The sequence below is a fragment of the Geodermatophilus sp. SYSU D00705 genome, assembly GCF_054050135.1.
Genome location: NZ_JBJGYT010000032.1, coordinates 1 through 50,490, shown reverse-complemented (window position 1 = coordinate 50,490; position 50,490 = coordinate 1). Strand labels below are relative to the sequence as shown.

49 protein-coding genes and 1 pseudogene are annotated in these 50,490 nt (G+C 75.4%); 26 read left to right on the top strand and 24 right to left on the bottom strand.

Annotated elements, in window-relative coordinates; genetic code table 11:
* The 5 genes and pseudogenes from ACI78Q_RS19575 to ACI78Q_RS19555 all read left to right on the top strand — a co-directional run.
* A pseudogene (locus ACI78Q_RS19575) lies at positions 1–217 on the top strand (bifunctional 3,4-dihydroxy-2-butanone-4-phosphate synthase/GTP cyclohydrolase II); the annotation flags it as partial.
* Positions 214–738 carry a 6,7-dimethyl-8-ribityllumazine synthase gene (ribH, locus tag ACI78Q_RS19570; protein ID WP_456925112.1) on the top strand — a complete coding sequence of 175 codons (525 nt, stop codon included), beginning with the start codon at positions 214–216 and terminating at the stop codon, positions 736–738. The pseudogene ACI78Q_RS19575 and the gene ribH, both read left to right, overlap by 4 nt.
* Positions 735–998: a phosphoribosyl-ATP diphosphatase gene (locus tag ACI78Q_RS19565; RefSeq protein ID WP_456925111.1), complete on the top strand. Its 264-nt coding sequence runs from the start codon at positions 735–737 to the stop codon at positions 996–998. The genes ribH and ACI78Q_RS19565 overlap by 4 nt, the downstream gene beginning before the upstream one ends.
* Before the next feature lie 52 nt (positions 999–1,050).
* Positions 1,051–1,917: an ATP phosphoribosyltransferase gene (gene hisG, locus ACI78Q_RS19560; protein ID WP_456925110.1), complete on the top strand. Its 867-nt coding sequence runs from the start codon at positions 1,051–1,053 to the stop codon at positions 1,915–1,917.
* A gap of 49 nt (positions 1,918–1,966) precedes the next feature.
* On the top strand, positions 1,967–2,410 hold the full coding sequence (locus tag ACI78Q_RS19555) for an SSI family serine proteinase inhibitor (protein WP_456925109.1): 444 nt from the start codon (positions 1,967–1,969) through the stop codon (positions 2,408–2,410).
* Between the two features lie 50 nt (positions 2,411–2,460).
* Here the strand turns inward: ACI78Q_RS19555 and ACI78Q_RS19550 are convergent, their stop codons facing one another.
* A complete protein-coding gene (locus ACI78Q_RS19550) occupies positions 2,461–3,471 on the bottom strand; it encodes a DUF2877 domain-containing protein (RefSeq protein WP_456925108.1) in 1,011 nt (336 codons plus the stop codon).
* Between the two features lie 365 nt (positions 3,472–3,836).
* Here ACI78Q_RS19550 and ACI78Q_RS19545 point away from each other — a divergent pair, with 365 nt between their 5' ends.
* The 3 genes from ACI78Q_RS19545 (at position 3,837) to ACI78Q_RS19535 (ending at position 7,483) form a co-directional block, all read left to right on the top strand.
* The gene (locus ACI78Q_RS19545) at positions 3,837–5,693 is read left to right on the top strand and encodes a PucR family transcriptional regulator (RefSeq protein WP_456925107.1); all 1,857 of its coding nucleotides are present in this window, start codon (positions 3,837–3,839) and stop codon (positions 5,691–5,693) included.
* Positions 5,694–5,712: 19 nt separating this feature from the next.
* A complete protein-coding gene (locus ACI78Q_RS19540) occupies positions 5,713–6,450 on the top strand; it encodes a DUF5995 family protein (protein ID WP_456925106.1) in 738 nt (245 codons plus the stop codon).
* Positions 6,451–6,724: 274 nt separating this feature from the next.
* Complete coding sequence (locus tag ACI78Q_RS19535) at positions 6,725–7,483, top strand: SDR family NAD(P)-dependent oxidoreductase (RefSeq protein ID WP_456925105.1); 759 nt, start codon at positions 6,725–6,727, stop codon at positions 7,481–7,483.
* 54 nt (positions 7,484–7,537) lie between these two features.
* Here ACI78Q_RS19535 and ACI78Q_RS19530 read toward each other — a convergent pair whose 3' ends face one another.
* Positions 7,538–9,124 (bottom strand): helix-turn-helix domain-containing protein, encoded by a 1,587-nt coding sequence (locus tag ACI78Q_RS19530; RefSeq protein ID WP_456925104.1) that lies wholly within the window; start codon positions 9,122–9,124, stop codon positions 7,538–7,540.
* An 86-nt stretch (positions 9,125–9,210) separates the two neighbouring features.
* Between ACI78Q_RS19530 and ACI78Q_RS19525 the strand changes: the two genes are divergently transcribed.
* Together ACI78Q_RS19525 and ACI78Q_RS19520 are read left to right on the top strand one after the other, a co-directional pair.
* Positions 9,211–9,957 (top strand): SDR family oxidoreductase, encoded by a 747-nt coding sequence (locus ACI78Q_RS19525; protein ID WP_456925103.1) that lies wholly within the window; start codon positions 9,211–9,213, stop codon positions 9,955–9,957.
* Positions 9,958–10,056: 99 nt separating this feature from the next.
* Positions 10,057–10,995, top strand: coding sequence for a DMT family transporter (locus ACI78Q_RS19520; RefSeq protein ID WP_456925102.1), 939 nt, complete (start codon positions 10,057–10,059; stop codon positions 10,993–10,995).
* Between the two features lie 106 nt (positions 10,996–11,101).
* Here ACI78Q_RS19520 and ACI78Q_RS19515 read toward each other — a convergent pair whose 3' ends face one another.
* The 4 genes from ACI78Q_RS19515 to ACI78Q_RS19500 form a co-directional block, all read right to left on the bottom strand.
* A complete protein-coding gene (locus ACI78Q_RS19515) occupies positions 11,102–13,207 on the bottom strand; it encodes a hypothetical protein (RefSeq protein ID WP_456925101.1) in 2,106 nt (701 codons plus the stop codon).
* Positions 13,208–13,532: 325 nt separating this feature from the next.
* On the bottom strand, positions 13,533–15,521 hold the full coding sequence (locus tag ACI78Q_RS19510; RefSeq protein WP_456925100.1) for a fibronectin type III domain-containing protein: 1,989 nt from the start codon (positions 15,519–15,521) through the stop codon (positions 13,533–13,535).
* Between the two features lie 266 nt (positions 15,522–15,787).
* Entirely contained in the window at positions 15,788–16,672 is an 885-nt protein-coding gene (locus tag ACI78Q_RS19505; protein ID WP_456925099.1) for a universal stress protein, read from the bottom strand.
* 43 nt (positions 16,673–16,715) lie between these two features.
* Positions 16,716–17,162, bottom strand: a complete 447-nt coding sequence (locus ACI78Q_RS19500) for a pyridoxamine 5'-phosphate oxidase family protein (RefSeq protein ID WP_456925098.1) — start codon at positions 17,160–17,162, stop codon at positions 16,716–16,718.
* Positions 17,163–17,276: 114 nt separating this feature from the next.
* Between ACI78Q_RS19500 and ACI78Q_RS19495 the strand changes: the two genes are divergently transcribed.
* Positions 17,277–18,287 (top strand): Acg family FMN-binding oxidoreductase, encoded by a 1,011-nt coding sequence (locus ACI78Q_RS19495; RefSeq protein WP_456925097.1) that lies wholly within the window; start codon positions 17,277–17,279, stop codon positions 18,285–18,287.
* Positions 18,288–18,297: 10 nt separating this feature from the next.
* Here ACI78Q_RS19495 and ACI78Q_RS19490 read toward each other — a convergent pair whose 3' ends face one another.
* From ACI78Q_RS19490 to malQ, 5 genes are all read right to left on the bottom strand, one after another.
* Complete coding sequence (locus tag ACI78Q_RS19490) at positions 18,298–19,092, bottom strand: DUF998 domain-containing protein (protein ID WP_456925096.1); 795 nt, start codon at positions 19,090–19,092, stop codon at positions 18,298–18,300.
* Positions 19,093–19,104: 12 nt separating this feature from the next.
* Positions 19,105–19,527 (bottom strand): hypothetical protein, encoded by a 423-nt coding sequence (locus tag ACI78Q_RS19485; protein ID WP_456925095.1) that lies wholly within the window; start codon positions 19,525–19,527, stop codon positions 19,105–19,107.
* Positions 19,528–19,744: 217 nt separating this feature from the next.
* Entirely contained in the window at positions 19,745–19,945 is a 201-nt protein-coding gene (locus tag ACI78Q_RS19480; RefSeq protein ID WP_456925094.1) for a hypothetical protein, read from the bottom strand.
* Between the two features lie 70 nt (positions 19,946–20,015).
* The gene (locus tag ACI78Q_RS19475) at positions 20,016–20,336 is read right to left on the bottom strand and encodes a hypothetical protein (RefSeq protein WP_456925093.1); all 321 of its coding nucleotides are present in this window, start codon (positions 20,334–20,336) and stop codon (positions 20,016–20,018) included.
* A gap of 48 nt (positions 20,337–20,384) precedes the next feature.
* Complete coding sequence (gene malQ / locus ACI78Q_RS19470; RefSeq protein ID WP_456925092.1) at positions 20,385–22,220, bottom strand: 4-alpha-glucanotransferase; 1,836 nt, start codon at positions 22,218–22,220, stop codon at positions 20,385–20,387.
* Positions 22,221–22,324: 104 nt separating this feature from the next.
* On the opposite strand from malQ, the gene ACI78Q_RS19465 reads away from it, so the two are divergent.
* The 6 genes from ACI78Q_RS19465 to ACI78Q_RS19440 all read left to right on the top strand — a co-directional run bounded on the left by ACI78Q_RS19465 (position 22,325) and on the right by ACI78Q_RS19440 (position 27,283).
* Complete coding sequence (locus ACI78Q_RS19465; RefSeq protein WP_456925091.1) at positions 22,325–22,672, top strand: MerR family DNA-binding transcriptional regulator; 348 nt, start codon at positions 22,325–22,327, stop codon at positions 22,670–22,672.
* A 280-nt stretch (positions 22,673–22,952) separates the two neighbouring features.
* Positions 22,953–24,002: a TIGR03885 family FMN-dependent LLM class oxidoreductase gene (locus ACI78Q_RS19460; protein ID WP_456925090.1), complete on the top strand. Its 1,050-nt coding sequence runs from the start codon at positions 22,953–22,955 to the stop codon at positions 24,000–24,002.
* A gap of 84 nt (positions 24,003–24,086) precedes the next feature.
* Positions 24,087–24,257, top strand: coding sequence for a hypothetical protein (locus tag ACI78Q_RS19455; protein WP_456925089.1), 171 nt, complete (start codon positions 24,087–24,089; stop codon positions 24,255–24,257).
* A 29-nt stretch (positions 24,258–24,286) separates the two neighbouring features.
* Positions 24,287–24,811, top strand: coding sequence for a GNAT family N-acetyltransferase (locus tag ACI78Q_RS19450; RefSeq protein WP_456925088.1), 525 nt, complete (start codon positions 24,287–24,289; stop codon positions 24,809–24,811).
* Between the two features lie 58 nt (positions 24,812–24,869).
* Complete coding sequence (locus ACI78Q_RS19445; protein WP_456925087.1) at positions 24,870–26,543, top strand: alpha-amylase family protein; 1,674 nt, start codon at positions 24,870–24,872, stop codon at positions 26,541–26,543.
* 68 nt (positions 26,544–26,611) lie between these two features.
* Positions 26,612–27,283: a hypothetical protein gene (locus ACI78Q_RS19440; RefSeq protein ID WP_456925086.1), complete on the top strand. Its 672-nt coding sequence runs from the start codon at positions 26,612–26,614 to the stop codon at positions 27,281–27,283.
* Positions 27,284–27,313: 30 nt separating this feature from the next.
* On the opposite strand, the gene ACI78Q_RS19435 is transcribed toward ACI78Q_RS19440, so the two are convergent.
* From ACI78Q_RS19435 to ACI78Q_RS19425, 3 genes are all read right to left on the bottom strand, one after another.
* Positions 27,314–28,081, bottom strand: a complete 768-nt coding sequence (locus ACI78Q_RS19435) for a sulfite exporter TauE/SafE family protein (protein ID WP_456925085.1) — start codon at positions 28,079–28,081, stop codon at positions 27,314–27,316.
* Positions 28,082–28,137: 56 nt separating this feature from the next.
* Positions 28,138–28,917 carry a sulfite exporter TauE/SafE family protein gene (locus ACI78Q_RS19430; protein ID WP_456925084.1) on the bottom strand — a complete coding sequence of 260 codons (780 nt, stop codon included), beginning with the start codon at positions 28,915–28,917 and terminating at the stop codon, positions 28,138–28,140.
* Between the two features lie 201 nt (positions 28,918–29,118).
* Complete coding sequence (locus tag ACI78Q_RS19425; protein ID WP_456925083.1) at positions 29,119–31,665, bottom strand: DEAD/DEAH box helicase; 2,547 nt, start codon at positions 31,663–31,665, stop codon at positions 29,119–29,121.
* 131 nt (positions 31,666–31,796) lie between these two features.
* Here ACI78Q_RS19425 and ACI78Q_RS19420 point away from each other — a divergent pair, with 131 nt between their 5' ends.
* Positions 31,797–32,654, top strand: a complete 858-nt coding sequence (locus ACI78Q_RS19420; protein WP_456925082.1) for an SDR family oxidoreductase — start codon at positions 31,797–31,799, stop codon at positions 32,652–32,654.
* 46 nt (positions 32,655–32,700) lie between these two features.
* On the opposite strand, the gene mmuM is transcribed toward ACI78Q_RS19420, so the two are convergent.
* Positions 32,701–33,603 carry a homocysteine S-methyltransferase gene (gene mmuM, locus ACI78Q_RS19415; RefSeq protein WP_456925081.1) on the bottom strand — a complete coding sequence of 301 codons (903 nt, stop codon included), beginning with the start codon at positions 33,601–33,603 and terminating at the stop codon, positions 32,701–32,703.
* On the opposite strand from mmuM, the gene yidD reads away from it, so the two are divergent.
* Positions 33,602–34,153, top strand: coding sequence for a membrane protein insertion efficiency factor YidD (gene yidD, locus ACI78Q_RS19410; RefSeq protein WP_456925080.1), 552 nt, complete (start codon positions 33,602–33,604; stop codon positions 34,151–34,153). The genes mmuM and yidD overlap by 2 nt on opposite strands.
* 9 nt (positions 34,154–34,162) lie before the next feature.
* On the opposite strand, the gene ACI78Q_RS19405 is transcribed toward yidD, so the two are convergent.
* Positions 34,163–34,777, bottom strand: a complete 615-nt coding sequence (locus ACI78Q_RS19405) for a hypothetical protein (RefSeq protein WP_456925079.1) — start codon at positions 34,775–34,777, stop codon at positions 34,163–34,165.
* Between the two features lie 70 nt (positions 34,778–34,847).
* Here ACI78Q_RS19405 and arfB point away from each other — a divergent pair, with 70 nt between their 5' ends.
* Positions 34,848–35,288 (top strand): alternative ribosome rescue aminoacyl-tRNA hydrolase ArfB, encoded by a 441-nt coding sequence (arfB, locus tag ACI78Q_RS19400; protein ID WP_456925078.1) that lies wholly within the window; start codon positions 34,848–34,850, stop codon positions 35,286–35,288.
* A gap of 12 nt (positions 35,289–35,300) precedes the next feature.
* Here the strand turns inward: arfB and ACI78Q_RS19395 are convergent, their stop codons facing one another.
* From ACI78Q_RS19395 to ACI78Q_RS19375, 5 genes are all read right to left on the bottom strand, one after another.
* A complete protein-coding gene (locus ACI78Q_RS19395; protein ID WP_456925077.1) occupies positions 35,301–35,588 on the bottom strand; it encodes a DUF1905 domain-containing protein in 288 nt (95 codons plus the stop codon).
* Positions 35,585–36,853 (bottom strand): RNA polymerase sigma factor, encoded by a 1,269-nt coding sequence (locus tag ACI78Q_RS19390; protein ID WP_456925076.1) that lies wholly within the window; start codon positions 36,851–36,853, stop codon positions 35,585–35,587. Before ACI78Q_RS19390 ends, ACI78Q_RS19395 begins: the two co-directional genes overlap by 4 nt.
* 7 nt (positions 36,854–36,860) lie before the next feature.
* Complete coding sequence (locus tag ACI78Q_RS19385) at positions 36,861–37,214, bottom strand: YciI family protein (RefSeq protein ID WP_456925075.1); 354 nt, start codon at positions 37,212–37,214, stop codon at positions 36,861–36,863.
* Between the two features lie 80 nt (positions 37,215–37,294).
* Positions 37,295–37,924 (bottom strand): GNAT family N-acetyltransferase, encoded by a 630-nt coding sequence (locus ACI78Q_RS19380; RefSeq protein ID WP_456925074.1) that lies wholly within the window; start codon positions 37,922–37,924, stop codon positions 37,295–37,297.
* A gap of 72 nt (positions 37,925–37,996) precedes the next feature.
* Complete coding sequence (locus ACI78Q_RS19375) at positions 37,997–38,929, bottom strand: alpha/beta hydrolase (protein ID WP_456925073.1); 933 nt, start codon at positions 38,927–38,929, stop codon at positions 37,997–37,999.
* A 203-nt stretch (positions 38,930–39,132) separates the two neighbouring features.
* Between ACI78Q_RS19375 and ACI78Q_RS19370 the strand changes: the two genes are divergently transcribed.
* Genes ACI78Q_RS19370 through ACI78Q_RS19360 form a run of 3 tightly spaced genes read left to right on the top strand, consistent with a single transcriptional unit; the run spans position 39,133 to position 44,650 of the window.
* On the top strand, positions 39,133–41,718 hold the full coding sequence (locus ACI78Q_RS19370; protein WP_456925072.1) for a molybdopterin oxidoreductase family protein: 2,586 nt from the start codon (positions 39,133–39,135) through the stop codon (positions 41,716–41,718).
* Positions 41,718–44,246, top strand: coding sequence for a nitrite reductase large subunit NirB (gene nirB / locus ACI78Q_RS19365; protein WP_456925071.1), 2,529 nt, complete (start codon positions 41,718–41,720; stop codon positions 44,244–44,246). Before ACI78Q_RS19370 ends, nirB begins: the two co-directional genes overlap by 1 nt.
* Positions 44,243–44,650: a Rieske (2Fe-2S) protein gene (locus ACI78Q_RS19360; protein ID WP_456925070.1), complete on the top strand. Its 408-nt coding sequence runs from the start codon at positions 44,243–44,245 to the stop codon at positions 44,648–44,650. Before nirB ends, ACI78Q_RS19360 begins: the two co-directional genes overlap by 4 nt.
* Positions 44,651–44,774: 124 nt before the next feature.
* On the opposite strand, the gene ACI78Q_RS19355 is transcribed toward ACI78Q_RS19360, so the two are convergent.
* Entirely contained in the window at positions 44,775–45,368 is a 594-nt protein-coding gene (locus tag ACI78Q_RS19355) for a helix-turn-helix domain-containing protein (RefSeq protein WP_456925069.1), read from the bottom strand.
* 50 nt (positions 45,369–45,418) lie between these two features.
* Here ACI78Q_RS19355 and ACI78Q_RS19350 point away from each other — a divergent pair, with 50 nt between their 5' ends.
* A complete protein-coding gene (locus ACI78Q_RS19350) occupies positions 45,419–46,378 on the top strand; it encodes an NAD(P)/FAD-dependent oxidoreductase (protein WP_456925068.1) in 960 nt (319 codons plus the stop codon).
* Positions 46,375–47,004: a class I SAM-dependent methyltransferase gene (locus ACI78Q_RS19345; protein WP_456925067.1), complete on the top strand. Its 630-nt coding sequence runs from the start codon at positions 46,375–46,377 to the stop codon at positions 47,002–47,004. Before ACI78Q_RS19350 ends, ACI78Q_RS19345 begins: the two co-directional genes overlap by 4 nt.
* A gap of 4 nt (positions 47,005–47,008) precedes the next feature.
* On the opposite strand, the gene ACI78Q_RS19340 is transcribed toward ACI78Q_RS19345, so the two are convergent.
* On the bottom strand, positions 47,009–47,986 hold the full coding sequence (locus ACI78Q_RS19340; protein WP_456925066.1) for a methyltransferase: 978 nt from the start codon (positions 47,984–47,986) through the stop codon (positions 47,009–47,011).
* 50 nt (positions 47,987–48,036) lie between these two features.
* Complete coding sequence (locus tag ACI78Q_RS19335) at positions 48,037–48,831, bottom strand: hypothetical protein (protein ID WP_456925065.1); 795 nt, start codon at positions 48,829–48,831, stop codon at positions 48,037–48,039.
* Positions 48,832–48,979: 148 nt separating this feature from the next.
* Here ACI78Q_RS19335 and ACI78Q_RS19330 point away from each other — a divergent pair, with 148 nt between their 5' ends.
* On the top strand, positions 48,980–50,380 hold the full coding sequence (locus tag ACI78Q_RS19330; RefSeq protein ID WP_456925064.1) for a nitrate/nitrite transporter: 1,401 nt from the start codon (positions 48,980–48,982) through the stop codon (positions 50,378–50,380).
* Positions 50,381–50,490: the final 110 nt, after the last annotated feature.

Here is a 50,490-nt window from a genome sequence, read left to right as displayed (position 1 = left end):
GCGGGCCGGCCTGGAGGGCTACGGCCTGAAGATCACCGGCCGGGTGCCGCTGCCCAGCCACGTCACCGCCGAGAACCTCGCCTACCTGCGCACCAAACGCGACCGGATGGGACACCTGCTCGACATCATCGAGCCCGAGACCGAGTCCGGCCCGGACGACGTCCCCACCGTGCCCGGCACCGACGTGCCCCTGCACCAGAACGAGCAGATGTCATGAGCGGACACGGAGCGCCGGAGGTGCAGGCGGTCGACGCGGCGGGCCTGACCCTCGGCATCGTCGCCACCACCTGGCACGCGGAGATCACCGGCTCGCTGCTGGACCGCGCGGTGGCCGCCGCCGTCGCCAGCGGGGTCCCCGAGCCCACCGTCGTCCGGGCGCCGGGCGCGGTGGAGCTGCCGGTGGTCGCGCAGGCGCTGACCGAGCGGCACGACGCCGTCGTCGCGCTGGGCGTGGTCATCCGGGGCGGGACGCCGCACTTCGAGTACGTCTGCGACGCGGTCACCGCGGGCCTCACCCGGGTCGCCCTCGACGCGGGGACCCCGGTCGGCAACGGCGTCCTGACCTGTGACACCGAGGAGCAGGCGCGCGACCGCGCCGGGCTGCCCGGGTCCGCGGAGGACAAGGGCTGGGAGGCGGCGATCGCGGCGTTGTCGACGGCGCTCACCCTCCGCCGGCTGCGCGGCGCCTCCCGGCCGACCGGGTTCACCATCCGACCGGCCGACGGGAGCCGCGCGTGAAGACCTTCGACTCGCTGTTCGCCGAGCTCGCCGCCAAGGTGGCCGCCGGAGACCCGACCTCCGGGACGGTCACCGCGGTCCGCGACGGCGTGCACGCGGCGGGCAAGAAGGTCGTCGAGGAGGCGGCGGAGTCCTGGATGGCCGCGGAGCACGAGGGCGAGGCGCGGACGGCGGAGGAGATCAGCCAGCTGCTCTACCGGGTGCAGGTGCTCATGCTGGCCCGCGGGCTGAGCCTGGACGACGTCTACGCCCACCTCTGACGCCGCCACCTCCGACGCCCCACCGAGACCACCGACCCCGAGGAGACCCCCCGTGCTGCGCATCGCCGTGCCGAACAAGGGCGTCCTGAGTGAGCCCGCGGCCGCCATGCTCGCCGAGAGCGGGTACCGGCAGCGGCGCAGCACCAAGGACCTCGCCGTCTACGACCCCGACAGCGACACCGAGTTCTTCTACCTGCGCCCGCGCGACATCGCGGTGTACGTGGCCGCCGGCACCCTGGACGTCGGCATCACCGGCCGCGACATGCTGCTGGAGACCGCCCCCGCCGACGGTGAGGGGGCCGCGGCGGTCGAGGTGATGCCGCTGGGCTTCGGGCGCTCGTCGTTCCGCTTCGCCACCCCCGTCGAGTCGGGCATCGAGACCGTGGCGCAGCTGGCCGGCAAGCGGATCGCGACCGCCTACCCCGTGCTGCTCAAGCGGTATCTGCAGGACCAGGGCATCAGCGCCGGCGTGGTGAAGCTGGACGGAGCGGTGGAGACCGCCTGCCGGCTCGGCGTCGCCGACGCGGTCTGCGACGTCGTGGAGACCGGGACGACCCTGCGAGCGGCGGGGCTGCACATCATCGGGGAGCCGGTGCTGACCAGTGAGGCGATCCTGGTGCGCCGGGCCGGAGCCGAGGAGATCCCGGCCGTCGCCCAGCTGCGCCGCCGGCTGCGGGGTGTCCTGGTCGCCCGGCAGTACGTGATGCTCGACTACGACTGCCCGAACGAGCTGCTGGAGAAGGCGACGGCGCTCACCCCGGGCCTGGAGGGGCCCACCGTCAGCCCGCTGCAGACCGAGGGCTGGTCGGCGGTGCGCGCGATGGTCGCCCAGACCGACACCAACCGCGTGATGGACGAGCTGTGGGAGCTCGGCGCCCGCGCGATCCTGGTCACGAGCATCCACGCCTGCCGGATCTGAGCTCCCGCGGGCACGGTCCGGGCGTCCCGTTCGTCCCCAGGGCATGCGCGTGCTCACCGTGCTCCTGCTCCTCGCCCTCGCTGCCTGTGCGGCGCCGTCGGGCGGCAGCCCGGCGGGGGACGGCACCGCCGCCCCGGCCCCCGGCAGCAGCGCCGGGGAGGACTCCCTGGTGGTCGAGGTCGACCGCGGCGACGGGTCGGCCGTCGAGCGCTGGACGCTGGTCTGCGCCGGCGCCGCCGAGGGGGACCACCCCGACGCCCAGGCCGCGTGCGATCAGCTGCGCGACCGGTCCGACGCCTTCGCGCCGATCCGGGCCGACGCGGTGTGCACCGAGCTGTACGGCGGCCCGCAGACGGCGACCGTCACCGGCCGGTGGGGCGGGGAGCCGGTCGACCTGCGGCTGTCCCGCACCGACGGCTGCCGGATCGCCCAGTGGGACTCGCTGGTGCCGCTGGTCCCCGAGGCGGTCGCGTTCGAGCAGCTGCCCAGCTGAACGGGCGAGGGCCCTCTCCCGGCACGGGAGAGGGCCCTCGGACGCGTCGGTCAGCGGTTGCGGGTGGTCCGGTCGACGAGGTCGATCGCGGTGCACAGCCCGAGGGCCATGGCCCGGCCGCTCGTGGAGCCGGTGGCCAGCAGCCCGGCGATCGCCGGACCCAGCGGTCGTTCGCCGACCAGGCCGTGCAGCACGGCCGCGTACTCGCCGCTGACCCGCCCGGCCGCCGCGTGCCGCAGCAGCGCGCGGGACAGCTCGGTGGTGCGCCCGGCGGCGAGGGCGTAGACGCCGGCCGCGAAGCGCTCGGCCGACGGGTGGCCCAGCAGCACGAGGCCGGCCATGGTGCCGGCCATCACGTCGTCCCCGGCCGGGGTCAGCCCGGGGCCGAGGCCGACCAGGCGGGCGGCGGTGCGCAGGGCGGCGTCCAGGTCGGCGCGGCGGACCGCACCGCGCAGCGCGGCCAGCGGACCCCCGGGGCCGGCCGGGAGGCCGGGGAGGGTGAACGCGCTGTGCGGCACGCCCTCGCCGTACAGGGCGTTGCGCAGCTGGCGGACGCCCTCGGGCAGCAGCGCGGGACGCGGGCTGGGCAGCCGCGGGCGGGGGTCCCACCAGGCGGCGGCGCTGACGGCGAGGTCGCCGACGACGATGCGCCCGCCACCGACCTCAGCCGGCGCGTCGGGGGGCAGCGCCACCAGAGGGCGGCCGTTGCTCGGGCGGAACAGCACGCAGCCGAGCGGGAGGCGGGCGGCGTCACTGGTGAGGACGCCGACGACCTCGCCCCCGCGCTCGGTGGGCACGTGGAGGTAGACGGCGGCGGGGACGCTCATCAGCACGCGGGCGTGCCGGACGGGACCGCGGAGGAGGCCCGCGACCCCGGTGCTCGCCGACGCCGGCACCGCGGTGGCCGCCCGTGCGGGCGGGGCGGTGCGGGCGGTGGCCTGGGCGGAGTCCCGCGGGAGGGGGATGGTGGGCACCCCGGCCTGTGCGGCCCGGCCCCGCGGGGACGTCGGGGCCCCGGGGCGGGTGCCACCCGGGCCGGCTGTCTCGTCGATCGTGCGCATGGCGGCCTCTTCACCGTGGAGACAACGGGAGGCACCGTCGGCTCGAGACCCCCCGCCCGGCCCCGCGGCTCCGGGCCGGAGGGACTCGGCGTCACCCTGGTCTCGGTGACGGCTTACCATCCAGCGGGCGGAGTGGTTCCGGGTCTCGAACCTAAGCGGCGCGTCGCATGCCCCTGTATGGCGGAAGTCGCCAAGAATGGGGACGTTGGTCCAGGCACTCCTGACAGGGTGTCGTGGTATGGCCGTGTGCATGGGCGTTGTGGAAGGCGGGTGCCGTGACCCAGGGTGATGCATCGCTCACCGTCGCCACTGTGGGTGATGGCGTGGGATCTCTGCGTCGTCGCATGTCGGCAGCGGAGGCATCGGTGACCGAGAACCGCGCGGAGCGCACCACCTGGCAGGAGCGCATGGGGCTGACCCTGCAGGAGGCGCTGCAGCTGCCCGGGCTGGCCGGGACCGACGTGGTCGCCGGGCGCGCCGGGCTGGGCCGCGTGGTCCGCCACATGGTGGTCGACGACCCCAGCGACCCCCTCGCCGTGGCCGGGCCCGACGTCCTCGTCGTCCTCGGTGCGCGGCTGCCGCCCGCCGACCCGGCGAACTACCGGGCCCTGGTCGAGCGGCTGGACTCCATGGGCACCGCGGCGCTGGCGTTCCGCCGGACCGAGGGGCCCGCGCCGGCCCCCGCCGAGGTGCTCGCCGAGGCCGACCGGCGGGGCCTGCCCGTGCTCGCCGTGCCGGCCGACGCCCGGATGGACGAGATCCTCTCCGAGGTGCTCGGCGCGGTCGTCGGCAAGCAGGGCGAGGAGCTCGCCCTCTCCTACCGCATGCACGACCAGTTCATCGACGTCGCCCTCAGCGGCGGCGGGCTGGCCGAGGTGACCGACCAGCTGGCGGTGTTCCTCGAGGGCGCCGCGGTCCTGGGCCTCGGGCCCGACCGCGAGATCGTCACCACCGCCGGCCCGGCCGAGGACGTCGCCGAGATCAGCGACTGGCTGTGGCTGCTGGACGCCGAGGCCGAGGACGAGCTGGCCACGATGGCGCCGTCCCGCCGGCTGTCCGGCGTCCGCGCCGACCAGACCGTGGTCACCCCCGCCGACGTGCTCGCCGACGCCGACCTGTCGCCGGCCGACGGCATCCTGCTGGTCCCCGGCCACCACGAGCTCCCGGGTGGGGTGGGGGAGTACGCGGTCGCGCCGATCATGGCCGGTGAGCAGCGGCACGGCTGGCTGGTCGCCGTCCACCGGACCGGCCCGATGATGGTCGGCGCCGGCGGCGTGCTGGAGCGGGCGGCGGTGGTCTCGGCGCTGTCGGTGATCCGCCAGCAGGCCGTGCACTCCGTCGAGCTGCGCTTCCAGGGCGACCTCGTGCGGCGGCTGGTCGCCGGGTCGCTGCGGCACACCGAGCGAGCGCTGGCCCAGACCCGCTCCTTCGGCTGGCGGCTGGACGGCCCGGTCGTCGTCCTGGTCACCGCCACCGAGACCGCCGCCGACCCGCAGGCCGACCCCACCCGCGCCCTCGACGTCCTCGACCGGCTGGCCGACGGCTGGCGCTCGGCGCTGGAGACCGAGGTCTCCGGGGCGGCGGTCGCGGGGCTGTCGACGGAGATCGTCACGGTGCTGCCGCTGGACGGCCGCACCCCCGAGGAGATCAGCGCGCTGGTCTCGGCGGTGACCTCGCGGGTCAACGCCCGGGTGCGCCGCGTGGGCCGAGTGCTCGGCACCGGCATCGGCCGGCCCGCCGGGTCGCTGTCGGCCCTGGGGGAGGCCCACCAGCAGGCGCAGCGGGCCCTCGGCGTGGGGCAGGAGATCCACGGCACGCAGGCCGTGACGCACTTCGACCAGCTCGGCGTCTTCCGCCTGCTGTCGCTCATCCCCGACAGCACCGAGCTGCGCAACTACGTCGACGAGGTGCTCGGCACGCTGGCCGACGCCACCGACCCGGACTCCGCCGACCTGCGGGAGACGCTGCGGGTGCTGCTGGAGACCAACCTCAACGTCGCGGAGTCCGCCCGCCGGCTGCACTTCCACTACAACACGATGCGCTACCGGATCGGGAAGCTGGAGCGGCTGCTGGGGCCCTTCACCACCGATCCCACGCTGCGGCTGAACCTGCTGCTGGCCCTGCACGCCGCCCGGATGCGCGGGCTGGACCAGCCGCACCGGCCCCCGGTGGACGCCGCGATGACGGCCGCCACCGACGAGGGGTTCGACGCGCTGGTCTGAGTCGAGTAGGAAGGCCCTCGTGGGTTCGGGCATCGACGCGCTGGTGGCGCGCATGACCGACCTCCAGGGCCCGCTGGAGGCCGACCGGGACCCGGCCCGGTTCTTCCACGGGGTCTACCTGCGCACCACCCAGGCCGTCGGGGTCGCCATCCGCGGGGGCGAGTTCGAGGACCCCGCCTGGGTGGAGGAGTGGGACGTCGACTTCGCCGGCCTCTACCTCGACGCCCTCACCGCGCACCGCCACGACCCGGCCGGCCCGCCGCGGCCGTGGCGGCTGGCCTTCGGGGCGCGGCGGGAGCTGCCGCCCGAGGCGCACGTCCTGCTGGGCATGAACGCGCACATCAACTTCGACCTGCCGCAGTCCCTGGTGCAGGTCATCCCGCCGGCCGGCTTCGACGACCCCGAGATCCGGGAGCTGCGCCGCCGCGACCACGAGCGCATCGACCGGGTGCTGGCCGCGCGCGTCGCCGCCGAGGACGCCGAGCTGCACCGCGCCGGTGGACGGCGGAGCTGCCTGGACCGGCTGCTCTCCCCGGCCAACCGCACCGCCAGCCAGGTCCTGCTGCGTGAGTCCCGGCGGAAGGTGTGGGCCAACGCGCGCGAGCTGGACGCGGCGCGGCGGCACGGCCCGGCGGCCTACGCCCGGCGGGTGGCCGACCTGGAGTCCGCCGCCGCGGCCCGGGTCGACGACCTGCTGCGGCCGGGGCCGGTCCTGCTGCGGCTGGCGGTCCGGGGCTTCGGCGTCACCCTCTCCTGAGAGCTGCCCGCGCCGCGGCCACCGCCATCGGCGACCGGGTCGGACTGCGGTGCGGCCCGGTCTTGCGGTGTCCTCCACGCTCTTGCGCTGCTGCGGTGCCGCACGAGCGTCCACACCACCGCAAGAGCACGGCTCCCGGGGTGCGCGGCGACCTCCCCGGACGTCACCTGGCTCTCGAACCCACCCCGGCCTGCGACCTGCCCGCGCCGCGGCCATCGCCATCGACCAGGCTGGTCCGGTGGGCCGCGCGGGGCGGCCCGGGAGAGGAGCACGCATGACCGAGGTCGCCCGCCCGCTCGACGGCAGGGTCGCGCTGGTCACCGGGGCGTCGTCCGGCATCGGCGAGGCCACCGCCGTCGCCCTGGCCGCGGCCGGCGCCGCCGTCGCGGTGGGGGCGCGCCGCCGCGACCGGCTCGACGCCCTGACCGCGAAGCTGCGCGACGACGGGGCCCGCGTGCTGCCGCTGGACCTCGACGTCACCGACGAGCGGTCCTGCGCCGACGCCGTCCGCCGCACCCGCGAGGAGCTCGGCGGCCTCGACGTCCTGGTCAACAACGCCGGGGTGATGCTGCTGGGCACGATCGTCGGGGCGGACCCCGAGGACTGGCGCCGGATGGTGCAGACCAACGTGATGGGCGTCCTGTACATGACCCACGCGGCCATCGACGGCATGGTCGAGCAGGGCTCTGGCGACATCGTGAACATCTCCAGCGTCGCCGGCCGGACCGCCCGCAAGGGCGCCGGGGTCTACAACGCCAGCAAGTGGGCGGTGAACGCCTTCAGCGAGTCCCTGCGCCAGGAGGTCACCGCCCGCGGCGTGCGGGTGTCGCTGGTCGAGCCGGGGGCGGTGGCCACCGAGCTGTCCAGCCACATCACCCAGCCCGAGGCGCGGGAGGCCTCCCGGCAGATGGCCGCGAGCATGCGCACGCTGCAGGCCGACGACGTCGCCCGGGCGATCGTCTACGTGGTCACCCAGCCCCCGCACGTGGCCGTGAACGAGGTGCTGGTCCGCCCCACCGACCAGGAGCGCTGAGAGAGGACCCCCTCCCCACCCGTCGCACGCTCGGGGCGGGACCCGGGAGGGGGCCTAGTCGTGGAAGACCTCGATGCGGGCGCCCATCTCCACCAGGCGCTCGTACAGCTGCTCGTAGCCACGGGCGATGATGTCGACGTTGTGCAACACCGACGTCCCCTTGGCGGCCAGCATGGCCAGCAGGAGGCAGACCGCGGGGCGCAGCGCCGGCGGGCAGACCACCTCGGCGCTGGACCACCGCGTCGGACCGGTCACCAGCACCCGGTGCGGGTCCAGCAGCCGGACGTCGGCGCCGAGCCGGGTGAGGTCGGACAGGTGGATCGCCCGGTTGTCGTAGACCCAGTCGTGGATCAGCGTCGACCCGGACGCCACGGCAGCGATGACGGCGAAGAACGGCAGGTCGTCGATGTTCAGGCCGGGGAACGGCATCGGGTGGATCTTGTCCAGGGGCGCGGTCAGCTCCGACGGCCAGATCGTGATGTCGGCCAGCCGGGTGTGCCCGTTGGCGGCGCGGTACTCGGGGGAGAGGGCGTAGCGCAGCCCCATCTCGGCGAGGACGGCGAGCTCCACCTCGAGGAACTCGATCGGCGCCCGGGTGACCGTGAGCTCGGAGCCGGTGACGATCCCTGCGGTCAGCAGGCTCATGGCCTCCACCGGGTCCTCGCTGATCGTGTGGTCGACGTCGGCGTCGAGCACCGGGCGCCCGTGCACGACCAGCGTGGTGGTGCCCAGGCCCTCGATGCCGACGCCGAGCAGCCGCAGGTACAGGCAGAGGTCCTGGACCATGTAGTTGGAGCTGGCGTTGCGGATCGTCGTCGTCCCCTCCGCGCGCGCCGCGGCCAGCAGCGCGTTCTCCGTCACGGTGTCGCCGCGCTCGGTCAGCACGATGGTGCGGTCGGTCCGGCGCGGGGCGGTGACCGTGATGGAGTAGCGGCCGCCGCGCGCCTCCACCTCCAACCCGAAGGGCCGCAGCGCGATCACGTGCGGCTGCACCGTGCGCGTGCCGAGCTCGCAGCCCCCGGCGTAGGGCAGCTCGAACCGGACGGCCCGGTGCAGCAGCGGACCGAGGAACATGATGATGCTGCGGGTGCGGCGGGCCGCGTCGGCGTCGATCCCGGCGAGATCCAGCTCGTCGGGGACCAGCAGGGTGAGGTCCCGGCCGGTGCCGTCCCAGGTCGCCGAGACGCCGATGGAGCGCAGCACGTCGAGCAGGCGGTCGACCTCGACGATGCGGGCCACGTTGCGCAGCGTCGTCCGCCCGCGGTTGAGCAACGCGGCGCAGAGCAGCGCGACGGCGCCGTTCTTGGAGGACTTCACCGCGACGCTGCCGTGCAGCGGCGTGCCACCGGTCACCCGCAGGTGCGCGGGACCGGACGGCCCGACGCTGAACAGCTCGCTCTCCAGGGCCTCCGAGAGCCGGCCGAGCAGGTCGAGGGTGAGGTTCTGGCCGCCCTGCTCGATTCGGGCGACGGCGCTCTGGCTGGTGCCGAGGCGCTCGGCGAGCTCGGCCTGGGTGAGCCCGCGGTGCCGGCGCGCGTCCCGCACGAGCAGGCCGATGCGGCGCATGACGGTGTCCGCGGTGTTCTCCGCGACGGGCTCTGGGACGGGTGGATCTGTGCGAGGCGTGTCGGTGGCCGTCACGGTCCGGGACGGTATCGGCATGTGACTTCGACTCGCCCGGAGCGCGGCGCGGCACTGCGCGGAGGTGGTCCGGCCAGACTGCAGCCATGGACGTTCTCGTGACGGGAGGGACCGGACGCCTCGGCAGCCGGGTGGCCGGGCGGCTCCAGGAGGCCGGCCACTCCGTGCGCCGGATGTCGCGGCGGGGGACCGGGCCGGGCGGGGTCCGCGGCGATCTCGCCACCGGCCGCGACCTGCAGACGGCGCTGGCGGGTGCGGAGGTCGTGGTGCACGCGGCCAGCGACGCGCGGGGTGACTACTGGCAGGCCGACGTCGCCGGCACCCGGCGCCTGGTCCAGGCGGTCGACCGCGAGCGCCTGCGGCACCTGGTCTTCGTGTCGATCGTCGGCGTCGACCGCATCCCCTACGGCTACTACCGCGCGAAGTTCGCCGCCGAGCAGGTGCTGCTGGCGTCGGGGCTGCCGGTGACGCTGCTGCGGATCACCCAGTTCCACGACTTCGTCGACGAGCTGCTCGCCACCGCCCGCCGCGGGCCCGTGCTGCCGGTGCCGATGGGCTGGCGGGCCCAGCCGGTGGACGCCGAGGAGGCCGCCGCCCACACCGCCGAGGTCGCCCTGGGCGCGCCGACGGGGGACGTCGTGGAGTTCGGCGGTCCGCAGGAGCTGACCGCCGCCGAGCTGGCACGGGCGTGGGCGGCCGCCCGGGAGCCCGGGGCCCACGTCGTCGCCACGCCCGTCCCCGGCCGGCTGTCCTCCGCGTTCCGGGACGGCGCCGCGCTGCCCACCGGCGGCGCGCGCGGGCACCGCACCTACGGCGAGCACCTGCACGGCTGAACCGGCCCGCCGCAACGGTCCTGCCGGATCCCGCAACGGGCAGGACGACGTCCGGAAACCGCCGGTGCGCCGTCGTCGCCCCCACCTAGGGTCCGGGTCGTGCCCACCCTCGCGTCGCCCGGCCGCACCGCCGTGCCCGTCCTCGCCGCCGTCGTCGTCACCCTGCTGGCCTGGGCGTCGGCGTTCGTCGGCATCCGCGAGGTGGGCGCCGACCTCTCACCCGGGGCGCTGGCGCTGGGCCGGCTGACCGTCGGCACCGCGGTGCTCGGCGTCCTCTGGGCGCTCGCCGGCCGGGCGTGGGTGCGGCCGACGGGGCGCGAGTGGGGGCTGCTGGCCGTCTGCGGGGTCGGCTGGTTCGGCGTCTACAACCTGGCGCTCAACGCCGCGGAGCGGCACCTGGACGCCGGCACCACGGCGATGCTGGTCAACGTCGGGCCGATCCTCATCGCCGTCCTCGCCGGGCTCCTGCTGGGCGAGGGGTTCCCGCGCCGGCTGCTGGCCGGCATCGCGGTCGCCTTCGCCGGGGTCCTGCTCATCGGGCTGGCCACGCGCGGCGCGGACGCCGAGGTCCTCGGCGTCGTCTTCTGCCTGGTGGCGGCGGTGACCTACGCGGCCGGGGTGGTCGCGCAGAAGCCGGTGCTGCGACGGCTGCCTCCGCTGCAGGTGACGCTGACCGCCTGCGCCGTCGGTGCGCTGTGCTGCCTGCCCTGGGCCGGGGCGCTCGCCGGGGAGCTCGCGCGGGCGCCGGCGGCCTCCGTCGCCGGGATGGTCTACCTCGGGGTGGTACCGACGGCCCTGGCGTTCAGCACCTGGGCCTACGCGCTGGCCCGGATGGACGCCGGGACGCTGGGCGTGACCACCTACCTGGTGCCGCCGCTGGTCGTCGTCCTGGGCTGGCTCCTGCTGGACGAGGTGCCGCCGGTCCTCGCCGTCGCCGGCGGTGCGGTGTGCCTGGCCGGGGTGGCGCTGGCCCGCGCCCGCGGCCGGTCCCGGCGGTCGGTCGCGGCGACCGTGCAGGAGGCCGGCGCGGCCGCCTGAGCCGCGGCGTGCCGGGAACGGGCGAGGGCCCCACCGCCGCAGCGGTGGGGCCCTCGTCATGGCCGGCCGGCACCGGGCTGGAGGTCCCGGTGCCGGCCGGTGCTCGTCACCTGCGGGAGGTGAAGGCGAACGGCGCCGAGACGCCGCCCTTCGTGGACTCCGCGACGACCCGGGTGAACCCGGTGGACGGGGCGACGGCGTTGGCGACGCGGACGGTCCAGGCTCCCGTGGCGTCGACCGTGGCCGTGCCGATCATCGCGCCCTTCGTCCCGGTCGTGGTGGCCAGGTAGACCGTCACCGTGTTCAGGTTGGTCACGGTCGAGGTGCCCGAGACCCGCCACTCCCGCGTCCCGGTGCGGTACTCACCGGCGGTGATGGCCGTGGTGTCGACGGTCGGCGTCACCGTGACCGACCCGGTGGCGGTGCCACCGGGGCCGGTGGCGGTGACCTGGAAGGTCACCGGGTGGGCCGGAGCGGTGAACGACACCGAGTTCCCGGTGGTGCTGGGCACGGTGACCGCCGGGGTGGAGGTCTGCACCCACTCGTAGGACGTCGCGTTCGTCCCGGTCGCGGTCAGCACGACCTGCGCACCGACCTCCGGCGTCGGGTTGTCCGCGGTCACGGTGACCGCGGTCGGGACCTCGCCACCCTGGACCTCGGCCGTGCGGGTGAAGACGCGCTCACCCATCGGACCCTGCGTGGTCAGGGTGATCGTGACCACCCCGGGGGTGCTGGGCGCGGTGAACGTGGCCAGCGCCGGGTTGGCGCCGTCGGCGACGATCGTGCCGGCCGAGGCGGACCAGGCGAAGGACTCCACGTTGGTCGAGGACGAGGCGTCCAGGGTGACCGTCTGGCCCATCGCCAGCGTGGTCGGCAGCCCGGCGATGTTGCCGGCCTGCGGCACCTCCTCGCCGGCGTCCGAGCCGGTGACCATGACGGGAGCCGTGGTCGAGCCGTCCTCCTCGCCGCCCTCCGTGGCCACGACGGTGACCGAGTGCGGCGGCATGGAGAGGCCGGTGGCGGTGAGGCTGCCGTTGGCGAGCGCGCCGAAGCCCTCCACCGACAGCTCGGCGTCGCTGTCGCTGGACGTCGCCTCGACGGTGAGCGTCCCGTTGGCGAACACGGCGTTGGTGACCTGGATGCGGTCGGTGACCGGGACGTCCTTGTTCTCCGCCGGCACGTCACTGGTGTTGCTCACCGTGACCGAGTCGGGGAAGGCGCCGACGGGGATGCGGGCGAAGAAGTTGCCCTTGCCGTCGCCGGTCAGCGTGGTGGCCGGCACGCCCTCGCCGGCGACCTCGACGGTCGAGTTCCGGCCGGCCTTGGCGTAGACGTCGACGTAGTCCTGGCCGGCGGTGTCGACCTCGTAGACGCCGAGGGGCTCGATGCCCTGGTTGACGGCCACCTTGCCGAGGATCCCGAAGGTGTCGTCGCGGAAGGTGTCGATGCCCGGGCCGGAGACCTCCACGTAGTTGGTGTCGTGGGGCGAGCCGGTGACCTGGGTCTCCACGGCGGGGTTGCCGACGTAGGAGTTGCCGTTCACCTCGTGCAGGCCGGCGGCGTCGATCAGGAACGGCGCGATGCGGGAGCCCAGCGCGAGACCGAAGTTGTCCGGGGCGGGCGTGATGTCCTCGACGAAGCGGGCCCGGCCGCGGTCGTCGGCGGTCACCGTGTCGACGCCGTAGGGGTGGGTGACGGTGTAGGTGGCGAAGGGCACCGCGTCGTCGATCCGGATGCGGAGGCGGCCGAAGGTCACCTGGTCGCCCTCGCGGACGACCTCGTTGGCGAACGTCGCCTCCAGGGCGGCGACGAAGTCGACGGCCGGACCGCTGGGCGTGTCGAAGCTGTTGCCGGCCTGGAAGTAGAAGGACTCGGCCGGCCAGTTGCTCTCGGCCGCGCTCGCCCCGATGTGCAGCGGCTTGTTGGGGTCGAGCCCCTCCGCGGTGAGGAAGGCCGGGTCGCAGTAGGGGTCGGTGGCGTCGAGGCACTGCTCGAGGCGGAGCCCCGTGTGGTCCTCGTACCAGACCGGGAAGCCGTGCACCCCGCTGGTCGGGCCGACCGCCTGCAGGGTCTCGGGGTTCGGCGTGATGATGTCGGCGCCGGCCATCGTGGCGCCGCTGGCGACGACGCCGAACGCCGTCAGCGCCACGACCGTCGTGCGGCCGCGGCGGTTGGTGGTCCGGTTCGCCGTCGCGACGTCGGTGCCCCTCATGGCCCCGCCCCCGCGACGACCGGTGCTCGGTCGTTCCCGTGTCATGCGACTCTCCGTTGTCGAACGCCGTCGCCGTCACCGTGGGTGGTGACGACCTGTGCGTCGACTGTCGTGCAGCGACGAGTGCGCAGGCAGACGCGGCAAGGGGGAGTGGCACCCCCCAATGCGAGGGAGTCGCGCGGTGACCGGCCGTCACGGGCGCCGGGTCGCCGTCCGCGGGGTGCCGGCCGGAGACGGGCCGGGGGCCCGCCACCTCCCGGTGACGGGCCCCCGTTGTGTTCAGTTGTGGTGGTGCGCCGGGCTCAGTCGGCCCGGGTCCCGTCCGTCACCGGCGGAGGACGTACGGACCGGCCTTGCCGCCCTTGTCCGACTCCACCCAGACCTGGGAGCCGGGGACGGCCGGGACGGCGTTGCGGACCGCGAAGGTCCACGTCCCGAAGGTGGCGCCGGCCGCCGGCGGGGCCACGATGGCGGTCCCGATGACCGGACCCGTGGCGCTGGTGGAGCGGATCGTGATCGTCGCGCCGGCGATGGTGCCGGTGCCGTTGACCTCGAGCCGGTCACCGGCGCGGTAGCGGCCGCCGGTGATCGTGACCGTGTCGTTGGTCACGGCGTCCGGCGTCCCCGTGGCGGTGCCCGCCGGGCTGCTGCCCTGATCGTTCACGGCGATGACGCTGACCGTGTACGCCGTCCCGGCGGTCAGGCCGGTCAGCGTGGCCGTCGTGGCCGGGGCGACGACCACCGCCGACACCGCCGTCCCGGTGGCCGGGGTCGCGGTGACCTCGTAGCGGGAGATGGCGGAGGCACCGGTCTGCTCGGGAGCAGTCCAGCTCACCACCAGGCTGCCCTGGCCGGGCTGCGTGCTGACCCCGGTCGGGGCACCGGGGAGCGTCGGGGCCGGACCGGAGGTACCGGGCTCGTACGTGCCCTCGGCGGTGCCGATGTTGCCGGCGGCGTCGAAGGCGGCGACCTTGACCACGGTGCCGGCCGCGGTGACCGGGATGGTCGCGCCCTCCGGGAGGTGGATGGCGGTCAGCGACGGCATGTCGATGTCGACCACGTCGCTGCCGTCGAGGGTGTAGTAGACGTCCACGGCCTCGTTCGCGGTGACGGTGATCTCACCGGTCTCGGCGTTGGGCGTGAGCGTCACGGTCGGGTCCGTGACGTCCCCGGTCTCCGGGTTCTGGTCCGGAGCCCCGGAGGCCGCCGCGTACGGCTTGCTCAGCACCGTGTCCGCCCCGGTGCCCTGGGCGGCCCGCACCTCCACGAGGTACTCCGTGGTCGCGGTCAGACCGGTGAAGTCGGCGCGGATCGCGCTGGCGCCGACCTTCTTCCCGACCATGTTGCCGTCGGGGTCGGTCAGCGTCACGTGGTAGCCGCTGACGGGCGCGCCACCGGCCACCGGCGGAGCCGCGACCCAGTTGACGGTCATGGACTCACCGTTGGCGGAGCGGACGAAGCCCGCCTCACCGGGGCCGGGCTGGGCGGCGTCGCCGGGGCCGGCCGGGCAGCCACCCATGCCGGGACCGCCGACCTCGCCGTGCTCGGCGATGGTGATGCCGGAGCGCTCGTCGCCGTCGGCCGCGGCCCAGGACATGATCCGGGAGGTCCCGCCGAGGGCGGTCTGCGCGGTGGCGTCGTCCAGGAAGGTGTAGGTCGCAACCACCTGGTCCGGGTTGGTGGTGGACCGCGCCAGCGTGGACGTGTACCCCTCGTCGCCGGTGCCGTCGGCGACGGCGCGGGCGTCGCGGCGGGCCACCGCGGTGTCCTTGAGGTCGGGCTGGATGATGCGGGCCTCGAGCCGGTCCAGGGGGATGGCGGCGGGGACGTCGCTGATCACCGTCACCGTGCTGCCGCTGATCGACTCGGACGCCACCGAGATGTCGGCCACGGGCATGTCGAAGACCTGACCGTTGATGGTCAGCTCGACCCGGTCGTTGCCGGTGATGTCCGGGGTCACGTTCAGGCCGGACGGAGCGCCCTGGCCCCAGCACGCGCCGCCGGGGTGGTTGATCTCGAAGGCGACGCCGTCCTCGGGGTAGTTCACGTCGGCTGTCGTCTGGCCGACCACCGTGGTCCCGCGGAACACCTTGACCGTCGCCGTGCTGCCCGCCGGCAGGCCCTCGAAGCCCTCGATGGTCATGAAGTCCCGGTCGGGGAAGACGACGAGGTTGTTCGGCAGCGTGGGCAGCGCCGCCTGGGCGACCCCGCTGCTCAGGACGACGGATCCGACGGCGACGGTCGCGGCGGAGAACAGGCCGAGGGCCCGCCTCCCGCCGGTGGTGAGGGACGGTCGCGTCGCGGCGGTGGGCACAGACCCACCTCCGCGACGGCGGCCACCCTTGGTGGTCGTGCGTGCACTCATGGCTACTCCGCTGCTTCGAGCTTCCCCCCGATCGGGTGACCGGAGCCGTACGCAGACGGTCGTCGGTGAGGGGGGTCGATCCGAAGCCGTGCCGTGGGGGTCCTATGACCCCCAATACGGAGGAGTGCGCCGAGCGGTCCCCGGCGGCCCCGTCGAGGGCGCGACGGACCGCGTCGGGCCGGCATCCCCGGCCCGACCTGCGGTCTCGCCGAGGGTCAGTCCGTCCCGACGGGGGAACGGGGGACGACGAGCACCGGCCGGTGCGCGCAGTGCAGCAGGGCGCGGGGGACGCTGCCGACCAGCAGCTCACGCGAGGCCGACCGGCCCCGGCTGCCGACGGCGATGACCGCGGCGCCGCGGGCGGCGGCGGTCTCGGCCAGGGTTGAGGCGGTGGCCCGCGCGCTGCCGGGACGCCCCGAGCACGGCACGGTGAGCAGCTCGGCGCCGTCCGGGGCGGTGGGTCCGGGGCCCGGGCCGGGCTCGGCGACGGCCACGAGGAGCTGCTGGCGGCTGGGGAACAGGGCGGCAGCCGAGGCGATCGCCCGGGCCGCGCCGGCCGACCCGTCGGTGCCGACCATGACCGGCCCCGAGGCGGCCGCGGCCCACTCGGACGTCGTCAGCGGGTAGGGCACCACCAGCACCGGCACCGGGCTGACGTGGATGACCAGCTCGGAGACGCTGCCCAGCGCTGCCCGCACGCCGCCGAGCCCGCGGGTGCCGACGACGACGAGGTCGGCGCCGATCTCCTCCGCCGTCCGGGCGAACTGGTAGCCGTCGCCGCCGAAGGCCCGCTTGACCAGGGGCTCGGCCTCCCAGCCGGCGGCGCGGGCCAGCTTGACGCCGTTGCCGGCCAGGCGCTCGGCCTCGGCCCGGCCCTCCGTCTCCAGCAGGTCGCCCAGCTGCTGCAGCCCGGAGGAGCGGCCGGCCAGCCGCTGCCGCAGCTCCGGGGAGGTGAAGGGCGGCTCCCACAGGTGCAGGACCGACGCGGAGGCGGTGGGCACGAGGGTGGCCGCGGCCTCGATCGCGTTGACCGCGCTCGGCGAGCCGTCGTAACCGACGAGCACGCGCAGGGACCGACCGGAGTTGTCTGGGGCGCTCATGGCGGCATTCTCCCCGACGGGCCGCGGGACGTGGACCGGCTGGTCAGAGGTAGGCGCGGGGGTCGACCGCCGGCGGCAGCTCCCCGGGCACGATCCGCCGTCCGGAGATCGCGTGGGGGATCAGCCGCACCCAGTGGCCGGTGTCGCCCGGTGCCCACGGCTCGACGCCGGTTGCGTGGGTGCGGGCGACGAGGTCGGCCCGGTGCGCGTCCCCGACCTCCTCGGCCTGGCCGCGCACCAGCACGCTCCAGCCGCTGCGGGTCCGCCGGTCGATCTCGTCCACCTCGAAGGCGACGTTGGCGTGCTCGGCGGCGGTCAGCTTGGTGCCGGCGCGGGTGCGGATGACGATCGTCGTCCCGTCGAGGGCGAAGTTCACCGGGAAGACGAGGGGGTGGTGCTCGGCGTTCACGGCCAGCCGGCCGATCTCCTGGGTGGCCAGCAGCCGGTAGCACTCGTCGGCCGGGATCTCCTCGAGGGCGGCGTCGGTCATGGTCCCCATCCTCGGGGCCCGGCGTTGCGCACGCCACGTGCGCCCCTCGCCGCCCATGGGGTAGGCAGGGGGCGGGCCCCGCCCGGGGCGCCGGAGCCGGCCGGAGGTGCGCAGATGGACGAGCAGGACTGGACCGCGGTGGTGGGCGCCGCCATCCGGGCGCCGTCGATCCACAACACGCAGCCCTGGCGGTTCACCGCGACACCGGACCGGCTCGAGCTGCACCTGGACCGCGACCGGGCGCTGCCGGTGCTCGACCCCACCGGCCGCCAGCAGGTGATCAGCTGCGGGGTCGCGGCCGAGTTCGCCGCGGTGGCGCTGCGGTCCGCCGGCGTCGAGGCCGCCGTCGACCTGCTGCCCGACCCCGCCGACCCCGACCACCTGGCCACCGTGCGGGCGGGGGCTGCGCGCGAGGTGACCGCCGAGGACCGCTCCCTCGCCGAGGCGATCGGCCGGCGGCACACCGAGCGGGCGCCCTTCGCGGCCCGCGCCGTGCCGGACGAGCTGGTCGACCGGCTGCAGGCCGACGTCGGACGGCTCGGGGTGTGGGTCAAGCCCATCACCGAGTCGGAGGAGGAGGTCGCGACCGTCTTCCTCATCTCCCGGGCGGAGGAGATGGAGCGCAGCGACCCGGAGTACGTCGCGGAGCTGGAGCGCTGGCTGCGGACCGACCCGGCCGCGGTGGACGGCGTCCCCGTCGAGGCGGTCCCGAGCGAGGACCCCGCGACCCGGCCGTCGAACTGGCTGATCCGGGACTTCGTCGTCGGCAGCCGCGGCGCGCACGGCGCCTTCCTGCCCGAGGGGGACGCCGGCGCGCCGCCGCCGGCGGTGGAGCGGCCGACGGTCGTGCTGCTGGGCACCGACAACGACGACCGGACGGCGTGGCTGCTGGCCGGTCAGGCGCTGGGGCGGCTGCTGCTGCGGGCGACCGCGGAGGGGCTGGCCGCCTCGCCGCTCACCCAGGCGCTGGACTGGCCGGCGACGCGCACCCGCATGCGGGCGCGGCTGTCGCTGGTGGGCCACCCGCAGATGCTGCTGCGCATGGGTTACCCGTCGACGGGGGAGGCGCCGCACTCGGGCCGGCGACCGGTCGCCGACGTGCTGCGCTTCTCGCCGGCCGGCTGACCGGGCCGGTTCAGCCGCGGCGGGTGGTGGCCCAGGGGTCCTCGGGGTCGTGGTCGTCGTCGGCCTGCTGGCCCTCGGGGGTGGCACCGGCGGACGCCGAGCGGGCGGTGGCGGCCTCCAGGGCGGCGTCCCGTTCCCGTGCCTGCTGGGCGCGCGCCGCCCGCTCCTGCTCCCGCAGCTCCCGGCGGGTGGGCCGGTCGGACTCGGCGGGGCGGTCCCGCAGCCGCCACAGGCCGGCCCCGGCCAGCGCCAGGCCGACCGGCAGCACGTAGGCCGCGGCCCGCTCGGTGCCGCCCTCGCCGAGGTGACGGGTGATCCCGGCGACGAAGAAGACGGTGGCCGCCGTGCCGACGAGCCCGAGCACGGCCAGCGTCGTGCCGAGCGCCTCGGACCGCCGCCGCACGGCGTAGGCGAGCGCGATCAACCCCAGCCCACCACCGACCAGGTGGAGCCCGGCCCCGGCCTCGTGCAGGGACTGCTGCCCGTCCATCGGGAACAGCCCGACGAGCACCACGCCGACGGCGGCCGCGGCGAGCAGGGCGGCCGCGATCCGGCCCGCGGCGCCGGCCAGCGCGGGGCGCAGCAGCAGGACCCCGGCGGCGATCAGCACGCCCTGGGCGATGAACGAGGCGTTCATCAGCGCGTGCGCGGGCGAGGTGGCCGCGCCGAGCTCGCTGATCAGGTCGTCGGCGCGGGAGTAGCCGTCGGCCTGCAGCTGCACGACCGTCTCGACGATGAAGAACTGCAGGGTCAGCAACCAGGCGAGCGCGCCCCAGCGGTACCGGGTGGGAGTCACGGAGGCCATGGTCCCAGCCGCTCAGCCCCGGTCCGGCAGCCGGGCGAGGACGGCGGCGAACGCGGACGCCGACAGCCAGGAGGGGTTGCTGCCGGCGGGCATGCGCAGCACCTCGGCGCTCCGGAGGTCGGGGTCGCCGAGCAACTCGGCGCGGGGCACGGGCCGGGCCAGCCGGGTGAGCCGGACGTCGACGACCGGCCCGTCGGCGCGGTCCTCGGGCTCGCCGGTGACCTCGCCCAGGGCGTGGACGCCGGGGTCGGTGCGGCCGCTCACCCACAGCAGGCACGGCTGGCCGGGGCGCACCAGGTCCAGCCGGTAGGAGCGGCGCACGCAGCGGGTCAGCTCGCGCGCCGCGCCCACGGGCCAGCCGGGGTCGATGGCCGCCGGCGGCCGGGTGGACTTCAGCACCCAGCACGCGACGACCCCCGTCGTCAGCCGGGCCACGGGCAACGACCCCTCACCCCTCGAGCGACGGGGCCGCGGTGCCGTTCGGCAGCCACCGGGGGACGGCACCGGGCCGGGTGGACCCGGCGCGGGGGCCGGAGGCTCCCCGCCGGGGACACGGGCAGCGGCTCAGTGGCGGCCGGGACGGCACGTGGCCGCGGTGCGGTCCGGAGGACCGCAGAGGGGAGTGCCGCGGAGCGGTCCGGAGGACCGCAGATCAATCAGTCGCCGAGTGCTGGTCGGCGCCGGCCGGGTCGGCATCGTCGGAGTCGACCATCTGCCGCTCCTGCTCGGTGCGGTGCTGGAGGGCGTCGTCGTTGGGCCGGTCGTAGCCGCCGGCGTGCTGGGACCGGTCGCGCGGTGCGGACTCGGTGGTCTCCATGACGTCGTCGAGGTCGGGTCGGTCGGGCTCGCTCACGAGGGCTCCGCTTCGTCGGGGATGTCCGTTCCCGGAGGCCATAGCCAGCCCGCCGCCGCCCCAACCGTGATCAGCGCTGCTCCAGCCGGGCCGCGGGCACCCACGCCTCGACCAGCACCGGACCGTGCGGACCGGCGAGGGCGTAGGTCACCCGGCCGAGCCAGCCGCCGTCGTCCTGCCGCCACTCGACGAGCAGCCCGGGCCACACACCGGGTGCACCCGGCGGGTCGTGCACCCAGCAGTGCCGGCCGCGGCCGTCCGCCCGGCGACCGCTGTCGGTCGCCGGGCGCAGCGGCTCGGACGGGGACGCGGCGGCAGCGACCCCGGACTCCGCTGCCCGCTCCCCGAGGGAGCGGCGACCCGAGCGCCCTGGGTGCATGCCGCCGGCCATGGGGAGAGTCTGGCACGTCGGTCGAACACGCGTTCGATCGACACGGTCTCAGGCGCTGTCCGCGACGCCCTTCGCCAGCGTCTCGGCCACGGCCGCGACGAGGGGGTGGGCGGGGAGGTCCTCGACGGTCACCGGCAGCGGCAGCGACCAGTTGGGCCGGTCGGTGGTGCCCGGCATGTTGGGCCGGCGCCGCTCGGCGACGGCGTCGTCCAGCGTCGCGGACAGCAGCAGGGACGGCGCCTCCGCCAGCCGCTCGTGCGCCCGCTTGACCGCCGTCTCCGGCCGGGCGTTCTTCCGGACGCCGGACAGCCTCGCCAGCAGCGACCGCCGGCCCTCCTCGAGCTCCTCGTCGCTGCCCGTGCCGTGCTCGCGCTGCTCCTCGACGTCGGCGCCGCTCCACAGCCCGGCCACGGTGGGCAGGTCGTGGGTGGTGATCGCGGCCATCGCCTCGACCGGCCACTGCGCCGGGTCGTCCTCCTCGAACCACAGCAGCCGGTAGCTGAGGATGCCGTGCTCGGCCATCGCCTCGCGGACGCCGTCCTCGACGGTGCCGAGGTCCTCGCCGACGACGACCGCCTGCGCCCGGGCGCTCTCCAGGGCGACGATGTCGAGCAGGTCCTCGGCGGGGTAGCGGACGTAGGCGCCGTCGGCCGGGCTCTCGCCCCGGGGCACCCACCACAGCCGGAACAGGCCCATGACGTGGTCGATGCGCAGCCCGCCGGCGCCGGCCATCGTGGCGCGGATCGACTGGATGAACGGCTCGTAGTCCGCAGCGCGCAGCCGCCACGGGATCAGCGGCGGTGAGCCCCAGTCCTGGCCCTGGGAGTTGAACGCGTCCGGGGGCGCGCCCACGGAGGCGCCGTCGGCCAGCACGTCCTGCCAGGTCCAGGCGTCGGCCCCGCCGCCGGCGACGCCGATCGGGAGGTCCTGGATGACGGTCATGCCCTCGGTCGCGCGTTCCAGCTGCAGGTGCAGGCACCACTGCAGCCAGGCGTGGAAGGCGACGTCGCGCTCGTGCTCGGCGACGAACCGGCCGACGGCCTCGCTGCGCGGGTCGCGCAGCTCCTCGGCCCAGGTGTGCCAGTCGGGGCCGTGCACGTCGGCGAGGGCGCACCAGGTGGCCCAGTCCTGCAGCGGCTGGCCCTGGTGCCACCACCAGTCGGGGAAGGCGGGGTCGTCGCGGCCGGTGGCGTCGAACACCCGCCGCAGCACCTCGCGCTTGCGGGCCCAGATCGCGTCGCGGTCGATCAGGTCGCCGTCGGAGAGCGCCCGGCCGGCGTCCACCTCGAGGTCGACGGCGCCCGCGCCGGGCACCTCCGGCACCCGCAGGTAGACGGGGTTGCGGAAGCGCCGGGTGGCCGGCAGGTAGGGGCTGGACTCCTGGCCCGGCGTCGGGGCGACGGCGTGCAGCGGGTTGATGAGGACGAAGCCCGCGCCCTGACCGGCGGCCATCTCGCGGACGGCGCGCAGGTCGCCGAGGTCGCCGATGCCCCAGCTGTCGCGGCTCCGGGTGGCGTAGAGCTGCACCGCCCAGCCCCAGGCGCGCTCCTCGGGCAGCCAGCAGCGGCCGGGGGAGACGATCAGTCGCCGGCGGTGGCCACCCGGCGCCTGCAGCCAGTGGTAGCCGAGCGGGAAGTCCTCGGGCAGTTCGCCGTCCACGTGCCGGACGGAGCCGTCCTCGCAGGTCACCTCGGCCTCGTCGACCTCGAGGGCGTCCCCGGGCCGGGCCACGATCGGCGCGCGGTCCTCGAGGTCGGCCGGGGGCGTCCCGATCACCTCCCGCAACCGCTCGATGGTGGCCTCGGCGACGTGGTGTTCCTCGTCGAGGGCGTCGAGCCAGCCGGCGTCGATGCCCCACTCGTCGGTGGTCGGGGTGCGCGTCACGCCTCGATACTCCCCACGCCGCGCTCCGTCCACACGGCACGACGCGAGTGGTGCCGGTCTCTGGTCTCGACCTTCCAGCCGCTGGAGGGTGCAGGGTCGGGGCCGTGGACGACGGCGCGCTCACGATCGGGCAGCTCGCGGACCGGCTCGGCGTCCCCGTGCGGACGGTGCGCTTCTGGTCCGACGAGGGGCTGGTCGACCCGCCGGCCCGGTCGGCGGGCGGCTACCGGCTCCACGGCGCCGCGGCGGTGGCCCGGCTGGACCTCGTGCGCACCCTGGGCGGACTGGTCGACCTGGGCCACGCCCTGGACCTGGAGATCGTCGCCGAGGGCATCGCGCAGGAGCGCCGGCGCACCCACCTGCGCGACGGGCACGTGGGGCTTGCGCAGGGCCACCTGTTCGCCGCGCCCCTCGGCGCACCGACGCCGAGTTGCTGCTGCTCCGCGGGGTGACGCGCCGACGAGCCGGGGACCACCGCTCCCGCCTGACGCGGCCGGGGCTCTGGGGTGCCGGCCGCCGCCTGCCGCCGGTCGATCATGGGGTCGTGTCGCCCGCAGCGGCGTGTCGCCGCATGTCGGCGGCGACGACTCCACTCTCGATCCGAGAGTCGGGGTCAGACGGGTCCGGAGTCAGGAGTCGCTGTCCCGCCGGGCCTGCTGGACGGCGGCGGCGTCACCGCACGCGTGCAGCCAGCGCGTTCGGATGCCGGGGCGCCCGGGGTAGGGGAGGCCCATGACGGTGATCGGCTTCCACAACTCGCACGAGCAGGTCCACCCCGCGGCGCTGCTGACCGCCGTCCGGCACGCGGAGCAGGTGGGCTTCACCGCGGCCATGTGCTCCGACCACCTGACCCCCTGGAACCCGCGGCAGGGGCACTCCGGGTTCGCGTGGTCCTGGCTGGGTGCCGCGCTGGCCACCACGGGCCTGCCCTTCGGTGCGGTCAACGCCCCCGGCCAGCGCTACCACCCGGTGGTCATCGCCCAGGCGATCGCCACCCTCGGCGCGATGTTCCCCGGCCGGTTCTGGGTCGCGCTCGGCAGCGGCGAGGCGATGAACGAGCACGTCACCGGCGACAAGTGGCCGCGCAAGGAACTGCGCGACGCCCGGCTGCGCGAGTGCGTCGACGTCATCCGCGCCCTCCTGGCCGGCGAGGAGGTCAGCCACGACGGGCTGGTCACCGTCGACCGCGCCCGCGTCTACACCCTCCCCGAGCAGCAGCCGGCCCTCATCGCCCCCGCGGTCAGCGTCGAGACCGCCCGGCGCGGCGCCGACTGGGCCGACGGCCTGGTCACCATCAACCAGCCGCACGACAAGCTCCGGGACATGATCGCCGCGTACCGGGACGCCGGCGGCCGGGGCAAGCTGGTCCTGCAGGTGCACGTCAGCTGGGACCCCAACCCCGACCGGGCCCTCGCCGTGGCCCACGACCAGTGGCGCAGCAACGTCTTCCCCCCGCCGCTGTGCTGGGACCTCGACAGCCCGGAGGCGTTCGAGCACGCCAGCGCGCACGTGACCCCGGAGGCGGTCACCGGCGCCGTCCGCGTCTCCGCCGACCTGGGCCAGCACGCGGCCTGGATCGCCGAGTACGTGGAGCTCGGCTTCGACGACGTCTACCTCCACCAGGTCGGCGGCGACCAGATCGCCTTCCTCGACGCGTTCGGCGAGAAGGTGCTGCCGCGGCTCGACGTCACGGCGCCGGGGCCCGCCGTCGCGATCGACCCGCCCGGACCGGCCGGCCCGCGCCGCCCCGAGCAGACGCCGCACCCCGCCGGGATCGCCTGACCCGCATCCACCGGCCCCCCGCCCGGCGAAGTCCGGGGTGCGGTCGCCGTTCGGCCGCGTCCGACGACACGGGACGGGGACGAGATGACCGACGTGGACGACCTCATCCGGCGGGTCAACGCGCGGGAGCCGATGCCGGCCGTGGAGCTGCGCCGGGCCCGGGAGCTGCTCGATCGGCACGCCCGCACCGGCCGGCCGGGGCTCGCCGAGGCCCGGGTGCGCGTGGCCGTCCTGCTGGAGAAGCTGGGCGAGTGACCCCGGCCGGTCCCCTAGGGTGCGAGGGCGTGGACGTCACCGTGCGCGCGCTCACCGAGGACGACGTCCCCGCGCTGACCCGGCTGCTGGTCGCCAACCGGGAGTTCCTCGCGCCGTGGGACCCGCAGCGCCCCGACGAGTACTTCACCGAGGACGTCCAGCGCGCCGAGGCCCGCCGCACCCTCGAGCGGTACCGGCAGGGCGCCGTCCTGCCCGGTGTGGTGCTCGTCGACGGCGAGCCGGCCGGGCGGGTCAACGTCAACAACGTCGTCCGTGGCTCGTTCCTGTCCGGAGACCTCGGCTACTGGGTCAGCGAGCACGTCACCGGTCGCGGCGTGGCCACCGCCGCGGTGGCCGCCATGGTGGGACTGGCCTTCGGCGAGGCCGGCCTGCACCGGCTGCAGGCCGGCACCCTCGTGCACAACTCCGCCTCGCAGCGGGTGCTGCGGCGCAACCGGTTCGAGCGGATCGGCTTCGCGCCGCGGTACCTGCGCATCGCCGGGCGCTGGCAGGACCACCTGCTGTTCCAGCTGCTCAACGAGCCGGCGGACTGAGCGCGGCGCGCCGGAGTGCGGTAGGGACGACGGCAGCCCCCGACGAGAGGACGCCGCCATGCGGATCACCGACACCAGCGATCTCTGGTGGAAGACCGCCGTCGTCTACTGCCTGGACGTCGAGACCTACCTGGACTGGAACGGCGACGGCTGCGGCGACTTCGCCGGCCTCGCCCAGCGCATCGACCACCTCGCCGACCTCGGCGTCACCTGCCTGTGGCTGATGCCCTTCTACCCGACCGCCGAGCGCGACGACGGCTACGACATCACCGACTTCTACGGCGTCGACCCGCGACTGGGCACCCACGGTGACCTGGTGGAGGTGGTGCGGACGGCGAACGACCGCGGCATGCGGGTGATCGTCGACCTCGTGGTCAACCACACCTCGGTCCAGCACCCGTGGTTCCAGCGTGCCCGGCAGAGCCGGGACGACCCGTACCACGACTTCTACGTCTGGCGCGACGACGAGCCGCCGGACACCTCCGACCAGGTGGTCTTCCCCGACCAGGAGCAGAGCACCTGGACCTACAACGAGCCGACCGGGGAGTGGTACCAGCACCGCTTCTACAAGGAGCAGCCCGACCTGAACGTGGCCGACCCCCGGGTGCGCGACGAGGTCGCCAAGATCATGGGCTTCTGGCTGCAGCTGGGCCTGTCCGGGTTCCGCGTCGACGCCGTCCCGTTCTTCCTCGAGGTGCAGCCGGAGGACGCCGGGGAGCTGCCCGACCCGCACCAGTACCTGCGGGCGCTGCGCTCGTTGCTCGGCCGCCGCACCGGCGACGGGATCCTGCTCGGCGAGGTCAACCTGCCGCACGAGCAGCAGGTCGAGTTCTTCGGCGGTGCCGACGGCGACGAGCTGACCATGCTGTTCGACTTCGTCGGGATGCAGGCGCTGTACCTGTCGCTGGCCCGCGCCGATGCCGGCCCGGTCAGCCGCGCGCTCTCCGAGCGCCCCGCGGTGAGCCCGGACAGCCAGTGGGCCACCTTCGTCCGCAACCACGACGAGCTCACCCTCGACAAGCTCTCCGACGACGAGCGGCAGGAGGTCTTCGCCGCGTTCGGCCCCGAGGAGCGGATGCAGGTCTACGGCCGGGGGCTGCGGCGCCGGCTGCCGCCGATGCTGGACGGCGACCCGCGGCGGGTCCGCATGGTCTACAGCCTGCTGTTCTCCCTGCCCGGCACCCCGGTGCTGTTCTACGGGGAGGAGATCGGCATGGGGGAGGACCTCGACGCCGAGGGCCGCCTCGCCGTCCGGACGCCGATGCAGTGGACGTCGGGCCGCAACGGCGGGTTCTCGACCGTCGAGGACCCCACCCTGCTGCCCGGCCCCGTGGTCGACGGCGGGTTCGCCCCGGAGTTCGTCAACGTCGCCGACCAGCGGCACGACCCGGACTCGCTGCTGTCGTTCATGAAGCTGCTCATCCGGCGCTACCGGGAGTCCCCGGAGCTCGGCTGGGGGACCTACGACGTGCTCGAGCAGCCGCACCCCGAGGTGCTGGCCCACCTGTGCAGCTGGGACGACGGCACTCTGGTCGCCGTCCACAACCTCGGACCCGAGCCCCGCACGGTGCCGCTCTCCCTGCCGGAGTGCGGCTCGGGGCACCGGCTGGTGGACCTGCTCCAGCCCGGTGAGGAACAGGTGGACGACAAGGGCGGGGTGGAGCTGGCGCTCGGCGGTTACGGGTACCGCTGGCTGCGGGTGGTCGCTCCCGGTAGCCGCCGGCTGGTGTGAGGATCGATGCGTCGACACGTCGACGTGTCGACACCGCGGTGTCGCCCGGGCCGCCTAGCGTGGCACCGATGACCGAGGCACCCCGCACCCCGACCCCGCCGACCGCCGAGCTGCCCGTGTCCGGCGCCGTCCCCTCCGGAGAGCCGACCCCGCCCGGCCCGACGGTCACCGGGCCGATCGAGACCGGTCCGCCGCCGGTGCCGTTCCCGGGTCTCGAGGGCGCGACCGCCGCGGGCGCCACCGCCGTGCCCCCGTCGACGCAGCCGCCGGCCCCGGTGCAGCCCCCGGCGCCGGAGCCGCCCGTCCCGGCTCCGGCGCCCGCCCCGGCTGGTGCCCCGGCGGCCGAGGGGCACCAGCCGACGACGCCGGTGACGGGGCGGCCGCGGATCGGTCCCCGCCGGCCCGGGACCCTGACCCGGATGGGCCCGTGGGCGCCGGTGGCCGGTGCCCTCCTCGGCCTGGTCGCGGGCATCGTCGTCTCGCTCCTGCTCGGTGGGGTGGCCGAGGCGTTCAGCGAGCGGCTGGCGCTGGTGTTCCTCACCGTCGGGCTGACGATGCTCGGCGCGGCCGGTGCGCTGCTGGCCGACGAGGTGCGGCTGGTCCGCCGGGGTGCGCGCGAGGCGGGCATCCGGCCGGCCTGGGTGGAGGCCACCGCGAACCTCATCAACGGCCTCACCCCGGCCCGGCTGCTCCTGCTGTCCAGCGCGTTCGTGCTGTTCCTCGCCGCCTACGTCGCCTGAGCAGCGGCGACCACCTGAGCGGACCGCCGCTCACGTGTAGGCCTGCACCGCCAGGTGCACCGCCAGTCCGATCCCCGCGACGGCGATGATGCGGCGCAGCGCGGTCTGCGGGGCGCGGCGGACCACGCGCGGCCCGATCCGGCCGCCGAGGAACAGCCCGATCGCCAGGGGCAGCGCCGCCGACCAGGCGACGTCGGTGAGCAGGACGAAGCCGACGGCGGCCACCGCGTTGGCCATGCCGAGCACCACGTTCTTCAGCGCGTTCCCGATCGGGAGCCCCTCGCCCGTGGTGAGCAGGAACATCGCCAGCATCATCACCCCGGCCGCGGCGCCGAAGTAGCCGCCGTAGACGCCCACCGCGAACGTGCCCAGCGGCAGCCACCACGGGTCGCGGTGGGTCGGGTGGGCCCGGGCGCCCTCCTCGGCGAGCTCCCGCGGCGGCCGCTGCAGCAGCATGGCGATCGAGGCCCCGCCGATCAGCCACGGCACGATCGCCTCGAACGCCTCCGAGGGGGTCAGCAGCAGCAGCGCGGCCCCCGCGACGCCGCCGAGCACCGCGCCGGTCCCCAGCCGCAGCAGCCGCCGTCCCTGGCCCCGCAGCTCCGGGCGGGAGGCGCTGACCGCGCCCACGCTGTTGAGCACCAGCGAGACGGTGTTGGTGACGTTGGCCGTGACCGGCGCGATGCCGGTGGCCAGCAGCGCCGGGTAGCTGATCAGGGAGGCGAGGCCCGCGATGCTGCCGGTCAGCCCGGCGCCGATGCCGGCCAGGACGAGGAACCCGAACTCCGGCACGGTCACCGCTCGCCTGCTCCCGTCACGTCCGTCAGCTTGCCTGCCATCCCGGGCGGTTCAGCTCACCGGGTCAGCAGCACCGCGATGGCCACGCAGCCCAGCGCGACGATCGCCGTCCGCAGCACGGGGGCGGGCAGCCGCCGGCCGAAGCGCGCGCCGGTCCAGCCGCCGAGGAGGGAGCCGCCGGCGACCAGGGCGGCCGCCGTCCAGTCGACGCGGTCGGTGGCGACCACGACGTAGGCCCCCGCGGCGACGGCGTTGACCGCCAGCGTCAGCACGTTCTTGATCGCGTTGAGCCGCTGCAGCGGCTCGTGCAGCAGCAGGCCGAAGACGCCGATCTGCAGCACGCCCTGGCTGGCCGCGAAGTAGCCGCCGTAGCTGCCGGTGGCGTAGGCGCCGGCGAAGAGGGCGGTCAGCCGGCCGCGGCCGATCCGCTGCGGGCCGGCGTCCTCGGCGCGGCGGCGGGCCAGGGCTCGCTGCACCAGCGGCTGGACGGCGACCAGCACGACGGCCAGCCCGACCAGGACCGGCACCACCGCCTCGAACGCCGCCGCCGGCAGGTGCAGCAGCAGGAACGCACCGGTCAGCGCGCCCAGCACCGAGGCGGGCAGCAGCCGCATCAGGAGGCCGCGCTGGCCGGCGAGCTCGCGCCGGTAGCCGATCGAGCCGGTCAGGTTGCCCGGCACCAGGCCGAGGGAGTTGCTGACCGTCGCGGTGACCGGCGGCAGGCCGACGGCCAGCAGCACCGGGAAGGTGACCAGCGTGCCCGAGCCGACGACGGCGTTGATGCTCCCGGCGGCCATCCCCGCCGCGGCCACCGCGACCATCTCCCACCCGGTCATCGCGTCGAGCGTGGCACGCGCAGCGGCCGGGGCGCCGCCGGCGGGGGTGTGACCCCGCTCATGCGGCCGCTCCGCCCCCACCCGTGTCGGTCATGGTGTTGCTGCCGCTGCTCAGGGCGTGTCCGCCCGTGCCGCCCGCGACAACCCCATGATCGACAGCGGGGGAGAGATCGACGGGCGACGGGGGAGGACCGCAGGAACTCAGTCCTTGCGGCCGGCGTCCTCCACGCGGAGGACGACGTGGCCCTCCTCGTCGGAGGCGTCGAGGTCGACCGCCACGTCGATGCCCCAGTCGTGGTCGCCCGCGGGGTCGTCGACGATCTGCCGCACCCGCCACACCCCGGGCTCGCTCTTGTCCCAGACCAGGAGGGCGGGACCGCGGGCGTCGGCGCCGGTGTTCACCTCGTCGTGCTCGGCGAAGTAGGCCTGCACGACCTCGCCCCAGCGGTCGGCGTCCCACCCGGAGCCGCGGTCGAGCTCGCCGAGGTCGTACCAGCGGCGGCGGGCCCACAGCTCCACCCGGCGGAACAGCGCGTTGCGGACCATCGCGGTGAACGCCCGCTCGTTGCCGGTGAGCGGCCGCGGCCGGGCCGGGACGGCGACCGGCTCGTCCAGCGGCTGGTCGGGCGAGGTGAGCTGCTCCCACTCGTCCAGCAGCGAGGAGTCGACCTGCCGGACCAGCTCGCCCAGCCACTCGACGAGGTCGGTGGCCTCCTCCGTGCGCGCCGCCGTCGGGACGCCGGAGCGCAGCGCCTTGAACGCGTCGGACAGGTACCGCAGCACCGCGCCCTCGGACCGGGTGAGCCCGTAGGTGTTGACGAACTCCCGGAAGGTGGAGGCCCGCTCCCACATCTCGCGGACGACGGCCTTCGGCGACAGGTGCGCGTCGGCCGCCCACGGGTTGCTGCGCACGTAGACCTCGAAGGCGTGCCCGAGCAGCTCCTCCAGCGGCTTCGGGTACGTGATGCCCTCGAGCAGCTCCATCCGCTCCTCGTACTCCACGCCCTCGGCCTTCATCTGGGCCACCGCCTCGCCCTTGGCCTTGTTCAGCTGTGCGGCGAGGACCTGCCGGGGGTCGTCGAGGGTGGCCTCGATGACGCTCACGACGTCGAGCGCGTAGGTGTCGCTCGCCGGGTCGAGCAGCTCGATCGCGGCCAGCGCGAAGGTCGACAGCGGCTGGTTGAGCGCGAAGTCCGGGGGCAGGTCGACGGTCAGGTCGTAGCGCCGGCCGTCGGGCTCGGGCTCCGGCAGCCGCTCCAGCACGCCGGCCTGCAGCAGCGAGCGGGCGATGCCGATCGCCTCGCGGATGTGCCGCAGCTGCCGCTTGCGGGGCTCGTGGTTCTCGGTGAGCAGCCGGCGCATCGCGACGAACGGATCGCCGGGGCGGTCGACGACGTCGAGCACCATCGCCGTCGACACCCGCATGTTGCTGGTCAGCGGCTCGGGATCGGCCGCGACCAGCCGGTTCATGGTCGCCTCGGACCACGGCACCATGCCCTCGGGTGCCTTGCGGCGCACCAGCTTGCGGCGCTTCTTCGGGTCGTCGGCGACCTTGGCGAACTGCTTGAGGTTCTCCACCTCGTGCTCGGGCGCCTGGACGACGACGGTGCCGGCGGTGTCGTAGCCGGCCCGCCCCGCCCGGCCGGCGATCTGGTGGAACTCGCGGGCGTTGAGCAGCCGCGTGCGGGTGCCGTCGTACTTGGACAGCGCGGAGAACACCACGGTGCGGATCGGCACGTTGATGCCCACGCCGAGGGTGTCGGTGCCGCAGATGACCTTGAGCAGCCCGGCCTGGGCCAGCTGCTCCACCAGCCGCCGGTACTTGGGCAGCATCCCCGCGTGGTGGACGCCGATGCCGTGGCGGACCAGCCGCGACAGCGTCGTCCCGAAGGAGGAGGTGAAGCGGAAGCCGCCGATCATCTCGGCGATCGCGGCCTTCTCCTCCTTGCTGCACACGTTGACGCTCATCAGCGCCTGCGCCCGCTCCAGCGCGGAGGCCTGGGTGAAGTGGACGACGTAGACCGGCGCCTGCCGGGTGTCCAGCAGCTCCTGGATCGTCTCGTGCATCGGGGTCGTCGCGTAGTAGTGGTGGAGCGGCACCGGGCGCTCGGCGTTGGCGACCAGGGCGGTGGGCCGGCCGGTGCGTCGGGTGAGGTCCTCGCGCAGCCAGGTGGTGTCGCCGAGGGTGGCGCTCATCAGCAGGAACTGCGCCTTCGGCAGCTCCAGCAGCGGCACCTGCCAGGCCCAGCCGCGGTCCGGGTCGCCGTAGAAGTGGAACTCGTCCATGACCACGAGGCCGACGTCGGCGTCCGCACCCTCGCGCAGCGCGATGTTGGCCAGCACCTCGGCGGTGCAGGCGATGATCGGGGCGTCCCGGTTGACCGCCGCGTCACCGGTCAGCATGCCGACGTTCTCCGCGCCGAAGACCCCGCACAGCGCGAAGAACTTCTCACTGACCAGCGCCTTGATCGGCGCGGTGTACCAGCTCCGCCGTCCCGCGGCCAGCGCCGCGTACTGCGCACCGGTGGCCACCAGCGACTTGCCCGAGCCGGTCGGCGTCGCGAGCACGACGTTGGCGCCGCTGACCAGCTCGATCAGCGCCTCCTCCTGCGCCGGGTACAGCACGGTGCCGTTCCCCTCGGCCCACGCGGCGAAGGAGGTGAACAGCTCGTCGGGGTCGGCGCCGCGCGCACGGAGGGCGGCGAGGTCGCTGGGGTCGTCGAGGAGGGGAGGGGCGGTCGCGGTCATCGTGGGGGACAGCGTGCCTGACGCGCCTTCCCTTCCCGCGGCACGGCCCTTCCCGGCGGGCCGTCCGGTTCCGTAGCCGACGGCGGGGGTAGGCGGCACCAGACCCGCCCGCGAACCAGGAGGACGACGACGTGTCTTCACCCCGCCCCGAGTCCCAGCCCGCCCAGCAGCAGGACGTCCCCGGCACGCTGGGGGAGATGCAGCCCAAGCCCGACCACGGGGAGGAGAGCTACCGCGGCTCCGGCCGGCTCACCGGCAAGGCGGCGGTCATCACCGGCGGGGACAGCGGCATCGGCCGCGCGGTCGCGATCGCCTTCGCCCGCGAGGGGGCCGACGTCCTGATCTCCTACCTGAACGAGCACGAGGACGCCGAGGACACCAAGAAGTACGTCGAGGAGGCCGGCCGCAGGTGCGTGCTCGTGCCCGGCGACCTCGCCGACCGGGCGCACGCCAAGACGATCATCCCCCAGGCCGTCGAGGCGTTCGGGAGGATCGACGTCCTGGTGAACAACGCCGCGTTCCAGATGAGCCACCCGACGCTGGAGGAGATCTCCGACGACGAGTGGGACCACACCGTCGCGCTCAACCTCTCGGCGATGTTCACCCTGTGCAAGGACGCCATCCCGCACATGCAGCCGGGCGCGTCGATCATCAACTCCTCGTCGGTCAACTCCGACAACCCGAGCCCGCACCTGATCGCCTACGCGATGACCAAGGCCGGCATCGCCAACTTCACCGCGTCGCTGGCGCAGATGTACGCGGACAAGGGGATCCGGGCCAACAGCGTCGCGCCCGGCCCGATCTGGACGCCGCTGATCCCGGCCACCATGGACGAGGAGAAGGTGGAGAGCTTCGGCCAGCAGGTGCCGATCGGCCGGCCCGGCCAGCCCGCCGAGCTCGCACCGGTCTACGTGCTGCTGGCCAGCGACGAGGCCTCGTACGTCTCGGGTGCCCGCGTGGCGGTCACCGGGGGCAAGCCGATCCTGTGAGCCCCGGAGTCGCTCGAGCGCGGGGATCGCGCTCGAGCGACTCCGCTCAGCGCACCGCGGCGGCGATCCGGGCGACGTCGGCGGGGGTCACCCGGCAGCAGCCGCCGACCAGCCGGGCGCCGGCGTCCAGCCAGCCCGGCACGTCACCGGCAGGGACGCCGGGCGACCCGGTCCAGCGCCGGGCCGCCGCGTCCCACCCCTCGCCGCTGTTGGGGTAGGCGACCAGCGGCGTGCCGGCTGCCGCGGCGGCGGCGAGGGAGGGCCCGACGGCGGACGGCGCGGTGCAGTTGACCCCCACCGCGACCACCGCGCCGACACCCGCGGCGAGGGCGAACACCGCCTCGGCCCGCTCGCCGCGGCGGGTGCGGACGACGCCGCCGCCGTCGACCACCGTGGTGAGCGAGAGCCACACCGGGACGCCGAGCGCGTCGGCCTCGGCCACCAGCGCCTCGGCCTCCGCGGCCGCGGGCACCGTCTCGCAGGCCAGGACGTCGGTGCCCGCCTCGGCCAGCAGCGCCATCCGCGGCCGGTGGAACGCCCGCAGGTCCGCGACGGTCATCGAGTCGCAGTAGGCGCCGGTGTACTCCGACCCGTCGGCCAGCACCGCCCCGTACGGGCCCACCGACCCCGCGACCCATGCTCCCGGCGCACCACGACGGGCCAGCTGCACCGACCGCGCCATCAGCGCCCGCGCCTGTGCGGCCGGCACGCCCGCCGCGGCGAAGCCCTGTACCGAGGCCTGGTAGGTGGCCGTGGTCGCCACCTGCGCACCGGCCGCGGCGAACGCGGCGTGCGCGGCCACGACCGCACCGGGGTCGTCGCGCAGCAGCCGCGCGGACCACAGCGCCGAGGACAGGTCGGCGCCCTGGGACTCCAGCCGCGTGGCCAGCCCGCCGTCGAGCACCACCGGACCGTCGGCCAGCGCCGCGGCCAGGGAGAGCGGAGGCATGGTCCCGATCCTCCCGCGGTACTGGCAGGCCATGGTGTTCATCTGGAGCAGCGGCTGGGGTCCGCGACGGCGCCCGCGGGGCGGGTACCGCGGCATGGGCCCGGGCTACGGCCCCGGGTACGGGCGCGGCCACCGCCGCGGGTACGGCCCGCCGCCCGGCTACGGGCGCGGGTACCGCGGCGGCAACGACTCCTGCCTGCGCGACCTGCTGTTCCTCAACACCGGCTGCTGCCTGGCCAACGCCATCGGCTGTGGCGTCGACGGGTTGTTCCTGGTGCCGACCACCGTGCGGCACGTGCACGCGGCCGGCACCGGCCGGCGCGGCACCCGCGTCAGGGACCGCCTGGTCGCCGCCGTCCGCGTCTACCAGCGGGAGGTCAGCCCGAGGCGGCCGCCGTCCTGCCGGTTCGAGCCCACCTGCTCGGCCTACGCCGTCGAGGCGCTGGAGCAGCACGGCGCCTGCCGCGGTACGTGGCTCACGCTGCGCCGGCTGCTGCGCTGCCGGCCCGGCGTGCGCGGCGGCGCCGACCCGGTGCCGGCTGCCGCCTGAGGGACCGGGTCAGGGACGGCGGACGCCGGCCCGGGTCAGCGCGACCGCGAGGGACAGCGGGACGACGCCCAGGACGGCGGTGGTCAGGAGCGCGTCCCGGGCCGTGTCCGACGCCCACGGCGGGGCCAGCAGCGCCCAGCCGAGGGTGAACAGCGGCAGGGTCACCACCGCGGTGCCCAGGGTCGTCCGCAGCTGCGTCCGGGGACCGGCGTCCCGCACCGCCAGCCCGACGACGAACGCGGGCACGGAGGTGAACAGCCAGTGGAAGACCGGGATGACCGCGCCGGAGGTACCGTCGGACAGGGCGGCCGCGTACAGCGCGTCCCACCCGAGGGCGAACACCGACGCCAGGCAGACCAGCCAGAAGGTGACAGGGGCGAGGCGCCCCGGCAGCGATCGGGGCCGGACCAGGAGCCCGGCCGCCACCAGGCACAGCAGGGCCGCCCCCACCACCAGCCCCCACAGGGACGGCGGGACGTCGGCGACCTGCCAGCCCGAGCGGGTCCGTTCGGGGGACGGCCACGGGAGGGCACCCACGACGGCGGCCGCCACGGTCAGCACGGCCGCGACGCCGCCCACCGGTCCCGGTCCGGGCGGCGCGGTCGTCCCCGATGCGTCGGTCACGGCGCGCAGCGTGGCACCCGGAGGACCCCGTGCGGCCTCGGCGGGCGGTGGGTTCCGCCAGACTGGTGATGTGCCCGCGGTCGACGACGCCTCCGGTGACCTGCCCGTCACCGGTTCCCTCGTCGTGCCCGCGGCCGCCCTCGGCTGGCGCTTCTCCCGCTCGTCGGGGCCCGGCGGCCAGGGGGTCAACACCGCCGACTCGCGGGTCGAGCTGTCGGTGGCCCCGCTCGAGCTGCCCGGGCTGAGCGACGCCCAGCGGCAGCGGCTGGCCGCGCGGCTCGGCACCCGCCTGGTGGACGGCGTCCTGACCGTGGCCGCCAGCGAGCACCGCCAGCAGTTGCGCAACCGGCAGGCCGCCCGCGACCGGCTGGCCGCCGTCCTCCGCGCCGCGCTCGCCCCGCCACCGCCGGCCCGGCGGCGGACCAGGCCCACGCGGGGCTCCCAGGAGCGGCGGATCCAGGCCAAGAAGCAGCGCGGTGAGCTCAAGAAGCAGCGCCGATCCTGGGACTAGGGCACCCGGGCGTCAGCTGAACCGCTGCTGCAGGTGCACGGTCACCTGCTCCCCGGCGGCGTCCTTGCCGATGGCCCGGCAGATGGCCGCCCGCAGCGGCAGCCAGTGCGGCCCGCTGCCCGACGGCATCAGCGTGGCGGCGAAGGGGTGGCCGTCGGTGGTGCCGGCGACCTTGACCGCGCGGCGCGTCCCCAGCAGCTCCGGCGACCCCGGCACGGTCAGGTAGGTCGGGAACGCCCCGTCCTTCTCGATCGGCGCGGTGAAGGTGACGTCGAGCGGCTGGGGGAACGGTGTGGTCACGGTGCGGTGCTCCTCGGGTCGGGGATCTCGCGGGTTGGACCGGCGTCCCGCCCCGAACTCATCGCGCGGCGCCGCTCCAGGAACGCCCGCTCGGCGGCGTTGCCGGTCCGCGCGATCGCCTCGGTGTAGGCGGCGGCCGCCTCGGCGGTGCGGCCCAGCCGCCGGAGCAGGTCGGCGCGGACGGCGGGCAGCAGGTGGTGCGGCAGGTCGAGCGCCTCCACCTCGGCCAGGGCGGCGGCCGGCCCCTCGACCTCGGCCAGCGCCACCGCCCGGTTGAGCGCGACCACCGGGCCCGGCGCCAGGGCCGCCAGTTGGTCGTACAGGGCCAGCACCTGCCGCCAGTCGGTGTCCGCGGCGGTGGGCGCGGCGCTGTGCACCGCCTGGATCGCCGCCTGCAGCTGGTACGGGCCGGGGGCGTTGCGCCGCAGGCAGCGCCGCACCAGCGCCTGGCCCTCGGCGACCAGCGCGGCGTCCCAGAGCCGGCGGTCCTGCTCCGGCAGCGGCACGAGGCCGCCGTCCGGCGAGACCCGGGCGGCGCGCCGGGACTCCACCAGCAGCACCAGCGCCAGCAGCCCCAGCACCTCGGGCTCGTCAGGCACCAGCTCGGCCAGCTCGCGGGCCAGCCGGATCGCCTCGGCGGCCAGGTCGGGACGGGCCAGGTGGTCCCCGGAGGTCGCCGTGTGGCCCTCGGTGGCGATCAGCGCGACCACGGCGAGGACGCCGCGCAGCCGGTCGGGGAGGTCGGCCTCGGCCGGCACCCGGTAGGGGATCCGCGCGGCCCGGATCTTCCGCTTGGCCCGCACCAGCCGCTGGGCCATCGTCGCCTCGGGCACCAGGAAGGCGTGCGCGATCTCGGCCGTGGTCAGCCCGCCGACCAGCCGCAGCGTCAGGGCGACCCGCGCGGCGGGGGCCAGGGCGGGGTGGCAGCAGGTGAAGAGCAGGCGCAGCCGGTCGTCGCGCACGGCGCCCTCCTCGGGCGGGGGGCCGGGGTCGTGCAGCAGGGCCGCGGCGCGGTGCCGGGCGTCCCGGGTGGACTCGCGGCGCAGCCGGTCGACGGCCCGGTTCCGGGCGGTGGTGAGGATCCAGCCGGCCGGGCTCGGCGGTACCCCCTCGGCCGGCCAGCGCGCGATCGCGGTGGCGAAGGCGTCCTGCACCGCCTCCTCGGCGGCGTCGATGTCGCCGAGGAGGCGGGTCAGGACGGCGACCGCGCGGCCGGCGGACTCGCGGAACACCCGCTCGACCTGCGCGGTGGCCGGGTCGGTCACGACGCGGTCAGCGGTCGCCGTCGGCGAACGGGCGTACCTCGATCGGCAGCGACGCGAGGACGCGGGCCAGCCGGCGGCCCCACTCGAGGGCGGCGTCGAGGTCCGGGACGTCGATCACGGTGAAGCCGCCGACGTGCTCCTTGGCCTCGACGTACGGGCCGTCGGTCATGAGCACCTCGTCGCCCTCACTCCGCAGCACGGTCGCGGTCTCCGCCGGGTGCAGGCCGGCGGCGAAGACCCACACGCCGGCGTCACGCATCTCCTCGTTGAGCATCGCGAGCTCGCGCATCACCGGCTCCAGGAACTCCGGCGGGGGCACCTCGCCGTCGGGCTGGTAGATCGTCAGCAGGTACTGCGCCATCGTCGTCCTCCTCGGGTCCGCGGCCGGCCACTCGCCGGCCGCTCACCCCCTGTACGAACGAGGGAGCCCCGGATCGACACTCAGCCGGGCTGCCGGACCAGCAGCCACAGCGGCAGCTCGTCGTCCGCGGTGTGCAGGGCCTGGTCGACCTCGAAGCCCGAGCCGCGGAGGAAGCGGGCGGCGGCCCAGGTGTAGACCGCCGCCGCGGCGAGCACGCCCTCGCCGTCGCAGCGGTCGAGCACCGGGCGCAGCAGGGCGGTGGCCATGCCCCGGCGGCGGCTGCTGGGCCGGGTGCCCAGGTGGGTCAACCACCAGTGCGGCTGCGCCGGGCGGGCGGCGTCCACCAGCTCCCGGGTGCGGGCCACGCGGCCGGCGTGCGGGCCGGCCAGGTACGGCAGCTCGCGGGCCAGCGCGGCGGAGACGTCGGCCGGCAGCGGTGCGGTGCCGGGGGCGCCGGGCGGGGCCTCCCAGGTCGCGACCGCGGAGACGTCCTCGGTGACCCAGCCGGTGCCGGTGGCCACCGAGCGGTGCCCGGCGTCCAGCTCGTGCAGCCGGGTGAGCCGCTGCACGCGGCCGTCCTCCGGCAGCGCCCAGCGGGTCCAGCGGGAGTCGGCCAGCGCCACGGTCAGCGTGGCGGCGATCCGGGGGACGTCGCGCTGCTCGGCGGGCCGCACCGACGGGGCCCCGATCCGGACGGTCGGCTCACTCACCCGCCCATCCCACCACCCAGGGCCGGGCGCCCCGCCGGCCGGGCACGCAGGCGCGGCCGGCGGGGCCCGGGCTCACTTCAGGGCTTCCCGCACGGCCTTCGACAGGTCGGCCAGCAGCGGCTGGAAGCCCTCACTGCAGGCCTCGCACAGCCAGAAGATGCCGTGGATCTGCCCGTCGTAGCGCTTGAGCGTGGCCGGGACGCCGGCCTCCTCCAGCAGCTTGGCGTAGCGGGTGCCGTCGTCTCGCAGCGGGTCGAACTCGGCGACCGCGATGAACGCCGGCGGCAGCCCGGAGTGGTCGTCGGCCAGCGCGGGGGAGGCGTAGGGCTCCTTGGCCTGGGCCTCGTCGACGAAGTAGTGGTCGCGGAACCAGCGCATGGAGTTGGCCGTCAGCAGGTAGCCCTCGGCGTTCTGCGCGTAGGACTCGGTCTCGAAGGTGTTGAGGTCGGTCGCCGGGTAGATCAGCGCCTGGAAGGCGATCTCCGGGCCGCCCCGGTCGCGCGCCATGAGGGCGACGGCCGCGGCCAGGTTCCCGCCCGCGCTGTCGCCGGCCACCACGATCCCCGCCGGTTCGGCGACGAGCTCGGCCTGGTGCTCGGCCACCCACTGGGTGACCGCGTAGCAGTCCTCGGGGGCGGCGGGGTAGGCCGACTCGGGCGCCAGCCGGTACTGGGCGGACACCACGACGCAGCCGGCGGCGTCGGCCAGCGCACGGCACGGTGCGTCGGCGATCTCGATGTTGCCGATCACCCAGCCGCCGCCGTGGAAGTACACGAGCACGCCGCGGGGGCTGCCGTTCGGGGTGTAGATGCGGATCGGCAGCGCGCCGGCCGGCCCGGGGACCGTGCGGTCGCGGACCGAGGCCACCTGGACCAGCGGGCCCTGCAGGCCCTTGAACGTGGCCGCCACCTCGCGGGCCTGGGACACCGACAGCTCGGCGAAGTCGGGGGCGCCCTGCGCCTCCATCGCGGCGAGCAGTCCGGCGGTCTGTGAGTGCAGCGGCACGGGTTTCCTCCTGCGGGTCTGCTGACAGTGACGCCGGCGGCCTCGGACAGGCCCGGCGTCGGGGCCTCGTAACCTAGGTCACACCGCGGAGCGACGGGAAGGTCTCACCGCACAACCGTCCCGGGACGGCGGTGAGGCGCCCGGAACGCAGGCTTGACGCCGATGCCGCGGTCGGGAAACCGGCGCCCACGACCCTCGGTGCCGTGACCGCCACCGCCCTCCCCGGAGCCCTCGCCGGGGTCGGCCCGCACACCCGCACCACCGCCACCCACTGCCCGTACTGCTCGCTGCAGTGCGGCATCACCATGACCGCCGGCGACCGGCCGGCCACCCTCCAGCCGGCCGACTTCCCGACCAACCGGGGTGGGCTGTGCTCCAAGGGCTGGTCGGCGACCGAGCTGCTCGACCACCCGGAGCGCCTGACCCGCCCGCTGGTCCGGGCCGTTCCCGGCGACCGCACCAGCCCCCTGGTCGAGTCGACGTGGGACGAGGCGCTGGGCCGGGTCGTGGCCGCGATCGAGCGAACCCAGGCGGTGCACGGCCGCGACGCGGTGGGGTGCTTCGGCGGCGGCGGGCTGACCAACGAGCAGGCCTACCAGTTCGGCAAGTTCGCGCGGGTCGCGCTGCGCACCTCCGCCATCGACTACAACGGCCGGTTCTGCATGTCCTCGGCGGCGGGCGCGGCCAACCGCGCGTTCGGCCTCGACCGCGGCATGCCGTTCCCCCTGAGCGACATCGCCGCCGCCGACGTCGTCGTCCTGGTCGGCTCCAACCCCGCCGACACCATGCCCCCGGCGATGCAGTACTTCGACGAGGGCCGGGCCCGCGGGGCACAGCACGTCGTCGTCGACCCCCGGCGGACGGCGACCGCCCGCAACGCCGCCCTGCACCTGCAGCCGTTGCCCGGCACCGACCTCGCGCTGGCCAACGGCCTGCTGCACATCGCGCTCGCCGAGGGACTGGCCGACGAGGAGTACATCGCCGCGCGCACCACCGGCTTCGACGACGTCCGGGCCGGCGCCGCCGGCCACTGGCCCGACCGGGTGGAGCGGCTGACCGGCGTGCCGGTCGCCGACCAGCGGCGCACCGTCTTCGCGCTGGCCCGGGCGGAGCGCGCGATCGTCCTGACCGCCCGCGGGGCCGAGCAGCACCGCAGCGGCACCGACACCACCCAGGCCTGGATCAACCTGGCGCTGGCCCTGGGGCTCCCCGGCCGGGAGGGCAGTGGCTGGGCCACGGTCACCGGCCAGGGCAACGGGCAGGGCGGCCGCGAGCACGGCCAGAAGGCCGACCAGCTGCCCGGCTACCGCAGCATCTCCGACCCGGCGGCGCGCCGGCACGTGGCCGCGGTGTGGGGCGTCGACCCCGACGACCTGCCCGGGCCCGGCCGCAGCGCGTTCGAGCTGCTCGACGCGCTCGGCACCGACGGCGGCGTCCGCACGCTGCTGGTGCTCGCCTCCAACGTCGCGGTCTCCGCGCCGGACGCCCGCCGGGTGATGAGCCGGCTGGGCGACCTGGACTTCCTCGCCGTCAGCGACTTCTTCCTCTCCGAGACCGCCGAGCTGGCCGACGTGGTCCTGCCCAGCGCCATGTGGGCCGAGGAGGACGGGACGATGACCAACGTCGAGGGCCGGGTCATCCGCCGCCGGCGCGCCCTCGACCCGCCCGACGGGGTCCGCGACGACCTGCAGCTGCTGGCGGAGCTGGCCGCCCGGCTCGGGGTGGGCGAGAGGTTCAGCGCCGATCCCGAGACGGTCTTCGCCGAGCTCGGCCGCGCGAGCGCCGGGGGAGCGGCCGACTACTCCGGCATCAGCTACCGGCGCATCGACGACGAGCAGGGCGTGTTCTGGCCCTGCCCCGCACCCGGGCACCCCGGCACGCCGCGGCTGTTCACCGAGCGCTTCGCCACCCCCGACGGCCGCGCCCGGTTCCTGCGCGTCGAGCACGTCGAGGCCGCCGAGCGGCCCGACGCCGAGTACCCGTACGTCCTCACCACCGGCCGGGTGCTGGCCCAGTACCAGTCGGGCACCCAGACCCGGCGCTCCCGCAGCCTCCAGCTGATCGCGCCCCTGCCGCGCGCCGAGCTGCACCCCGACCTGGCCCGCCGCCTCGGCGTCGGCCCGGACGACGTCGTCGAGCTGGCCACCCGCCGGGGCCGGGCCCGGTTCTCGGCGCACCTGACCGAGGACATCCGGCCCGACGTCGTCTTCGCGCCCTTCCACTGGGGCGGCGCCTCGGCGGCCAACGCGCTCACCGACCCGGCGCTGGACCCGGTGAGCCGGATGCCCGCCTTCAAGGTCTGCGCGGTCGCCGTGACCCGGGTCGACCGCCCCGGCGAGCGGCTGCCGGCCCCCGACGCCGCCACCCAGCCCGAGCCCCGCCCCCACCAGTCGCCCTCGACCCCCGAGCCACGGACCCCGTCCCGGAGGAGGACCCCCCGCGTGAAGAGCACCCCACGCTTCCTGCAAGGCGTCTACCCGATCACCGGGGAGGGCCTGGACAAGCCGGGCCCGGTCGCCCCCGCGCTGCGCTACACCGTGCCGAACGGCGCCAGCGCGCAGGCGCTGTACTTCCGCGGCGGCAACAGCACCGGCGAGCTGGTCTACGTGCTGCTCGTGCGCGACGGGGTGCCGATGCGCTGGTTCCCGATCGGCGCCAAGGGCGACGTGCACGTGCCGCTGCGGGTGGTCGAGGACCTCCCCGGCGGCACCCTGGTCGAGCTGCACGCGGCCGCGCCGATCGGCGTCACCGGTGAGCTGGTCGTCGACCTCGGGCTGGTGGAGGTCTGATGACTGCGGTGCTGGGAGGCCGTCCGGAGGGCCTGACCTCGTTCCGGTTCGACGTCGACGAGTTCGACGAGCGTGCCTCGCTGGTCGTCGTGGGCAACGGCATGGCCGGCGCCCGGTTCGTGGAGGAGGTCCTCGAGCGCGGCGGCCGGGAGCAGTTCCGGATCACCGTCTTCGGTGACGAGCCGCACGGCAACTACAACCGGATCATGCTCTCGCCGGTGCTGGCCGGGGAGTCGCACGAGGACGACATCGTCCTCAACAGCCACGACTGGTACGCCGACAACGGGGTCACCCTGCGCGCCGGCGTCCGGGTCGAGCGGATCGACGTCGCCGCCAAGGCCGTGCACGGCTCCGACGGGTCGGTCACCGCCTACGACCACCTGGTGCTCGCCACCGGCAGCAGCTCGTTCATCCCGCCGATGGCCGGCGTGCGCACCGCCGACGGCGGCCTGCTGCCCGGCGTGTACGGCTTCCGCACCATCGACGAGACCCGCGCGATGCTCGAGGCGACCGGCCGCTGCCGGCGGGCCGTGGTCATGGGCGGTGGGCTGCTCGGGCTGGAGGCGGCGCGGGCACTGCAGGGCCACGGGCTGGACGTCGAGCTCGTGCACGCCGCGCCGTGGCTGATGAACGCCCAGCTCTCCCGTGAGGCCGGGGCCGTCCTCGAGCGGAGCGTGGCGTCCCTCGGCATCACCGTGCACCTCGACGTCCTGGCCACCGAGGTCCTCGGTGACGGGCACGTGGAGGGGGTGCTGCTGGAGGACGGCCGCCTGGACTGCGACCTGCTGGTCGTCGCCGCCGGCGTCCGGCCCAACACCGACCTCGCCGTCCGCTCCGGGCTGGAGGTGCAGCGGGCGGTCGTCGTCGACGACCAGCTGCGCACCGACGAGCCCGACGTCTACGCGATCGGTGAGTGCGCGCAGCACCGCGGCGAGGTCTACGGCCTGGTCGCCCCGGCGTGGGAGCACGCCAGGGTGCTCGCCGACGTCCTGACCGGCACCGACCCCGACGCGGAGTACCACGGCAGCCGGACGGCGACCAAGCTCAAGGTGGCCGGGGTCGACGTCGCCACCATGGGGATCAACACCCCGGAGCGGGACGACGACGAGTTCCTGGTCATCTCCGAGCCCAAGCGGGGCGTGCACCTGTCGGTGGTGATCCGGGACGACCAGCTCATCGGTGCCACCCTGCTCGGCGACACCCGCAAGGTCGCCTTCCTCACCCAGGCCTTCGACCGGGGTGCCCCGCTGCCGGAGGAGCGGATCCGGCTGCTGGTCGACCTCTCCGACGGCGCCGAGGAGGTCGGCGTCGCCGAGATGCCCGGCGAGTCGCAGGTGTGCAACTGCAACGGCGTCACCAAGCAGGCGATCTGCGACGTCGTCGCCGACGGCTGCACCGCCCTCGGCGGCGTCATGGACCGCACCCGCGCCGGCAAGGGCTGCGGCTCCTGCAAGTCGCTGGTGGAGCAGATCGTCGAGTGGGCCGCCGACGGCGACCTCACCGAGGACCCGGCCGCCTCCTACTACGTGCCCGGCATCCCCATGACCAAGCCGGACCTCGTCGCCGCCGTCCGGGAGCAGGACCTGCGCAGCGTCTCGGCCGTCTTCGCCGCGCTCGCCCCCGGGGGCAAGGAGGACGCCAGGTCCAAGATGGGCCTCACCTCGCTGCTCAAGATGCTCTGGGGCGTCGACTTCGTCCCCGAGAAGGACGGCGAGTTCATCAACGACCGCGTCCACGCCAACATCCAGCGCGACGGCACCTTCTCCGTCGTCCCGCAGATGAAGGGCGGGGTGACCACCCCGGCCCAGCTGCGCCGCATCGCCGACGTCGCCGAGAAGTACGAGGTGCCGATGGTCAAGGTGACCGGCGGGCAGCGGATCGACCTGCTCGGCGTGCGCAAGGAGGACCTGCCGGCCATGTGGGCCGACCTCGGCATGTCGTCGGGCTACGCCTACGGCAAGAGCATGCGCACCGTGAAGACCTGCGTGGGCAGCGACTTCTGCCGCTTCGGGCTCGGCGACTCCACCCAGCTCGGCATCGACCTGGAGACGCGGTTCCAGGGCATCGAGAGCCCGGCGAAGATGAAGCTCGCCGTGGTCGGCTGCCCCCGCAACTGCGCCGAGGCCTACGTGAAGGACGTCGGCGTCGTGGCGATCGGCAACGGGAAGTGGGAGGTGTACGTGGGGGGCGCCGCCGGGGCCACCGTCCGCAAGGGCGACCTGCTGGCCACCGTCGACTCACCGTCTGCCGTGATCGAGCTGGCCGGGCGGTTCATGCAGTACTACCGCGAGAACGCCAACTGGCTCGAGCGCACCTACGACTTCGTGCCGCGCATCGGCCTGGACCGGATCAAGGCGGTGCTGCTGGAGGACAGCGAGGGCATCGTCGCCGACCTCGACGCCGCCATGCAGCGCTCGGTCGACGCCTACCGCGACCCGTGGGGCCAGGACGGCGGCGAGCCGGCCACCCCCGGCCAGTTCCGGCCGGCCCTCCCACTGATCCCGCTGCCGAAGGTGCCGGTCCGATGAGCGCGCCGCACCTCGAGGCCGCCCGGCCCACCACGCCCGGCACGGACACCGGCAGCCCGGCGACGCAGGTCACGACCCCCGGTCCGGCCGCGCCGTCCCGCGGGGTGCCGCACACCGTGGGGAGGGTGTCCGACGTCCCCCTGGGCGAGGGGCGGGCGTTCGTCGCCGGTGGCGTGCAGGTCGCGGTCTTCCGGCTGCGCGACGGCTCGCTGCACGCCACCCAGGCGGCCTGCCCGCACGCCGGCGGGCCGCTGGCCGACGGGCAGACCGACGTCGACGTGCTCGTCTGCCCGCTGCACCTGTACGCCTACCGGTGGTCCGACGGCGCCTCCACCTCCGGGGCCGCGCCGATCCGCGTCCACCCGGTGCGCGACGTCGACGGCGACCTGGTGGTCGAGGTCTGACGTCCGGGCCGGGAGCGGCTCGACCCGCTCCACCCGCCCCGCTCGTGATCATGGGGTCGTTGCCGCCCGCTGCGGTGTGTCCGCCGGTGTCGGCGACGACAACCCCATGATCGACACCGGCAGGTCACTGCCGGGGGCGCGCGCGGACGTGCATGCGCTCGCCCTGCGGCCCGAACAGGCTGAGCACCTCGGCCGGTTCCGGGAACGGGTTGCCGAAGGCGTGGGGCACCCGGGTGTCGAACTCGACCACCTCGCCGGCGGAGAGCACGAAGTCGCGCGCGCCGAGCAGCAGCCGCAGGCGGCCGGAGAGCACGTAGAGCCACTCGAAGCCCTCGTGCGTCTTCTGTTCCATGTCACCGGTGCGCGAGCGCGGGGGGAACGTCTGCTTGTAGGCCTGCAGCCCCCCGCTCTGGCGGGTCAGCGGCACCATCGTCACGCCCTCGTGCTCGAACGGGCTCTGCTGCACACGCGGGTCGCCCGTGGGGGGCGTGTCCACCAGGTCGTCCAGCGCCACCTGGTAGGCCCGGGCCAGGGGGAGCAGCAGTTCCAGCGTCGGCCGGCGCTGCCCGGACTCCAACCGGGACAGCGTGCTGATCGACACCCCGGTCGTGGCGGACACCGCCGCCAGCGTCAGGTCGCGTTCGGTCCGCAGCGCGCGCAGCCGCGGGCCCACCGACTCCAGAACGTCGTCGACCGCAGGCTCGTCCGTCTTTGCCATAGCGGCAACCGTACTTGCCGAGGCGGATGCGTAGGGGGGACGGTGGCGTCATGAGCAGATACGACGTCGTGGTGATCGGTGGTGGCGCCGCGGGGCTGAGCGGGGCGGTGGCCCTGGCGCGGTCGCGGCGCACGGTCCTGGTGGTCGATGCGGGGCAGCCGCGGAACGCGCCGGCCTCCGGCGTGCACAACTACCTGGGCCGGGAGGGCGCCCGCCCCGCCGACCTGCTCGCCGACGGGCGGGCCGAACTGGTCGGTTACGGAGGGGAGGTCGTCCGCGGGGTGGTCACCGCCGCGCGGCGTGAGGACGACGGGTCGTTCCGCGTGACCCTCGACGGCGACCGCGAGGTGTCGGCACGTCGGCTGCTGGTCACCACCGGCCTGGTCGACGAGTTGCCCGACCTGCCGGGGCTGGCGCAGCGGTGGGGGCGCGACGTGCTGCACTGCCCGTTCTGCCACGGCTGGGAGGTGCGCGACCAGGCGATCGGCATCCTCGCCACCGGTCCGAACGCGGTGCACCAGGCGCTGCTGTTCCGGCAGCTCAGCGCGGACGTGGTCTTCTTCCGGCACACCGGGCCCGGGCTCGCACCCGAGCAGGCCGAGCAGTTGGCCGCCCTGGGCGTCCGGGTGGTCGACACGGAGGTGACCGGGGTCGAGGTGACCGACGACCGGCTCACCGGCGTCCGGCTCGCCACCGGCGAGGTGGTCGCGCGGTCGGCCCTGGTGGTGGCGCCGCGCTTCACCGCGCGCGCCGGCGTGCTGGAGTCGCTGGGTGTCCCGGCGGTCGACCAGGAGATGAGCGGCTCCGTCATCGGCAGCGTCGTGCCGGCCGATCCCACCGGAGCGACCGCCGTGCCGGGCGTGTGGGTCGCGGGCAACGTGTCCGACCTCAGCGCGCAGGTGGTGGTCTCCGCCGCCGCCGGGATGCGGGCCGGCGCCATGATCAACGCGGACCTCGTGGCCGAGGACGCCCGCGCGGCCGTCGCGGCGCACCGGGGCGTGGCGGCATGAGGGCGGTCGACCGCGGGACCTACGACGAGCTCTACCGGTCGGCCCCGGCGCTGTGGAGCGGCCGCCCGAACCGGCAGCTCGTCGTCGAGGGCAGCGTGCTGCCGCCCGGCACCGCTCTGGACGCCGGGTGCGGTGAGGGCGCCGATGCCCTGTGGCTCGCGGAGCGGGGCTGGCGCGTGACCGCGGTGGACTTCTCCGCCGTCGCGCTGGAGCGCGCCGCCGCCCACGCGCGCGCCCGCGGGCTCGACGACCGCATCACGTGGCTGCACGCCGACCTGGACGACTGGACGCCGCCGGCGGGCGGATTCGACCTGGTCACGGCGCACTACCTGCACTCGCACGGACCCGACCGCCCGGCGCTGTTCGCGCGGCTCGCCGGGGCGGTCGCGCCGGGCGGGACGCTGCTCGTCGTCGGCCACCTGCTCGGCGAGGGCGCCGGCGACCCGCACCACCACGATCCCGACCTGCTGTACACCGCGCAGGACGTCGCGGCGGTGCTCGACCGCGCGCAGTGGCGGGACGTCGTCGCGGAGGCCCGGGACCGCGACCCGGCGGCCATCGCGCGGTCGGGCAACCCGGCGCCGGACACCGTGCTCGTGGCGCGCCGCCGGCCGGGAGCGCGGTAACCGGTCACGCCGCGGGACGGGCCTCCAGCACGTGGACGCCCGCCGCGGTGGGGACGTCGGTGACCAGGCGGAGGCCGGCCTCCTCCAGCAGGGCGGCGTACTCGGCGGCGGTCCGCTCCCGGCCGTGCAGCAGGACGAGCATGTGCAGGTCCATCCGCACCGCGGCCGGGTCGTCGACGGCCCGCTCGGGGAGGACGGCCTCGACCACGAGCAGGACGGAGTCCGGTCGCATGGCCGCCCGGCAGGTCCGCAGCACGCGGACGGCGTCCTCGTCGTCCCAGTCGTGCAGCACCCGGGACAGCAGGTAGGCGTCGGCGCCGCCGGGCACCACCTCGAAGAAGTCGCCGCCGACCGCCGGCAGGTCCGAGCCGGCCACGACGCCGGGCTGGTCGAACAGCACGACGTCCGCCGACGGCGCCTGCGCACGGACCGCGCGCAGCAGCGTCCCGCTGCCGCCGCCGACGTCGACCACCGAGCTGAAGCGGGTGGTGTCGTAGGCGTCGACCACCGCGCCGGCCTCGCGGGCGGAGCGGTCGGCCATCGACGCGCGGAAGGCGGCGAGCCGGTCCGGGGCCGCGGCGAGGTGGTCGAAGAACGGCCGGCCGTGGACGACGTCGAAGGGCGTGCCGCCGGTGCGGACGGCCTCGAGCAACCCGGCGGCCGCCCGGTAGTAGAGCTCGGCGCGCGCGGTCACGGCGCCGCGCAGCGACCCCGGGACGCCGTCCTGCAGGAGCTCCCCGGTCTCCCCGAGGGCGAACCGGCCGTCGGGGAGCTCGCCGAGCACCTCCTCGGCGGCCAGTCCGCGCAGCACCCGGTGCAGGGCGGCCGGGTCGGCGCCCAGCTCGCGGGCGAGGTCCCCGGCGTCGCGCGGTCCGCCGGCCAGTGCCTGCGGGACGCCCAGGGCGACCGCGACGTGCAGCAGCTGGGTCACCAGGTAGCCGTCGGCCAGCCGGGCCAGCCTGTCGGCCGCGGAGCCGGGCACGCCGACCATGCTGGCACCCGGCCGGGGGCGCCGACAACGAGTCCGGGCGGTCAGGCCGGCTGGAGCTCCGCGAGCGCCGCGGCCACGTCGTCGTCCCGCACGAAGCCCAGCGCCAGCAGCCGGTGCACCAGCACGCCGCGGCGGGTGAGCCGCAGGTCGGCCGGCCGCAGCCGGGGGAGGGCCGCGCCGCCGGGGCGCGGCTGGGCCGGCGGCGGGTCGAGCAGGCCGGCGCGCTGCAGGTCGGCGACGTCCTCCCGGGCGCCCCACGCGGTCCACGCGCGGGGCTCGTCGGGCAGCGGCGTCATGGGCAGCGGCGCGCGCTCCCGGCGGCCCACGCCGGCCAGCACCGCCAGCTGCCGCCACGACAGGCCGGCCGCTGCCCGCAGCGCGCGGTCCACCAGGGCGGGGTCGAGGTCGGGGGAGGCGGCCACCTCGGCCAGCAGGTAGCCCAGGTGGCGGACCCGCCGCTCCTCCACCGACGCGCGGGCGGCGGCGACGACGGCCTCGGTCACCTCGTCGGCGGCCGAGCGCCCGCCGGAGCGGGGGGTGAAGAACTCGTCGTCCCGGACCGGGCGGCCGGTGCGGGCCAGGGACGCCGCGTGCTCCACGGCGAACGCCAGGACCGCCCCGGCCCGCGCCCGCTCGCGGGGTTGCGGCAGCGCGGTGGCCTCCGCCGCCGCCGTCCGCAGGCAGCCGGCCAGCCGCTCGTCCAGCCGCACGGCCGGGGCCGGCCCGGCGCCGGGGAACACGACCGCGGCGGCGGCCCGGCTCATCGAGCCCGCGACCACGGCGCCGGCCTCGAGCAGCGCACGGCCGGTGGCGGGGGAGTCCTCGGTGGCGGTCACCCGGTGATCTTCGCCGGTCCGGGGCCGCCCGTGCACCCGCTGCCGTCCCGGGCTCACCACAGCGGGTCAGCGACGGTGAGCACAACGGAACACGGGTTCATCCCGGCGGCAACGGAGGAGGAACGCCGGGCCGCCACCGTTCGGTGTCATGGCCGCCCCCGCCTCCACGACGCCACCTCCCGCCCCGCCGGCGACCGCGCCGGTCGCCGCCCCGCCCCGGTCGTCCGGGCGCTGGATCGACGACTGGCGCCCCGAGGACCCCGCCTTCTGGGAGTCCACCGGCAAGCGGGTCGCCCGCCGCAACCTGTTCTTCTCCGTGTTCTCCGAGCACGTGGGCTTCTCGATCTGGAGCCTGTGGTCGGTGCTCGTCCTGTTCCTCCCGGAGGCCGTCTACGGCATCGACCCGGCCGGGAAGTTCCTGCTCACCACCCTGCCCACGGCGCTGGGGGCCTTCGTCCGGCTGCCCTACACCTTCGCCGTCGCCACGTTCGGCGGCCGGAACTGGACGATCGTCAGCGCCTCGCTGCTGCTCATCCCGACCATCGCCACCGCCGTCGTCCTCGAGCCCGGCGTCTCCTACACCACGCTGCTGGTCGTCAGCTGCCTGGCCGGCGTCGGCGGCGGCAACTTCGCCAGCTCGATGGCCAACATCAACGCCTTCTACCCCGACCGGCTCAAGGGCTGGGCGCTGGGCCTCAACGCCGGCGGCGGCAACCTCGGCGTCCCGGTGATCCAGCTGGTCGGGCTGCTCGTGCTGGCCACGGCGGGCGTGCAGCACCCGCGGCTGGTCCTGCTGGTCTACGTCCCGCTGGTCGTCGCCGCCGCCGTGGGCGCCGCGCTGGTCATGGACAACCTGACGACGGCGCGCAACCAGCCGCGAGCCATGCGGGAGGCGACCCGCGAGCAGCACACCTGGATCATGGCGTTCCTCTACATCGGCACCTTCGGCTCGTTCATCGGCTTCGGGTTCGCCTTCGGCCAGGTGCTGCAGAACCAGTTCGCCGGCTCCTTCGCCACCCCGCTGGCCGCGGCGTCCCTGACCTGGCTGGGCCCGCTGCTCGGCTCGCTGATCCGGCCGCTCGGCGGCTCGCTGGCCGACCGCTTCGGCGGCGCGCGCATCACCTTCTGGAACTTCGTGGCCATGGCGGCCGGTGCCGCGACCGTGTGGACGGCGAGCCGGCTGGGGTCGCTGCCGCTGTTCGTCGTCGGCTTCGTGGCGCTGTTCGTGCTCAGCGGCATCGGCAACGGGTCGACCTACAAGATGATCCCGGCGATCTTCCGCACCCAGGCCCAGCAGCAGGTCGCCGCCGGCGTCGACTCCGCGGCCGCCGACCGGCACGCGCTGCGCATGTCCGGTGCGCTCATCGGCATCGCCGGCGCGGTGGGCGCCTTCGGCGGTGTGCTGGTGAACCTGGCCTTCCGCCAGTCGTTCCTCACCACCGGCACCGGCGACTCGGCCTACCTGGTGTTCATCGCCTTCTACGTCGCCTGCCTGGCCGTGACCTGGACGGTCTACCTGCGTCCGCGCGCCCCGATGGCCGGCGTCTGAGCCGCAGCGGGGGGGGGGGGGGGGGGGGGGGGGGGGGGGGGGGGGGCCGGCCGCACCCCGCCCCCCACTCCCGCCCCCCACAAACCCCCGCAAAAACACCCCCCACCCCC

What these genes read in the sequence shown, in the direction of transcription:
- ACI78Q_RS19330 (WP_456925064.1), top strand. Translation starts at nt 48,980, where the DNA reads ATGGCCGCCCCCGCCTCCACGACGCCACCTCCCGCCCCGCCGGCGACC.
- ACI78Q_RS19525 (WP_456925103.1), top strand. Translation starts at nt 9,211, where the DNA reads ATGGACGTTCTCGTGACGGGAGGGACCGGACGCCTCGGCAGCCGGGTG.
- ACI78Q_RS19345 (WP_456925067.1), top strand. Translation starts at nt 46,375, where the DNA reads ATGAGGGCGGTCGACCGCGGGACCTACGACGAGCTCTACCGGTCGGCC.
- ACI78Q_RS19505 (WP_456925099.1), bottom strand. Translation starts at nt 16,672, where the DNA reads ATGAGCGCCCCAGACAACTCCGGTCGGTCCCTGCGCGTGCTCGTCGGT.
- ACI78Q_RS19460 (WP_456925090.1), top strand. Translation starts at nt 22,953, where the DNA reads ATGACGGTGATCGGCTTCCACAACTCGCACGAGCAGGTCCACCCCGCG.
- ACI78Q_RS19455 (WP_456925089.1), top strand. Translation starts at nt 24,087, where the DNA reads ATGACCGACGTGGACGACCTCATCCGGCGGGTCAACGCGCGGGAGCCG.
- ACI78Q_RS19360 (WP_456925070.1), top strand. Translation starts at nt 44,243, where the DNA reads ATGAGCGCGCCGCACCTCGAGGCCGCCCGGCCCACCACGCCCGGCACG.
- ACI78Q_RS19475 (WP_456925093.1), bottom strand. Translation starts at nt 20,336, where the DNA reads ATGGCCGGCGGCATGCACCCAGGGCGCTCGGGTCGCCGCTCCCTCGGG.
- ACI78Q_RS19550 (WP_456925108.1), bottom strand. Translation starts at nt 3,471, where the DNA reads ATGCGCACGATCGACGAGACAGCCGGCCCGGGTGGCACCCGCCCCGGG.
- ACI78Q_RS19490 (WP_456925096.1), bottom strand. Translation starts at nt 19,092, where the DNA reads ATGGCCTCCGTGACTCCCACCCGGTACCGCTGGGGCGCGCTCGCCTGG.
- ACI78Q_RS19430 (WP_456925084.1), bottom strand. Translation starts at nt 28,917, where the DNA reads ATGACCGGGTGGGAGATGGTCGCGGTGGCCGCGGCGGGGATGGCCGCC.
- ACI78Q_RS19535 (WP_456925105.1), top strand. Translation starts at nt 6,725, where the DNA reads ATGACCGAGGTCGCCCGCCCGCTCGACGGCAGGGTCGCGCTGGTCACC.
- ribH (WP_456925112.1), top strand. Translation starts at nt 214, where the DNA reads ATGAGCGGACACGGAGCGCCGGAGGTGCAGGCGGTCGACGCGGCGGGC.
- mmuM (WP_456925081.1), bottom strand. Translation starts at nt 33,603, where the DNA reads ATGCCTCCGCTCTCCCTGGCCGCGGCGCTGGCCGACGGTCCGGTGGTG.
- ACI78Q_RS19440 (WP_456925086.1), top strand. Translation starts at nt 26,612, where the DNA reads ATGACCGAGGCACCCCGCACCCCGACCCCGCCGACCGCCGAGCTGCCC.
- ACI78Q_RS19385 (WP_456925075.1), bottom strand. Translation starts at nt 37,214, where the DNA reads ATGGCGCAGTACCTGCTGACGATCTACCAGCCCGACGGCGAGGTGCCC.
- ACI78Q_RS19350 (WP_456925068.1), top strand. Translation starts at nt 45,419, where the DNA reads ATGAGCAGATACGACGTCGTGGTGATCGGTGGTGGCGCCGCGGGGCTG.
- ACI78Q_RS19445 (WP_456925087.1), top strand. Translation starts at nt 24,870, where the DNA reads ATGCGGATCACCGACACCAGCGATCTCTGGTGGAAGACCGCCGTCGTC.
- ACI78Q_RS19500 (WP_456925098.1), bottom strand. Translation starts at nt 17,162, where the DNA reads ATGACCGACGCCGCCCTCGAGGAGATCCCGGCCGACGAGTGCTACCGG.
- ACI78Q_RS19355 (WP_456925069.1), bottom strand. Translation starts at nt 45,368, where the DNA reads ATGGCAAAGACGGACGAGCCTGCGGTCGACGACGTTCTGGAGTCGGTG.
- ACI78Q_RS19495 (WP_456925097.1), top strand. Translation starts at nt 17,277, where the DNA reads ATGGACGAGCAGGACTGGACCGCGGTGGTGGGCGCCGCCATCCGGGCG.
- yidD (WP_456925080.1), top strand. Translation starts at nt 33,602, where the DNA reads ATGGTCCCGATCCTCCCGCGGTACTGGCAGGCCATGGTGTTCATCTGG.
- nirB (WP_456925071.1), top strand. Translation starts at nt 41,718, where the DNA reads ATGACTGCGGTGCTGGGAGGCCGTCCGGAGGGCCTGACCTCGTTCCGG.
- ACI78Q_RS19515 (WP_456925101.1), bottom strand. Translation starts at nt 13,207, where the DNA reads ATGAGGGGCACCGACGTCGCGACGGCGAACCGGACCACCAACCGCCGC.
- ACI78Q_RS19425 (WP_456925083.1), bottom strand. Translation starts at nt 31,665, where the DNA reads ATGACCGCGACCGCCCCTCCCCTCCTCGACGACCCCAGCGACCTCGCC.